This window comes from Bradyrhizobium sp. BRP23 (assembly GCF_020194135.1).
GTDB lineage: Bacteria > Pseudomonadota > Alphaproteobacteria > Rhizobiales > Xanthobacteraceae > Bradyrhizobium > Bradyrhizobium yuanmingense.
In genome coordinates, this window is sequence record NZ_JADYVW010000017.1 from 1 (window position 1) to 56,423 (window position 56,423).

The window sequence follows — 56,423 nt, forward strand, 5'->3', positions numbered from 1 at the left end:
CTGTATACGCGCGGTCGGTGTCCCCGAGGCACCCGTCCAGTGCGGGCCACCATACTGATCCTTATGAAGGAATGCACGCGTCGTCATGAGCCGCCTCGTGATGAAATTCGGCGGCACGTCCGTCGCCAACATCGAACGTATCCGCAACGTCGCACGCCATGTGAAGCGTGAGGTCGATGCCGGCCACGAAGTGGCCGTGGTCGTCTCGGCGATGGCCGGCAAGACCAACGAGTTGGTCGCCTGGTGCACCGAGGCCTCGCCGATGCACGACGCGCGCGAATATGACGCCGTGGTCGCCTCGGGCGAACAGGTGACGTCCGGCCTTCTTGCCATCGTGCTCCAGGGCATGGGCATCCAAGCCCGCTCGTGGCAGGGCTGGCAGATCCCGATCAAGACCAGCGACGCCCATGCCTCGGCCCGGATCGAGGACATCGACGGCAGCGAGATCATCAAGCGCTTCAAGGACCGAAAGGAGGTCGCGGTCATCGCCGGCTTCCAGGGCATCAACCCCGAGACGGGTCGCATCACCACGCTCGGCCGTGGCGGCTCCGACACCTCGGCCGTGGCGATCGCCGCCGCCGTCAAGGCCGACCGCTGCGACATCTACACCGACGTCGACGGCGTCTACACCACCGACCCGCGAATCGTGCCGAAGGCCAAGAGGCTCGACAAGATCGCATTCGAAGACATGCTGGAACTGGCCTCGCAGGGCGCCAAGGTGCTCCAGGTCCGCTCGGTGGAACTCGGCATGGTCCACAACATGCCGATCTTCGTCCGCTCGAGCTTCGATAAGCCCGAGGATATCGACCCGCATGCCAACCAGCCGCCCGGCACGCTGATCTGCAGCGAGGAGGAGATCATGGAAAGCCACGTCGTCACCGGTATCGCCTTCTCCAAGGACGAGGCTCAGATCTCGGTGCGCCAGATCGAGGACAAGCCCGGCGTTGCGGCCTCGATCTTCGGCCCGCTGGCTGATGCCAATATCAACGTCGACATGATCGTGCAGAATGTGTCCGAGGACGGCAAGACCACCGACCTCACCTTCACCGTGCCGGCCGCCGACTTCACCCGCGCCAAGGATACGATTACCGCAGCCAAGGCCAAGATCGGCTATGCGCGGCTCGATACCGCCACCGATGTCGCCAAGATCTCGGTGATCGGCAGCGGCATGCGCAGCCATGCCGGCGTCGCCGCCCAGGCGTTCTCGGCGCTCGCCGGGCGGAACATCAACATTCGGGCCATTACAACCTCCGAGATCAAATTTTCGGTCTTGATCGATACCGCCTATACCGAGCTTGCGGTGCGCACCTTGCATACGCTCTACGGTCTCGATCAGACCTGACGGTCTTTCCGGAAAACCGCTTCGCACTTTTCCGGACAGTGCCAAAAGGCTAATTTTCTCTTAGCGGTCGCAGCAAACGCGAAGGTGTACACACCTTCGCGTTTGGCAGGCGTTTTGCTTGGCAAAACAAGCCTCAATTCGCTATACGGCGGACAGGGTGGGCTGCCGCAGACTGTGTCCCAGTTCAGGCGGCGCTGATTCGGTACGAGCACTCAATCTCCCGTGGATTTGGGCTTGTGCCTGCGCCGGACAAACAATTTGATTGTTTTTCTGGAATTTTGGTCCAGCCGCCGGCCGATATCGCCGGGCCCGGCCGATGGAGGAGATTGACGGTTCATGCGGAGCGCGTCGGGAGGTCCCCGCGTCTTGTTGAGACGGCTCCGCGAGACCATGGCGGAGCAGGTCTCGGCCCAGGAGCGGCTGGACAAGATCGTGGTGCTGATCGCCGCCAACATGGTGGCCGAGGTGTGCTCGGTCTATGTGCTGCGCATCGACAATACGCTCGAGCTCTACGCCACCGAAGGTCTCAACCGCGAGGCGGTGCACCACACCGTGCTCAGCGCCCATGAGGGCCTGGTCGGCCTCGTCGCCAGCGAGGCGACGCCGCTCAATTTGAGCGACGCGCAGAGCCACCCGGCGTTCTCGTTCCGGCCCGAGACCGGCGAAGAAATCTACCATTCCTTCCTCGGCGTGCCGATCCTGCGCGCCGGCAACACGCTCGGCGTGCTGGTGGTGCAGAATCGCGCCAAGCGCAATTATGTCGAGGAGGAGCTCGAGGCGCTCCAGACCACCGCGATGGTGCTGGCCGAGCTGATCGCCTCCGGCGAACTCTCCGCGCTGGCGCAGCCGGGCCAGGAGCCGGCGGCGCGCCATTCGGCGCAGAAAGTCGGTGCCATCCTGTCGGAGGGCATCGCGCTCGGCCATGTCGTGCTGCACGAGCCGCGCGTCGTCATCAAGGACTACATCGCCGAAGACCTGCCGAAGGAGATCAAGCGGCTCGATACTGCGCTCGCCAAGCTGCGTGCCGATCTCGACCGCATGCTGGAGCGCGGCGACGTCGCCGAAGGCGGCGAGCACCGTGAGGTGCTTGAAGCCTATCGCATGTTCGCCAACGACCAGGGCTGGTCGCACAAGCTGCACGAGGCGGTCGCGACCGGCCTCACCGCGGAAGCCGCGGTCGAGCGCGTCCAGTCGGACACCCGCGCGCGCATGCTGCGCTCGACCGACCCCTATTTGCGCGACCGGCTGCACGATCTGGAAGACCTCGGCTACCGCCTGATGCGGCAGCTGGTCGGCCAGGATCATGCGCCCTCGCGCGAGCAGCTGCCCGACAACGCCATCGTCATCGCCCGCGCGATGGGCCCGGCGGCGCTGCTCGACTACGACCGCAAGCGCCTGCGCGGCATCGTGCTGGAGGAAGGCACCGCGAACTCGCACGTCTCGATCGTGGCGCGGGCGCTGGGCATCCCTGCGGTCGGCGAGGTGCCGAACGCGCCTGGAATCGCCGATCCCGGCGACGCCATCATCGTCGACGGCACCTCGGGCTCGATCTATGTGCGCCCGTCGCAGGAGATCGAGGCGGCCTTCGCCGAGCGCGTGCGCTTCCGCGCCCGCCGCCAGGCGCAGTACCTGGCGCTGCGCGACCGGCCCTGCGTCACCAGGGACGGCCAGAAGGTCGAGCTGATGATCAACGCAGGTCTTGCGATCGACCTGCCGCATATCGAGGACACCGGCAGTGCCGGCATCGGCCTGTTCCGCACCGAGCTGCAATTCATGGTCGGTCAGAGCCTGCCGCGCACCAGCGACCAGCTCGCGCTCTATCGCACCGTGCTCGATGCCGCCGGACCTAAGCCCGTCACCTTCCGCACGCTCGATATCGGCGGCGACAAGGCGCTGCCCTATATGGAAGCGGTGATCGAGGAAAACCCCGCGCTCGGCTGGCGCGCGATCCGGCTCGGGCTCGATCGTCCCGGCCTGTTGCGCGGCCAAATCCGCGCGCTGCTGCGCGCCGGCGGCGGCCGCGCGCTGCGCATCATGTTCCCGATGATCTCGGAGGTCGCCGAATTCGACTCGGCCAAGGCGCTGGTCGAGCGCGAGCTCACATACCTCCGCCAGCACGGCCACACGCTGCCTGAACGAATCGACATCGGCACCATGGTCGAGGTGCCCGCCCTGCTCTACCAGCTCGACGAGCTATTGAAGAAGGTCGATTTCATCTCGGTCGGCTCCAACGATCTGTTCCAGTTCCTGTTCGCGGTCGACCGCGGCAACGCCAAGGTCTCCGAGCGCTTCGACACCATGTCGGCGCCGATCATGCGCGCCTTGCGTGACATCGCGCGCAAGGCGCACGCGGCGCAGAAGTCGCTCTCGCTGTGCGGCGAGATGGCCTCCAAGCCGATCGGCGCACTGGCGCTGATTGCGCTGGGCTACCGCTCGCTCTCGCTCTCGGCGACCGCGCTCGGCCCGGTCAAGGCGATGGTGCTCGACCTCGACGCCAAGAAGGCCGAAGCGATGCTGGGCCCTCTGCTGGATGCGCCTGCGGGCAGCGTCTCGATCCGGCAGAAGCTGACGGAATTTGCCGAGGCCGAGGGCCTTGCGTTGTAGCGGGCCTGTCGCCAGCTTCCCGCCGCCCTCGCCTCCTTCCGCACTTTGAGACAGAACCGATGTCGTCACTTCCCGAAGCCAAACTGGACGTCCTGCTCGCGCATCACGCTTCGCTCGAGGCCGAATCGCTCGGACAGCTCGCCTCCGAGCGTTACGTGCAGATCACGCGCGAGCTCGCCGAGCTCACGCCCCTGATCGAGGCGGTGAAGTCCTATCGCGCCGCCGTCAAGGAGCTCGCCGACACCGACGCGTTGATCGCCGATGCCGCCACCGATGCCGAGATGCGCGGCATGGCGGAAGCCGAACGCGACGAGCTCGCGCCGAAAATCGAGGAACTGGTCCAGAAGATCCGCGTCGCGCTCCTGCCCAAGGACGCCATGGACGACCGCAACGTCGTGCTGGAAATCCGCGCCGGCACCGGCGGCGACGAGGCTTCGCTGTTCGCCGGCGACCTGTTCCGGATGTACGAGCGCTTCGCCAGCTTGCAGGGCTGGAAGGTCGAGGTGATCTCCGCCAGTGAAGGCACCGTCGGCGGCTACAAGGAAATCATCGCCGAGATCCAGGGCCGCGGCGCATTCTCCAAGCTGAAATTCGAATCCGGCGTGCACCGCGTGCAGCGCGTGCCCGACACCGAGACGCAGGGGCGCATCCACACCTCCGCCGCGACGGTCGCCGTGCTGCCCGAGGTCGAGGACGTCGACGTGGACATCAAGAACGACGACCTGCGCATCGAAACCATGCGCGCAGGGGGCGCCGGTGGCCAGCACGTCAACAAGACGGAATCGGCGATCCGCATCACCCACATCCCGACCGGCATCGTGGTGATGATGCAGGACAGCCGCTCGCAGCACAAGAATCGCGCCTCCGCCATGAACATCCTGCGCTCGCGCATCTATGACGCCGAGCGGCAACGCGTCGAGGCGGCGCGCTCGGCCGAGCGCAAGGAGAAGGTCGGCTCCGGCGACCGCTCCGAGCGCATCCGCACCTACAATTTTCCGCAAGGACGCGTCACCGATCATCGCATCAACCTCACGCTCTACAAGCTGCCGCAGGTGATCGCGGGTGAAGCGCTCGGCGAACTGATCGACGCACTGACGACGGAGCACCAGGCCGCACAGCTCGCTGCGCAAGGCGCGGCGGCCTGAGGCGTGAGCAACCCCTTCACCGGACAATCCATCGAGAGCGCGCGGCGGGCGCTGGCTGCGCAACTGAGATCGGCACGGCTCGACGAAGCCGAGCTCGACGCGCGCATCCTGATCAGTGCGGCACTCGGCCTCGACCTCACCGGCCTGGTCACGCAGGCGGCCCGTCTCCTGACCGCGGCCGAAGCATCGCGGCTCACGCAACATGCACAGCGCCGCATCGCCGGCGAGCCGGTGTCGCGCATTCTCGGGACGCGCGAATTCTGGGGCTTGCCGTTCCGCCTGTCGGAAGCAACCCTGGTGCCGCGCCCCGATACCGAGACCGTGGTTGAGCTTGCGCTCGAGATTCTCCGCGAGCGGGAGGCATCTCACCCGCCGCGGATCGCCGACATCGGCACCGGCTCGGGCGCGATCCTGCTCGCGCTGTTGCACGAAATCCCCGATGCGTTCGGCGTCGGTACCGATCTCAGCCAGAACGCGCTCATGACCGCCAGGGACAATGCCGCGGCGCTGGGACTCGCCGACCGCGCCGCCTTCGTCGCCTGTTCCTACGCCGCGGCGCTCGGTGGCCCGTTCGACCTCATCGTGTCGAATCCGCCCTATATTCCCTCGGCTGAAATTCCGAAATTGAGCGTCGAGGTGCGCGAGCACGACCCGCATCTGGCGCTCGACGGCGGCAATGATGGATACGACGCCTATCGCGCCCTGATCCCGCAGGCGAGCGAGCGGCTCGCCCCCGGCGGCGCCCTGGTCGTCGAGGCTGGACAGGGCCAGGCCCAAAATATTGAAACCTTGATGAGGGCCGCCGCGTTATCGCTGGACAGGTCACCCAAGGCCGACTTGGCGGGCATTCCGCGGGCCGTTTCGGCCCGAAAAATGCCCCCATAAAAGCCGGATTGGCCTGCAAAAACCACTTGGAATATCCCGTGGGAACGACTACGTTCCGGTCAACACATCGGTGCCGGCCCCGTAGACCTACGGGCGAAAGCCGGGCTCTCGGGCGAGAGCTTTACTGATTGAAGGTTCCAAGCCGCAGGTCCTGTTGAGCGCGATGGCCAGTGGAGCTGCGCTGCTCTCTCCGACCGCAAGTGAACGAAAGCCTGATATTGCGCTTGAACACTTACGCAAGAAAGCTGGGCTTGTTTCGGCAGGCGAAATGAATGGGTTCGCTGGCAATGGATGCTGGCGGGTGGGGAACGCGTCTTGTTGAACGCGACGGTCGACGAACATCGGCAGGGTTGGATCCGCTTTTGCGCGGTGCGCGCAAGACATGTGAGCCACTGTCACCAGGTCACTCCTAGCAATCAGTAATGCGTGCAACCTTTAGGGCTGGAATTAAAGGCAGGACATGAGAAACGGTCAGAACAAGCAGCGGATGCGCAACCGCAACAACAATAACAACAACAACCGGCGCGGCCAGAACCCGATGACCCGGGTCTACGAATCCAACGGACCCGACATCAAGATTCGCGGCACTGCTTCGCACATCGCCGAAAAGTATCTCCAGCTTGCACGTGACGCGCGCTCCTCCGGCGATCCCGTTGCAGCCGAGAACTACTACCAGCACGCCGAGCATTATTTCCGCCTGATCGCGGCGGCTCAGGAGCAGTTCCGTCAGAACCAGCAGCCGCGCGGCGATGAGCCCATCGCCAGCAGCGACGAGGGCGAGGACGACGGTGAGAATTTCTCGGCCTTCGGCCAGGAGCCCGGCTTCGTCCCGCAGCCCCAGCCGCAGCCCTTCATGCGCGACCGCGACGGCCAACGCGATCATCACCAGCGTGATCACCAGCCGCGCGACAACCAGCCGCCCTATCAGCGCGACAATCAGCAGCCGCGCGAGCACCGCGAACGCGATCACCGTCCGCAGCCGCAATATCAGCCGCAACCCGCCAACCAGCCGCAGCCTGTCATCGCCGATGGCGGCGTCGACCGCCTACCCTCCTTCATCACCGGCGCGCAGCCGCAGGTGAACGGCAATCAGGGCGGCTTCGAGGGCGGCGGTGGCGGCGAGCGCTATCCGCGTCGGCGGCGCCGGCCGCATGGCCCGCGCCCGGAGCGTGAAGCCGCTCCGGTTGCTTCCAGCGACGAAGTCGCCCCCGGCGAGTAAGCTCTTCTGACTTTCCGACTCGAATCGTCCCGGCCTCGCCGGGACGATTTGCTTTTGACGCTGTGCGTTGGCCGGACACAGACCCACCTCTCCGGAAGGGAGAGGTGAAGCTAACTGCGCGTCACCGTCGTCGAGGATGGCACCAGCACGGGCTTGGCGAGCGAGGGAATCAGCCGCGCCCGCTCGCGCTTGGCGGGGATCGCGCGGTAGACCTGCTTGGTCGCCTCCACGATGTGGACGCCGGCAAAAGGCAGCGACAGCGCCGCACCGGCACGTTCCCACATCTGGGCCGATTTCAACACCCAGCCGCCGGCATAGGGCGGCATGAACAGCGCCTCGCCCCAAGCGGTCGGCGTGAACCAGGTCTGGCGCAACAGCTCGGTGATCTGCGAGCGCGAATAGGGCCGGCCATGGCCGAACGGCGTGCTGTCGGTGCGGGTCCACACCCCACGCCGGTTCGGGATCACGGCGATGACGCGCCCAGAGGGCGACAGCACGCGCCACACCTCGCGCAGCAATGCGGCCGGATCGTCCGACATCTCCAGCGCGTGCACCAGGAGAATGCGGTCGACCGCGGCGTCGGGAAGCGGCAGCGAGAACTCATCCACCAGCGAGGCCAGCGCGGGCCGTCCCGTCGGCCATTTCAGGACACCCTGCGCCGCCGGCATGAAGGCGAGGCAGCGCTCGGCGTCCTCGCGGAACAACCCCAGATAGGGTGTGGGATAGCCGACGCCGAGCACGCGCTGGCCCTCGGCGCTGGGCCAACGCTCCCTGATGCCGCGATTGATCATTTGCCGCGCCACGATGCCGAGGCGGCGGGAATAGAACTCGCGGAGGTCGACGACGTCGATGGTCATGACCGCAATGTAACATGCGCCAGGGCGCCGCTGCGCGCGGAATATTGCATTGCCTGCGCAACGTTAACGCCATATTTGTCTGGCGGGGCTGAGCGCGATGGAGATGACATGGCCGCCGAAATTCGTACTTTCAACTGTTTAAACGACAATTTCGGTTATCTGATCCACGATTTGGAAACCAAAGCGACGGCCTCGATCGACGCGCCGGAGGCCGGCCCGATCCTCAAGGCCCTGGAGCGCGAGGGCTGGCAGCTCACCGACATCCTGATCACCCATCATCATGGCGATCATGTCGGCGGGGTCGCCGAGCTCAAGCAGAAATACAATTGCCGCGTCGTCGCGCCGCACGACAAGACCACGAAGATCGCCAACGTCGACCAGCGCGTCGCCAATGCCGACGTGGTCAAGATCGGCAATCTGCTGGCGCGTGTCGTGGAGACGCCCGGCCACACGCTCGACCACATCTCCTACGTGTTCGACAATGAGAAGACGGTGTTCGCCGCCGACACGCTGTTCTCGATCGGCTGCGGCCGCGTGTTCGAGGGCACCTATCCGATGATGTGGGATTCGCTGCTGAAGCTGCGCGCCCTGCCCGACGACTTCAAGCTCTATTGCGGCCACGAATACACGGCGTCCAACGTCAAGTTCGCGCTCACCATCGAGCCGGACAACGCGGCGCTGCAGGCGCGCGCCGCGGAGGTGACAAAGCTGCGCGCCGAGAACAAGCCGACCATTCCCTCGCTGCTCGGCGAGGAGAAGCGCGCCAACGTGTTCCTGCGCGCCGATGAGCCGGCGGTCGCGGCCAAGCTGCATATGAAGGGCGCGGATCCCGCTGCGGTGTTCGGCGAGCTGCGCGAGCGCAAGAATAAATCCTGACGCACAAGTCCTGAAGCACACATCCCGACGAGGATCGATGCCGACCGCAGCCGAGATCATCGCACGCCTCGAGCTCCGCCCGCATCCGGAAGGCGGACATTATCGCGAGACGTTTCGCGACCAGAGCACGGACGCCAACGGGCGTTCGCGCTCGACGCTGATCTACTTCCTGCTCGCGCGCGGCGAGCGTTCGCACTGGCATCGCGTCGATGCGGTGGAGACGTGGCACTATTATTCCGGCAGCCCCTTGACGCTGCGCATCGCCCATGACGGCTGCTCGCAGCACGAGGTGCGGCTCGGCGCCGACCTCGGCGGCGGTGAGCGGCCGCAGGCGATCGTGCCTGCGCTGGCCTGGCAGATGGCGGAAACCACCGGCGAGTGGACGCTGGTCGGGTGCACCGTGGCACCCGCGTTCGAGTTCGCGGGCTTCGAGCTCGCGCCGCCCGGCTGGGAGCCGTAGCTCCGCTCCAATCATCGCTTCCGCAGCACCATGTCCTTGGCCGCGATCAGGCCGCCTCCGGCAATGAGGATCGCAGCAAGGGCGATGTTGGCGCTGGCCTTGGCGAAACCGGCAGCGATGAGGAATCCCGTCGAGAGCAATGGCGTCGCGTAGGAGGCGGCGCCGAGCACACGGATGTCGCCGCGCTTCATGCCGATGTCCCAGGCGTAGAACGCGGCACCGACCGGGCCGATGCCGAGTGCGATGACCGAGAGCCATTGCACCGCGGTCTCCGGCCAGACCGTGGTTTCAAGCAGGCCATGCATCAGCGCGGCCAATATTGCCGTGGCAAGACAGAAGCCCGCGACCGCATCGGTCGGCACCGCTTTCAACCGGCGCGACAGCACCGAATAGGTCGCCCAGACGAACGCCGCGATGAAGGCCGCGATGAGACCCGGCACAGCTCCAGGCGCAAAACCGCTGGTGTTGCCGGCGAACAGCAGCACCGTGCCGACGAGGCCGAGCACGGCGCCGATGATGTGGTGCGCCGCCAGCCGCTCGCCCGGCAGGAAGGACGAGAACAGCACGATCAAGAGCGGCCACAGGTAATTCAGAAGGCCGGCTTCGGCCGGCGGGGCGAAGCGCAGCGCGAGGAAATACAGCGCGTGATAGCCAAACAGGCCGCCGACGCCGACGATCCAGACGGCGAGCGGTTGCCGCAAGCTTCTCGCCGCCTCGCTCCGCCCGATCCAGGTGAGCAGGCCGACGACACCGCCGATCGCGAAGGTCATCGCAGCGAGCTGAAACGCCGGGATCTTTCCGGTCGCCACCGTCATCACCGACAGCAGCGACCACATCAGGATCGCGGTCAGACCGATCAGCGTGGCAGTACGGGGAGTCATTGGCCCAATGTTTCCGTCATGGCCGGGCTTGTCCCGGCCATCCACGTTCTTCCGTGGCGACGGCTGTTGTAAGGCCGTGGATGCCCGGGACAAGCCCGGGCATGACGATGTGGACAATATCAGCCTGCGTGATGCGATCGCATCACACCATGTACTGGCCGCCGTTGACCGACAGCGTCGAGCCGGTGATGGCGCCGGCCTCATCCGCGGCGAGGAACACGACGGCCCGCGCGATCTCTTCGGGCTCGCCGAGACGGCCGATCGGAATCAGCGGCAGGATCGCCTTCTCCAGCACGTCCTTCGGCACTGCCTGCACCATCTCGGTATTGATGTAGCCGGGACAGATCGCATTCACGGTGATGCCGCCCTTGGCGTTCTCCAGCGCCAGGGCCTTGGTGAAACCGATCTCGCCGGCTTTCGCTGCGGAGTAGTTGACCTGTCCGAACTGCCCCTTCTGGCCGTTGATCGAGGAAATGTTGATGATGCGACCGAACTTGCGCCCGCGCATGCCTTCGATCACCTGGCGCGACATGTTGAACAGCGAGCCGAGATTGGTGTTGATGACGGCGTTCCACTGCTCAAGCGTCATCTTGTGGAAGGCACCGTCCTTGGTGATGCCGGCATTGTTGACCAGCACGTCGACCGGGCCGACCTCGGCCTCGACCTTCTTCACGCCCTCGGCGCAGGCCTCGAAACTGCTGACGTCCCACTTGTAAACCGCAATGCCGGTCTCGGCCTTGAATTTCTCCGCGGCAGCGTCGTTGCCGGCATAGCTCGCCGCAACCTTGTAGCCGGCGGCCTTCAGCGCCTTGCTGATCGCAGCACCGATGCCCCGCGTACCACCCGTCACCAATGCAACACGTGCCATGTCGTATTCCTTCCCTCTTCCTTGGACGCTTCGGACTTTTCTGACGTGATCGCTTTTTAGCTACGGATTATGCGGTTGGTTTGACGGACATCAAGAACAAAACGCCCGGCATCGAGCCGGGCGTTTTTCTTTAGTCGAGGCTTGTCGGGTTGCGAAGAATATTTGATTTGCAACCGCTGCCTTTTTAGTCGCGTGCAACGCACGCGCTGACGTGTGCGGCGCACCCGTCAGCTGCGCGTAAGATCAGTCGCGCGCCACACACATGGCGATACCCATGCCGCCGCCGATGCACAGCGTGGCCAAGCCCTTCTTCGAATCGCGCTTCTGCATTTCGTGCAGCAGCGTCACCAGCACGCGTGCGCCGGACGCGCCGACCGGATGGCCGATCGCGATCGCACCGCCGTTGACGTTGACCTTGGAGGTATCCCAGCCGAGGTCCTTGTTGACCGCGCAGGCCTGTGCCGCGAAGGCTTCGTTGGCCTCGATCAAATCGAGATCGCCGACGCTCCAGCCGGCCTTCTTCAGCGCGGCGCGCGAGGCCGGGATCGGGCCCGAGCCCATGATCTTCGGATCGACGCCGGCCTGCGCCCAGGACACGATCCGCGCCAGCGGCTTCTTGCCTTCCTTGGCGGCCTGCTTGGCGGTCATCAGCACCACGGCGGCAGCGCCGTCGTTGATGCCCGAGGCCGAGCCCGCGGTCACCGTGCCATCCTTCTCGAAGGCGGGCTTGAGCTTGGCCATCGCGTCGAGCGTGGCGCCATGGCGCGGATATTCGTCGGCGCTGACGACGACGTCGCCCTTGCGGGTCTTGATGGTGACGGGGACGATCTCGTCGTTGAACTTGCCGGCCTTCTGCGCCGCCTCGGCCTTCTGCTGCGAGGCCACGGCGAACTCGTCCTGCTGGGCACGGGTGATCTGCCATTGCCGCGCGACGTTCTCGGCGGTGTTGCCCATGTGGTAGCCGTTGAAGGCATCCCACAGGCCGTCCTTGATCATGGTGTCCACCAGCTCCAGGCCGCCCATCTTCACGCCGCCGCGCAGATGCTGGGCGTGCGGGGCCATGCTCATCGATTCCTGCCCGCCGGCGACCACGATCTCGGAATCGCCGTTGAGCAGCGCCTGGTAGCCGAGCGCAACCGTGCGCAGGCCCGAGCCGCACAGCTGATTGACGCCCCAAGCCGGGCTCTCCACCGGAATGCCGGCGCCGATCGACGCCTGGCGGGCCGGGTTCTGGCCTTGGGCGGCGGTCAGGATCTGACCCATGATCACTTCGGAGACCCGGCCGGGCTCGATGCCGGCGCGCTCCAGCGCGGCCTTGATGGCAACGGCGCCGAGGTCATGGGCGGGAAGGGTCGCGAACGCTCCGTTGAAGCTTCCGACCGGGGTGCGGGCGGCGCTGACGATGACGACATCGTCTGACATGGGCATCTCCTGGGGCTTGAGGTTCTTGTGAAGGGGGCAGGCGGGCTGGAAAGCGATCGCCAGTCTCGTCAGCCATCCTGTTAACGTCGTTGAGGCATGTCAATCGGCCGGGGCCCGAATTCATACCGCAGCGCATTCAAAAATAGCGTTCTTGGCGTTTTCGCAAGCAGGATTTTGCTCTGCAATTAACCGTGCCGCACAAAACGGTAGCGTGAGCCCTTTGAAAATGCTTATTTTGTTGCGTTGCGTACTCTTCCCGCCCTGCGGCATTGCCCGACAGGTTCCCGTTCTCCGCGTTTGCAAGTGAGAGCCCATGGCGAAATCAGACCAACCCACCACAATCAAGAAATACGCGAACCGCCGGCTCTATAACACCGGAACGAGCACCTATGTGACGCTCGAAGACCTCGCCGCGATGGTCAAGGACGGCGAAGACTTCCTGGTCTATGACGCCAAGACCGGCGACGACATCACCCGCTCCGTGCTCGCCCAGATCATCTTCGAGCAGGAGAACAAGGCCGGCCAGAACCTGTTGCCGACCACCTTCCTTCGCCAGCTGATCCGCTTCTATGGCGACAGCATGCAGATGGTGGTGCCGAAATATCTGGAGCAGTCGATCGCAACCCTGACCCAGGAGCAGGAGAAGTTCCGCAAGCAGATCGCCAATACGCTGTCCGGCACTCCTTTTGCTCCGTTGGAAGAGCAAGTCCGCCGCAACATGGAGCTGTTCCAGCAGACCTTCTCGATGTTCAAGCCGTTCGCTGCGCCCCGTCCGGCGGCCAGCCCCGAGCCGGAGCCCGATGCGAATGCCGAGGCGCCGAAGGACAGCAACATCGACGAGCTGCGCCAGCAGATGAAGGAAATGCAGGAGCGCCTCGAGCGGATGTCGAAGAAGGACGAATAGTCTTTCGTTCGCGCCGGCCCCTGTACGCGGGAGGGCGAGCCACGTCTGACCGAAGCAACCATTGGGACCATGTCTACGCCACCAAGGGCGAGGCCGAGGTCAGCTGGTATCAGGATAGCCCCGCGATCTCGCTCGCGATGATTCGCGCAGCCGGCTCCGATCGCGACACGACCATCATCGATGTCGGCGGCGGCGCATCGCGCCTGGTCGATGCGCTGTTGCAGGACGGCTATCGCGACATCGCCGTGCTGGATCTTTCTGCCAATGCGCTCGCGGCGGCGAAGAAGCGCATCGGTCCGGCCGCTTCGACGGTCGACTGGATCGTTGCCGATGCCACGACGTGGCGTCCGACCAGGACCTACGATGTCTGGCACGATCGCGCAGCGTTTCACTTCCTGACTGACCCGCGCGACAGGGTCGCTTACGTGGAGCGCCTGCGGTCGGCGGTCAGACCTGGCGGCCACGTCATCATTGCGACGTTTGCACCCGACGGTCCCGAGAAATGCAGCGGCCTGCCGGTGCAGCGCCATGACAGCGCCAGCCTTGCAGCGGAGCTCGGGCCGGAATTTAAACTGGTCGAGACGCGCAGCGAGACGCACCACACGCCGTGGCATTCGACGCAGGCGTTTCAGTTCAGCCGGTTTCGGCGGCAGAAATAGTTCTCGTCATGGCCGGGCTTGACCCGGCCATCCACGTCTTGACGCGCGACGCGAAGAACGTGGATCCCCGGGGACAAGCCCGGGCATGACGACAGAGACTCCGGATCAAGCCGCCATCTTCACAGCATGCGCAAAGTCCCAGTAGAGCTTGCGCGCCTTGGCGTAGAACGGGCCCGGCTTCAGCTCGCGCTCGTCGATGCGGATCACGGGCGCGACCTTGGCGAAATTGCCGGTCGAAAAGATCTCGTCGGCGGTCAGGAAATCGGCGTAGCGCAGCGTCTTCTCGACCACGGTGACGCCGTCGGCGCGAAGCAGGCTGATGACGCGCTGGCGCGTGATGCCGTTGAGGAAGGTGCCGTTCGGCGCCGGCGTGAACACCACGCCATCCCTGGCCATGAACACGTTGGAATTGCCGAACTCGGCGACGTTGCCGAGCATGTCGAGCATCAGCGCGTTCTGGAAGCCGCGCGACGCAGCTTCGGCGAGTGCGCGCGAATTGTTCGGGTAGAGGCAGGCGGCCTTGGCTTCGACCGGCGCGCATTCGGCCGTCGGCCTACGAAACGGCGACAAGGTGATCGCGTTGCCGACGGGCTTTGGCATCGGCGCTTCGTAGATGCACAGGCACCAATTGGTGGTCTCGGGGTCGAACAGCACGCCGCCGCCGCTTCCGTTCTGCGCCCAGTACATCGGACGGATATAGAGCTCGGCATTTCCGGCAAAGCGCGCGATGCCTTCGTTCGCGAGCGTCAGCCAGGTGTCGGTATCGACCACCGGCTTCAGGCCGAAACTGATCGCGGATTGATTGGCGCGGGCGACGTGACGATCGAGATCCGGTGCGACGCCCTCGAAAGCGCGAGCGCCGTCGAACACGATCGAGCCGAGCCAGGCCGCATGCGTGCGCGGCCCCATGATCGGCACGTTGCCCTCGTGCCATTTGCCCTCGAAGAAGGTCCAGCTCGGCGAGTAGTCGATGGGCTTCTTGATCTCGGCCATGACCGGCCTCCTTTTCGAACGATCCGGCACTATTGTCCCAATTTCTAAACGATTTGCTGCGGGGAAATGGTGAGTTACCCTCTCCCCTTGTGGGAGAGGGTGGCTCGCCGCGTAGCGGCGAGACGGGTGAGGGGTATCCATCCGCGAACTCACCTGCGGAGAAAACCCCTCATCCGGCGCTGCGCGCCACCTTCTCCCACAAGGGGAGAAGGAAGAATCCATGCCGCTGGATCCGCTCGCAAAGCGTTTGTTGACCATGATGGCTGCGGCTGCGCCGCAGGCGCGGAGCCGGCCGAGTGTGGAGGTGCGGCGGCAATCGCTGGCAAAGCTGATGCAGTTCGCCCGGGCCGAGGCGCCGGATGTGACGATATCCGACGGTAAGCTGCCCGGTCCCGGCGGCGAGCTGCCCTATCGCCTCTACACGCCGGCAGGCACTGAAGCGCCCGCACCGGGCTTCGTGTTCTTTCATGGCGGCGGGCTCGTCGCCGGCAGCATTGCGACGCACGAGCGCATCGCGGCCGCGTTGGCGCATGCCACCGGCTGCCGCCTCGTGTCGGTCGACTACCGGCTCGCGCCGGAGCACCGATTCCCCGCTGCGGTCGAAGATGCGATCGCCGCCACCGAATGGGTGGCGCGCGAGGCCGCATCGCTCGGCATCGACGCCAATCGCCTGGTGATCGGCGGCGATTCCGCCGGCGCCACACTCGCAGCCATCGTGTGCCAGGAGGCGGCGCAGACCGCCGGCCTCTCCATCGCCGCGCAGTGCCTGATCTGCCCGGTGCTGGATTTCGAGGAGACCTCGCCTTCGCGCGAGGCCTTTGCCGAGGGCCATCTGATCGATCGCGTCACGATCGAAGCCGATCTTTCCGATTATCTGCCCGATGGCATCGATCCTGCCGATCCCCGCGTCTCTCCGTTGCGCGCGACGCGCCTCACGGGCCTGCCGACCGCGATCATCCACACCGCCGAATACGACCCGATGCGTGACGAGGGCAATGCCTATGCCCGCAAGCTGCTCGCCGCGGGGGTCGCGGTCGAGCATGTCTGCCACGATGGCATGGTTCACAATTTCCACGCCATGGGCGCAATCCTGCCGCAGGCACAGCTCGTGCTGTCGCAAATCGGCGAACAGGTGCGGCGCGCGGTGAAGACCTGACAGCGTCAATCATACGCGCGCGCCGATCACCGCGCGCGCCGCCGCGACATATTCCGGCCAGTGCGCTTCCGCATAATGCTCTGCCTGCCATGCGCAGGTGCTGTCGGGCGCATGCGCCGCCGCAATCGTGCGCGCGAAACGTTCCTCCGCAACCGTCGCCTTGCCGGGCTCGGCTGTGGGTGCAGCAGCCACCGCAGCACCGGGAGTAACGGCAAGCCCCGCCAGACCGGTGAGCAGGATGCGGCGTGACGTGTTCATGGCTGTCTCCTCCATTCTTCGGCCTGCACTGTGGCGGGCGAGTGTGTCAGTGCGATCACGCTAGGGTAACCGCGCACATCCGCGCCGTCCATCGCTTGCGGATAGCGCTTGACCAAGCGAGCGATCACGTTCCATCTAACAACGGTTCCACCTTCAGATCGCCACGCGTCGGATCGTCACGTGCCTTTTCGCAGCCAATCCCGTCGTGCGTTGCGCGCTGCCGCAGCGGGACTCCTGTGTCTGGCGGTCCCCGCCGGCGGCGCCTTCGCTGCCGACGATGAGGAGGAAAAGCCGGCGGTCCCGAACATCTATCTCGATCTCCGCACCATCTATGCGACGATCCCCGCTGGCACGCTCGCGCTCGGCTTCGGCAACACCTCGCTGTCAGCCGCATTCCAAGCCCTGGCGGCGCAACGAGGCACGTCGCTGCCGAATGGACTGCCGGCCGCGAAATCGATTGCGATCGACCTGCCGCTGACCGTCGACGTCAGCGACCGCGTTTCGCTCTACGGCGGCGTATCCGGCACGACGACGGATATCGGCGGCGGCTGGTCGTCCTTCGACATCACGAGCTGGAACATCGGCGTGCAGGCCGATCTCTACCAGCAGAATGGCGGGAAGATCCCGACCATCACGCTGCAATCGACCCTGACGCAGTCGGTGCCCAACGAGCAGGGCATGACGAATTCCTTCAACAACATCGTGGAATTCGACTACGCGGTCGACGAGGACGAGACACGGGGCTGGCTCGCCGGCCTGCAATACACCACCGTCACCATCGCCAGCCCGTTCGCCACGATCCGGCCGAACACGATCCTCTATGCCGGCGGCTACTATCAATGGCCGAGCAACTGGAAGTTCACCGGGCGCCTCGGCATGCAGTCGTTCGGCGGCGCGCTGCTCGCGGGCCGGACGCTCGCGGAATCCTTCACCCAGCCGGTCCTGCGGCTCGACCTCGATCGCATGGACGACAACGACAACCGCCTGTTCGGCATCACCGCGCAGATCGCCTGGATGCCGAAGCCGTCCTATCAGGTCACGTTGCGCACACCGCTCTACGCCGTGCGCAACTAGTCAGGCACCGGCACGTCGAAGGTGTTGAGCGTGACCGAGACCATGCAGTAGACGCCGACGAGATAGGACAGCTCGGCCGCGCCGTGCTCGCCGAATTCCTTCACGGCCGCACGCCAAGTCAGCTCCGGCAGCACGCCGCCGCTGACCAGAGCCGAAGCCATGTCGTAGGCGATGGCTTCCTGCTTGGTGAGGTCCACCGGCCGCTGGCCGGCAACGATGGTCGCGAGCTTCTCGTCGGAGAGGCCACGCTGCTCGGCCGCCAGCACATGAGCGTAGAGCTCGTAACCGGAGCGGAAATGCGAGCCGGTGACGAGGATCGCGACCTCGCGTACGGCCGCGGGCAGCAGCGGGTTCGATGCAATCGCCTTGACTAGCTCCCACACCGGCTTGCCGAAGCGCGGCTCGCGGATCCAGGGATTCCAGGGCCCGAGCAGCGCGCCGTCCTCGCGCATGTTCACGAAGCCCTTGAAGTGGTCCTGCATGCCGGCCCGCATGTCGTCGTAGAGCGGCTTCTGTTCGTCGGTCAGCTCTTTCGGATCGAGAATGGGAAGGCGCACGGTAGGGTCTCCTCGTTGAGAAGACGCAACCGTCACCTGCATGCCTGCGCAAGGCAAGTGAAGTTGCCGTGACGACCGTGCGATTTCGCAAATGCCAGGCAGATCTCGCTATGACGCCGTGGGGTTTTGCAGGCTTTGAGGATTGACCACGTCGTCGACGTCCAGCGCCAGTGGCTCACCTGTGGCGAGGAACGACGACAGCGCCGCCTCGAACGGCGCCGGATCGAGGCCGCGCGCGGCGAGCCAAGCGGGCTCGTAATAGGTCTGCCGGTAGCGCTCGCCGGAATCGCAGATCAGCGTCACCAGCGATCCCGTGACGCTCGCCTGGCGCATCTCCGAGGCGAGCCGGCACAGCGCCAGGAAGTTGGTGCCGGTGGAGCCGCCGACCGCACGGCGCAGCCGTCGCGACAGCACGTTCATCGCCGCGACCGTTGCCGCATCCGGGATCTTCATCATGCGATCGACCACGCCGGGCACGAAGGACGGCTCGCAGCGGGGACGACCGACGCCCTCGATCAGCGACGGGCGGTCGCAAACACGGGAGCGGTCCTGCGTGCGGAAGCAATCGAAGAACGCGGAATGCTCGACATCGGCGACGCACAGCCGGGTCGGATATTGCCGATACCGCAGATAACGTCCGATGGTGGCCGACGTGCCACCGGTGCCGGCGCCCATCACGATCCAGTCCGGAATCGGCCGCGGCTCGCCTCCCAATTGCGTGAAGATCGATTCGGCAATGTTGTTGTTGCCGCGCCAGTCGGTGGCGCGCTCGGCGAAGGTGAACTGGTCTATGTAATGGCCGTTCAGGCGGCCGGCGAGCGCGGCGGCTTCCGCATAGAGCGCGCGGCCGTCGTCGATCAAATGGCAATGGCCGCCATAATGCTCGATCGCGGCGATCTTCTCCGCCGAGGTCGTGCGCGGCATCACGGCGTAGAAGGGCACGCCGATCATCTCTGCGAAATAAGCCTCCGACACCGCGGTCGATCCCGACGAGGCCTCGACCACGGGCGTGCCTTCGCGGATGTGGCCGTTGCAGAGCGCATAGAGGAACAGCGAGCGCGCGAGGCGATGCTTCAGGCTGCCGGTCGGATGCGTGGACTCATCCTTCAGATAGATGTCGATGCCCGATAGCGCCGGCACGATCAGCCGGATCAGATGCGTGTCGGCGGTGCGGCACTGGTCGGCCTCGATCGCGGCCACGGCCTCGTCGACCCAGCCGCGCCGATAGGCCGGCCCGGCCGGATTGTGCTGGCGGAAGGGGAATGTCTGCATCGGGCGAATCTCTCATGATGCGGATAGCGCATCAATAGCTGCGCCTAAAATTCCAGCGGCGCGTTATCGACGACTTCCTTCATCACGAAGAAGGTCCGGGTCTGGCGCACGCCGGGGAGCGCGATCAGCTGCTCGCCGTGGATGCGGTTGAAATCCTCCATGTCGCCGACGCGGATCTTGAGGAAGTAATCGAAATCGCCGGCGACGAGATGGCAGTCGAGCACGAATTTCAGCTTTGCAACGGCCAGCTCGAAGGTGGCAAAGCTTTCCGGCGTCGAGCGGTCGAGCACGACCCCGACCATCACCAGCGTGCCCTTTGCCACCTTCTTCGGCGCGACCATGGCGCGGACAGTGGCGATGAAGCCGTCCTCGAACAGGCGCTGGGTGCGACGATGGCAGGTGGCGGGGCTGATCGCGACCGTTTCGGCCAGCTCGGCGTTGCTGAGCCGACCGTTATTCTGAAGCAATCTCAATATCTTGAGGTCGGTGCGGTCGAGTCGGGCAGCCATGAAAGAAACTTCCGTAAGAAAATGCTGTTCTGGAAGGAATATTAGCTATCGCCCGCAACTTTCGCAAGAAATTGCGCAACATGGCCGCAATATTCGAGAGCACATTTTCCCGACGCGATGCTAGGGAGCCGCCAACACCAACGCCAATCGGGATTGACCCATGAAGCTGGACAAATTTCCGCGCTATCCTTTGACCTTCGGCCCGACGCCCATCGAGAAGCTGGAGCGCTTGTCGAAACATCTCGGCGGCCAAGTCGAGGTCTATGCCAAGCGCGAGGACTGCAATTCCGGCCTCGCCTATGGCGGCAACAAGCTGCGCAAGCTCGAATACATTATCCCCGATGCGATCGCCTCCAATGCCGATACGCTGGTCTCAATCGGCGGCGTGCAATCGAACCACACCCGCATGATCGCGGCGGTCGCGGCCAAGCTCGGCATGAAATGCCGCCTGGTGCAGGAAGCCTGGGTGCCGCACGAGGACGCGGTGTATGACCGCGTCGGCAACATCATGCTCTCGCGCATCATGGGCGCCGACGTGCGCCTGGTCGACGACGGCTTCGATATCGGCATCCGCAAGAGCTGGGAGCAGGCGATCGAGGAAGTGAAGGCGGCGGGCGGCAAGCCTTACGCCATTCCCGCCGGTGCCTCCGTGCATAAGTTCGGCGGCCTCGGCTATGTCGGCTTTGCCGAGGAGGTGCGCAAGCAGGAAGCCGAGCTCGGCTTCAAGTTCGACTACATCGTCGTCTGCACCGTCACCGGCTCCACCCATGCCGGCATGCTGGTCGGGTTTGCGGCGGACGGCCGTGCGCGAAAAGTCATCGGTATTGATGCGTCGTTCACGCCGGCACAGACCAAGGCCCAGGTGCTCGAGATCGCGCAGAACACGGCGAACCTCGTCGAGCTCGGCAAGGACCTCGTCGCTGACGACGTCGTGCTGATCGAGGACTACGCCTATCCCGCCTATGGCGTGCCGTCGGAGGAGACCAAGGAGGCGATCCGCCTAACCGCCCGGCTCGAAGGCATGATCACCGACCCCGTCTACGAGGGCAAGTCGATGCAGGGCCTGATCGATCTCGCCAAGAAGGGCTATTTCGAGAAGGGCGCGAAGATCCTCTACGCCCATCTCGGCGGCGCGCCCGCGCTGAACGGGTACGCGTATGCGTTTAGGAATGGGTGAGTCATAAGGGAGGCGAGACGACTCTCGCCTCTCTTCGTAGCCCGGATGGAGCGAAGCGTAATCCGGGATTCCCACCATACGAAGTGACTGTCCCGGATTGCGCTTCGCTCCATCCGGGCTACAGCAGCTGCGATCGTGGCTACCGCGTCCTGACGATCTGCAGCAGCTCATCGCCGTAGTGCTCGAGCTTCTTGTCGCCGATCCCCGGCACGTTGCGAAGCTCGTCCAGCGTCGTCGGCCAGGCCCGGACGATGCCGTCGATGGTGGCATCGTGCAGCACCACATAGGCCGGCACGCCGCGTTCGCGCGCGATTTCTGACCGCCAGGCGCGCAGCCGCGCGCGCAATTCGGGATCGACGTCGCCTCGCGGCGCGCTCGCCGCGGGCGCGAGGTCACCGCGGCGTGACGTGGCCCGGCTGGCGCGAACCCGCGTGCCGGGCGCCCCCTCGCGCAGCCAGACCTCGGTCTCGCCGCGCAGCACGCCGCGCGAAGACTCCGTCAGCTTGAGCGCGCCGTAGGCTTCGCTGTCGCTGCGCAAATGGCCCATCGCCACCACTTGCCGCAGCACCGTGCGCCACTGCTTCTCGTTGAGCTCGCGGCCAATGCCGAACACCGACAGCTTGTCGTGACCGAACTGTGTGACCTTCTCGGTCAGGCGTCCGACCAGCACGTCGATCAAATGCATGGCGCCGAAACGCTGCCCGGTGCGATAGACGCAGGACAGCAGCTTCTGCGCCAGCACCTTGCCGTCGCGCATCTTCGGCGGCGTCAGGCAATTGTCGCAATTGCCGCAGCTCTCGCCCATCACGATCTCGCCGAAATAGGCGAGCAGGCGCCGGCGCCGGCAATGCGGCGTCTCGGCGAGGCCGACCAGCGCATCGAGCTTGCCGATCGAGACCCGCTTGAAATCCTCCGATCCGGCCGATTCGTCGATCATGCGGCGCTGCTGCACGATGTCGGAGAGGCCGTAGGTCATCCACGCCGCCGACGGCTTGCCGTCACGGCCGGCGCGTCCGGTCTCCTGGTAATAGGCCTCGATGCTCTTGGGCAGGTCGAGATGGGCGACGAAGCGCACGTCGGGCTTGTCGATGCCCATGCCGAAGGCGATGGTCGCGACGATAACGATGCCGTCCTCGTTGAGGAAGCGATCCTGGTTGCGCGAGCGCACCGCCCCGTCGAGCCCGGCGTGGTAGGGCAGCGCCGCAATGCCGGCCTCGGCAAGCGCGGCGGCGACCTCCTCGACGCGGTTGCGCGAGAGGCAATAGACCACGCCGGCATCGCCCATGTGGCGCTCGCGGATGAATTCTTTCAGCTGCGACACCGCATTGCGCTTTTCGACGATCTCATAGCGGATGTTGGGCCGGTCGAAGCTGGAGACGAACTGCGGCGCGCCCGTCAGCTGCAGCCGCTCGACGATCTCCTTGCGCGTCAGCTCGTCGGCGGTCGCGGTCAGCGCGATGCGCGGCACGTCGGGAAAGCGCTCGGCGATGACGGAAAGGCCGACATATTCGGGCCGGAAATCGTGGCCCCATTGCGAGACGCAATGCGCCTCGTCGATCGCGAACAGCGCCACTTTCGCCTGCGCCAGCAGCGACAGGCAGCGCGGCGTGACCAGCCGTTCCGGCGCGACATAGAGCAGGTCGAGATCGCCGGCGAGCAGGCGGCGTTCGATGTCGGACGCCTCCTGCGGCGTCAGCGACGAGTTCAGCGCGGCGGCATTGACACCGGCCTCGATCAGGCCGGCGACCTGGTCGCGCATCAAGGCGATCAACGGCGAGACCACGATGCCGCAGCCTTCGCGCAGCAAGGACGGAAGCTGATAGCACAGCGACTTGCCACCGCCGGTCGGCATCAAGACCAGGCAATTGCCGCCGTCCGTGACGTGGCGGACGATCTCGCCCTGGGCGCCGCGAAAGCCCGGCAGGCCGAACACCGAATGCAGCACCGACAGCGCGTCGCGGCCGTTGGCCGGCGCAGGCAGTGGGGCGTTGGAGGGAGCGGACATGGGCGGAGCAGATCAGGCCGTGGGATTCGTCACAAGGCCAGTCGCATGCTGGTGTGGCTGTGGCAAGACTGTTTGGAGGCGAGGCACGACTCTTCCCTCTCCCCTTGTGGGAGAGGGTGCCTCGCGAAGCGAGGTGGGTGAGGGGTTCTATCCGCGAACGCAGATATGAGCTTGTGGAGACATACTCCTCATCCGGCGCTTCGCGCCACCTTTCTCCCACAAGGGGAGAAGGGAAGAAGAGGCTACGCCCCGATCCGTCGCAGCGCTTCTGCGACCGTCACGATCGGCATGTTGCGCTTGGCGGCGGCTTCAAGCGCATGACGCATCAGATGCGGCGTGCAGCCATAGGGGCTCGGCCTGTCGCTGACGTCGTGGCCGTAGAAGATCAGCCAGCCGCCGCTCGCGACCGCCTCGTCGAAATAGCGATCGACGCCCGCCTCGTCGATCTCGCAATCGACCAAGGGGGAGGCGCGCAGGAATTGGAGGTCGATGACGCCGCTGTTGACGCCGGGAAGAATGCCGCGCGCGGAACGGAAGGCCTTTGTCAGCTGCGGCTTGCGCCACACCGAGGCGATGCCATAGGGATAGGCGAAATTCTCCAGCGTGATCGAGCCATCGATGCCGCGGAGATGGCTGCGGTTCCGGTCGATCTCGCGCGCCATGGCGGCTTCGTCGAGCGTCGCCGAGCTCTGATGCGAGAAGGTGTGGCAGGCGATCTCGTGCCCGGCGCGGTGAAGCCGGACGATCGCATCATCCGAGAGGCCGTGCCAATGCTCCGACGGCCGACCGATCAGGCTGCCGGCGAGGTAATAGGTGCCGCGGCCGCCATGCCGCTCCAGTAGCTCGGCGCCCTCGCCCGCGGCGCTATCGGGGGCATCGTCGAACGTGAAGCTCACCATCGCCGCATGCGCGGCCAGCCGGTGCGGCGCGGCGCGGAAATGCCGGGCCAACCGATTGCTCACGCGTCCCTGGAGTGCCGACCACACGACTGCGTTTCCTGTGATGCCTTCTTGCTCTACTGAAACATTCGTGCGCAGGTCGAGGCAAGCCTAACGCCCGGGTAATCCTAACGCCGAACCAAGAGCGCTTCGGCTAGCGCACCGACATTGACGCGTCGGCGTCCGCGCCGAGATAACGCAACCAATTGCGGAAGAGCACCGCCGCCGCGTCGCCAGCGCCGATATCGGCGCGCAGGTTCAGCGCGGGCAGCTCGTTGCTGAGCGCCGGATGGCGCTGGTGCGCCGCCTTCTTCTCGAACCGAGCCAGCTTCTCTTCAGTCGCTGCGTCAAAATAACTCACCGGCAGGCGCGGATAGGTCTCCCGCTCCCGCGCGAGATAGCGGCCGATGTCACGCAGATATTCGCGCTGCAGCGACAGCGCGTCATATTCGGGGTGACCCTGGAAGAACACGAAGCGGCTGGCATATTGGCGAACGAAGACGTCGACGCCAGCCTCCTGTGAGCGTGTCAGCACCTGATAACCGGCGTGCACGAGGTCGCTCTCGGCGATCTCGTTCAGACGTGAATGCGAGACCTTGAGCGGTGCGGGCGCAGAGCGGGTCAGCAAATCGTCCGTCACGACGCCGCAATCGAAAATGCCGTGACATTTGGCCGGCAGCCGCCGCCGTTCAATATTGTCGAGATGCAGCACCGCGGCATGCGCGGCAAGGCACGACCAGATCGTCGAACGCGTGTTGGCCTTGGCCCAGTCGATCAGGTTGGTGAGGTCGCGCCAGTACGGCTCCCCGTCGAGCTCGGGCGCGATCGGCTCTGCGCCCGTCACGATCAGCCCATCGAACTTGCCGCGCTCGAGATCGGAAAGGTTGGAATACTCGCTCTCGACATGCCATTTCGCTTCCGGCGACCGCTTCACGCTGGGAAGCGAGAAGCAGTGGAAGCGGATACGGCGCGAGCCCGCCGCGGCCTGAAGCAGCTTCATGAACTGCCGCTCGGTCGCCTTCAACGCGGCATCCGGCATGTTGTTGACGAGGCCGATGGTGAGCTCGGCGCCAGCATCGCGCGCGAGATCGTGCGCGGCCGGCACCAGCGTCGGGCCCGCGATGACCTGATCCTTGTCGATCAAGATCGTCATGGCCGGCGCCGCCTACTCCGCGGCCTCGCGGCGCGCCGACGGGCAGGCATTTTCCAGCGCCTGGTCGATGTCCTCGATGATATCAGAGACATGCTCGATGCCGACCGACAGACGGATCGTCTCTGGCAGCACGCCGGCGGCGCGCTGCTGCTCCGCCGACATCTGGCGATGGGTGGTCGATGCCGGATGGCAGGCGAGCGACTTGGCATCGCCGATATTGACGAGCCGCGTGATCAGCTTCAGCGCATCGTAAAACGTCTTGCCGGCCTCCATGCCGCCCTTGATGCCGAAGGTGAACAGCGAGGAGGCGTTGCCGTTCAGGTACTTCTGCACCAGGGGATAATAGGGGCTGTCCGGGAAGCCGGTGTAATTGACCCAGGCCACGCGCGGATCGCCGCGCAGGAATTCGGCGACCTTGCGGGCGTTCTCGACATGGCGCTCCATGCGCAGCGCCACGGTCTCGATGCCCTGAAGCAGCAGGAAGGCGTTGAACGGCGACAACACCGAGCCCATGGTGCGCTGATAGACGCTGCGCGCGCGCTCGATATAGGCGGTCTTGCCGAAGCGCTCGGCATAGACCAGGCCGTGATAGGAGGCGTCGGGCTTGTTGTAGGCCGGGAAGCGATCGGCGTACTCGGCCCAGGGAAAGTTTCCGGAATCGACGATGGCGCCGCCGAGCGTGGTGCCGTGACCGCCCAAGAACTTGGTCAGCGAATGCACCGCGATATCGGCCCCATAGTCGAACGGCTTGAAGAGGATCGGGGTGGCGACGGTGTTGTCGACGATCAGCGGCACGCCATGCGCATGGGCGATCTTCGCCAGCGCCTCGATGTCGCAGACATTGCCGGCGGGATTGCCGATGGTCTCGGCGAACACCGCACGGGTGTTCTCGTCGATCAGCTTCTCGACCGCCTCGGGCTTGTCGCTCTCGGCGAAACGGCCGGTAATGCCTTGGCGCGGCAGGATGTGGGAGAGCAGCGTATGCGTGGTGCCGTAGAGTTGCGGCACGGAGACGATGTTGCCGCCGTGATCGGCGACGTTGACGAAGGCGAAATGCAGCGCTGCCTGCCCGGTCGCGACCGCGAGCGCGCCGACGCCGCCTTCGAGCTGGGCGATGCGTTTCTCCAGCACTGCGCTGGTCGGATTGGCGATGCGGCTGTAACGAAAGCCTTCGGTCTCCAGATTGAACAGGGCGGCGCCATGATCGGCGCTGTCGAAGGCGTAGGCCGCGGTCTGGTAGATCGGCACGGCCACTGCGTGCGTGGTGGCTTCAGGCTCGTAGCCGGCGTGAATAGCGATCGTCTCGTTGCGCATCGTGCCACCTCCGCGTGGAGCGGGCCGCACTTATTGGCCTAGAATGAGGCATGTGCGTTGTCCGCCGCTCCTCTGTTAGAGGCGGGTGGTAAAGCGGACAATAATTCGCTTAGAGATCGAGGAAGTAACCCTAATGCTTGCTCGCGGATTGGCTGAAATCCGGGTTAAGGCGGATTAACGAACGCGCTCTCGCCGTGGCGCTCCTACTCCCCTTGTGGGAGAAGGTGGCGCGAAGCGCCGGATGTGGGGTGTCTATCCACACGCGAACTCGTGGAGGGATACCCCTCACCCGTCTCGCCGCTCTGCGGCGAGCCACCCTCTCCCACAAGGGGAGAGGGTGAAATTACCCGCCGCTACGCCATTCTTTCCCACAGCCGGTGCGCGAGCACGCCGACGCGTTTCTCGATGGCGGCTGCGGCATCGAGGGCGAGATCCTCGCGATAGCGGCCGGCAATCAATTGCACGCCGATCGGCTTGCCGTCATGCAGCGCCACCGGCACCACCGCGCCGGGCAGGCCCAGCACGTTGATGGCGGAGATGAAGCGGATCTCGCCCCAGAAGATCTCGCGCACGCGCTCGGAGCTGATGGTGTCCTCGCGCGGGCCCGGCGTCGGCTTCACCGTGGTCGGCGCCAGCACCACCGGATACTCCTCGAAGAACAATTGCCAGGCGCGGATGTGGCCGTTGCGCGCGGCGGTCGCCTGCATCCAGCCCTTGAGATCGAGCACGTTGGCCTTGGCCTTCATGCCGCCCCAGGACTTGTGAAAATCCTCGGATGTGACCTTCAGCATGGCGGCCTCCTGCATCATCACGGTCTCGTTGGTGATGATGTCGCACCAGGTCTGCCAGACCCCGTTGATGTCGGGCACCTCGACCTCGCTGACGCGATAGCCGGACCGCTCGAGATGATCGGCAGCCTGGCGCAGCGCCGCGGCGACAGAGGGATCGACGTCCATGTCCTCGGGGATCTTCGCCAGTGCAACCTTGATCGGCCGCTTCGGCCGCTCGCCGACCAGCGGCGCGGGCACCCACCAGGGATCGCGCGGATCGCGCTGGCTCATCACCTCCAAAGCCAGGCGCACGTCGGCGACATGGCGCGCGAGCGGCCCCTGCGCCGACATCAGATGCGCCAGCATCGGCCGCTCCGACGTTGCGCTTCCGTTGAAGGCGGGGATGCGGCCCTGCGTCGGCTTGATGGTGGCAACGCCGTTGCAATGCGCCGGCCAGCGCAGCGAGCCGCCGATGTCGTTGCCGTGGGCGATGGTGCCGATGCCCGCAGCAACCGCCGAGCCTGCGCCCCCGGAGGAGCCGCCGCAGGTGATGTCGGGATCCCAGGGGTTGAGCGTCAGCCCATGCAGGGGATTGTCGGTGAAGCCGCGAAAGGAGAATTCGGGCGTGTTGGTGAGACCGATGACGATCGCGCCTGATCTCTTCAGGTTGCGCACCACGGGCGCATCCGATGGTGCAATGAGGTCCTTGTTGGCGGGCACGCCGTTGAAATTCGGCCGGCCCTCGTAGTCGACATTTTCCTTGATCGTAATCGGCACACCGTGCAGGAGACCGAGCTCGCCGCCTTTGGCGCGCTGCTTGTCGGCCGCCTGCGCCGCTTTGAGTGCTTCCTCCGAGAGATCGACGACGACCGCATTCAGCTTCGGATTGACGGTGCGCATTCGTTCGAGATGCGCTTCCACCGCCTCGACCGCGGAGATGGCGCCGGAGCGGATCGCAGCCGCGGTCTCGACCGCCGACCATTGCCAGGCCGGCCCGTTCGGGCGCCGCGGCTTCGCCGATTTGCCGGCAGCGGCCTTTCCGGCCGGCTTGGCCACGGCGCTCTTGCGGCCGGAGCCCTTCTTCAAAGCCTTCGCCGTCTTCTTCAACACACTTTTCTTCTTGGTCGCCGTCTTCTTCGCCACGCCGCATCTCCTAAAATTGCGCGGCGGAGGTTAGGGACGACGCGCGACCCTGTACAGGTGCGATTCTGCATGGCGCATTGTCGCGACGCTCTGTCGCAATCGCAGCCTTCCATGAGCAAGCTCCTACACCAACGGTGGATTGAGCCGCGCAAAGCCCTCCTGGACGCGATAGGGATAGTACGGATAAGGCGGCATCACCCCGCTGACCTCATCGAGCCGCTTGATCTGGTCCGCGCTCAGCGACCAGCCGACGGCACCGAGATTGTCGCGCAGCTGCGCTTCGTCGCGCGCCCCGATGATCACGGAAGAGACCGTGGGACGCGACAGCAGCCAGGCAATCGCGACCTGCGGCACGGTCCGAGCGGCCTCCACAGCAATCGCATCGAGCACGTCAACGACGGCGTAGAGGCGCGCATCGTCCACGGGCGGACCGAACTGTGCGGTGGCATGCAGACGGCTTCCTTGCGGCAGCGGCTGGCCGCGCCGGATCTTTCCGGTGAGCCTGCCCCAGCCCAGCGGGCTCCAGACCAGAGCGCCGACGCCCTGATCGCGCGCGAGCGGCATCAGCTCCCATTCATAGTCGCGCCCGAGCAGCGAGTAATAGACCTGGTGCGCGACATAGCGCGGCCAGCCATGCCGGTCCGCGATCGCGAGCGACTTCATCAGCTGCCAGCCGGCGAAATTCGAGACGCCGACATAGCGCAGCTTACCGGCGCGCACGAGCATATCGAGCGTGGACAGCACCTCCTCGATCGGCGTGAACACGTCGAAGGCGTGGAGCTGAAGCAGATCGATATGGTCAGTGCCGAGCCGTCGCAGCGCCGCATCGACCGAGGCAAGCAGCCGCTGCCGCGACGAGCCGGCATCGAGCGGACCGTCGCCCATCGGCAGGCTTATCTTGGTCGAGATCAGCACCTTGTCGCGGCGCCCCTTGATCGCGGCACCGAGGATCTCCTCGGAGGCGCCGTTCGAATAGACATCGGCGCTGTCGAACAGATTGACGCCGGCATCGAGACAGATATCGACGAGCCTGCGGGCTTCATCAGTGCCGCTGCGGCCCCAGGCGGAGAACAGCGGACCTTGTCCGCCGAACGTGCCGGTGCCGAAGCTGAGGACGGGGACTCTGAGCCCGGAAGCGCCGAGATTGCGGTATTCCATAATCGTTCTCCTATTCCGCCGGGCACGCCGCGACGGTGGCCGGCGCGCGATCGAGCCGGAGACTCCACAGCGCCAGAACGAGGCCAATGACGGTGATGCCGGCCGCGACCAGCGGCAGCGCCGAAAGGCCGAGCCCGCGGGCGATGGTGACGCCGCCTACCCAGGCGCCGAGCGCGTTGCCGAGATTGAACGCGGCGATGTTGAGGCTGGAGGCGAGCGTCCGGCCGCTGGGACCTGCGGCTTCCAGCACGCGAAGCTGAAGCGGCGCGACGGTCGCGAAGGCGGCGGTGCCGAGTAGCAGGATCAGCGCGACGGACAGGATCTTGATCGACAGCACGGCCGCCAGGCCGAGCAGCACGATCGCAAGCGCGGCAAGCGTGCCGGTCAGGGCCCGTGCGAGGCCGCGGTCCGCAAGCTTGCCGCCGGCGATATTGCCGATCCCAAGGCCGACGCCGAACACCAGCAGGATCGGCGAGACGGCAGCCTCCGAAAAGCCGGTGAAGCGCGTCAGGATCGGCTGGATATAGGTGAAGACGACGAACAGGCCGGCGAAGCCGAACACGGTCATGGCAAGTCCGAGCAGCACCTGCGGACGGCCGAGCACGGCCACTTCCTCGGCAAGCGAGATCGGCTTGTCGCCATCGCCGACACGGCCGGGGACGAGCGCGGCGACGACCGCAAACGCGATCACGCCGATGACAGTCACCGCCCAGAACGCCGCGCGCCAGCCGAGCATCAGGCCGAGCCAGGCACCGAAGGGCACGCCGAGGAGCGTCGCGACCGTCAGGCCGATGAACATGGTGGCGATCGCAGACGCACGCTTGTCCTCGGCGACGAGGCTGGTGGCCACCACCGAGCCGACGCCGAAGAACGTGCCGTGGGCGAGGGAGGTCAGCACCCGCGCGGCCATCAGCAATTCGTAGGTGGGCGCGAGCGCGCAGGCCGCATTGCCGAGCGTGAAGATCGCCATCAACGCCAGCAGCACGGTTTTCCGCGGCAGCCGCCGCGTCGCCAGCGTCAGCACCGGCGCGCCGACGAACACGCCGAGCGCATAGCCTGATATCAGCAGGCCCGCGACCGGGACCGAGACGTGCATGTCGGCGGCGACCTGCAGCAGCAGGCCCATGATGATGAATTCGGTGGTGCCGATGCCGAAGGCACCGGCGGTGAGCGCGAGGACGGCAGGAGGCATGCGTTGCTCCAAGGGATGAGGCGAGCCACGCAGATAGCGGCGCTGCCGCCAAACCATTAGAATGTCCGCAATCCAATCATTTGTGACGTGAATTCAACATGGCCCGTTTCGACACCAACCGCTCCGCCGAGATGGAGGTCTTCGTCCGCGTCGTGGACCTCGGCGGCTTCACCCAGGCCGCGCGAAAGCTGCGCCTGACGCCATCGGGCGTCAGCAAGCTGATCTCGCGTCTGGAGGCGCGCCTCGGCGCGCGGCTCGTCAACCGCACCACGCGCAAGCTGACGCTGACGGCGGAAGGCCAGGCCTTCTACGAGCGATCGTTGCGCATCCTCGCCGAGATGGAGGAGGCCGAGCGCGAGGCGGCCTCGGGCGCGGCGCCGCGCGGCCGCCTCACGGTCAACTGCAACATCCCCTTCGGCATGCTGCATGTGATGCCTTTGATCCCGCGGTTTCTGGCGCAGCATCCCGACGTCACGCTCGATCTCGTGCTGACCGATACGGTGATCGACCTGATGCAGGAGCGCGCGGACGTCGCCATCCGCGTCGGTCCGCTGCGCGCCTCGCGGCTGGTCGCGCGAAAGCTCGGCACCAGCCGCATGGTCGTGGTCGGCGCGCCGGATTATCTCGCCCGTTGCGGCATGCCGAAGATTCCGGCCGATCTCGCCGACCACCGCGGCATCGGCTGGACCTTTCCACGCAGCATCCGCGGCTGGCCGTTCAGGCGTGGCGACCACGCCGAGGAGGCCCTGCCCCCGCCGGTCGCGCGCGCCAGCGACGGCGAAGCCGCCCGCCGCCTCTGCCTCGGCAGTGTCGGTCTCGCGCGCCTCGCGCTCTTCCACATCGGCCCCGACATCGAATCCGGCCGCCTCGTCCCGGTGCTGCAAGGCTACAATCCCGGCGACCGCGAAGACATCCACGCCGTCTATGTCGGCCACACCGCCCCACTCCCGGCACGCGTGCGCGCGTTCATCGATTTCCTCGCCGAGCACGTGCGGGTGAGCGACCCCGCGTTGAAGCGGACCGGGGATGGGAAGTGGAAGCTGGTGGGGTGAAGCGGCGGCGAGCGCAGGAGAAGCTTGCCCCCCGGCAGGCTTGCCGAGTCCACCTTCGCCCTGCGGGCTTCGGCGCGCCAGCCTTGCGCAAACGTCGTTTGCGAAGGCTGGCGAGGAGAGTGTCAGTCCAGGGATGCCGGGCGAGCCAACGCCGGCGAAATAAATTGCTTCTGCATTGCGGCCGCGCTTCCTAGGGTCGGCCTGTGCTTGGCCAATTCCAGCGTCCTCACGAGCACGGTCAAGTGTGCGATTCCGAAAAAGAGGCGACCACGATCATGAGCAATGCCATCACTGCCACCGGAGAGAAGCCGCTGACTCCAGCCATGCTGCGCGAATTGTCGGTGCGGTCCGATTGGCAGGGTCTGATCCGCGCGGCCAGCCACTACGGCGTGATCGTCGTTGTCGGCGCGCTGATCTGGCTGGTCTCATCGCAATACGGAATCGTCTGGGCGTTGCCGCTGGTGGTCGTCCAAGGCTACTTTGTCGCATTCCTGTTCATGGTGGTCCACGAGACCGCCCACAAGACGGCATTTCGCAGCCGGGCGCTTAATCTCGTCTTCGGTCATCTCTCCTCGTTCGCGGTCGGCTTGCCTTACGAATATTACTGTTTATTCCACTGGGATCATCATCGGTATACGCAGGATCCAAAGAGGGATCCGGAACTGCTGTCGGTTCCGATCCCGACCTCGGACGCGCAATTGGTGATCGTCTACAGCGGCTTGCGGCAGGTTGCCTTCCGGGTGGGGCTGATGCTTCGCCATGCGTTGACCGGCAACGCCACGTCACCCTGGATTCCCGAAGGCAAACGCCACATCGTCGTGACAGAGGCGCGTCTCCATCTGGCAGGCTACGTCGCGCTGTTGCTGGCATCGATCGCGTTGCACACCTTGATCCTGTTGTGGGTCTGGGTCGTCCCCGTGATCGTCGGTCAATTGTTTCTGCGTCCGTATCTGCTTGCCGAACACACCGGCTGCGATCGCACGCGCAGCGCCTTCCAGAACACCCGCACCACCTATACCGCCAGGTTCGTGCGCTGGTTCGCATGGAACATGCCCTATCATGTCGAACACCATGCCTATCCTTCGATTCCTTTCCATGCGCTGCCGAAACTGAACCGGATCGTCGCCGATCGGATCGTCTATCGGGGCCCGGGCTACATCGCAGTGACGCGGCAGACGTGGGCCTGGTTTCGCCGCGCACGCAACGGTACCGAAATCCCGATCGGTTCTGATTGAATTCGGCGTCGGGCTTGGCGAAAGCCAGCAGAGCGCCGCTGCCGCAGGCCATGCTGCGCCCAAGGTGTGAGCAGCTTGATGAATTTATTGCCCCGATCACGGTCGGAAGCTGTTTTGCTTGCGCAAAAAGTGGACAGCAGGGCCTTGTCGATTAATTGCTTCATGATCTTCGATCTTCAGACGATCCTGTCGTCAAGGTCGATCACCTCCGATCGCCGGCATCACAGGGGTTTGGCATGCGATCAACAACTGCTCTTCGCTTCGCCGTGTTCGTGCTATCTGCGTCCTTCCTGTTTGCGCCGTCCGAGCGCGCGACGGCCGAGGAATTGCTGAAGGCGCGGCTCGCCCAGAATCTTGGGCCGATCTCGGGACTGGCGATCGTTGCCAATGCGAAGGGCCTTTTCGCCAAGCACGGGCTCGACATCTCGGTCTCCAACTTCACCAGCGGGAAGCAGTGCCTCGATACGGTGCTTGGGGGAGGGGCGGATTTCGCGACAACAGCCGAGGCGCCGGTCACGGCGGCCGCGATGGCGCAACAGCCCATCGCCTTCGTGGCGGGGATGGAATATTCGGATCTCAAGACCATGACCGCAGCTTCTGCCGGAATCAAGACGAAGGCCGATCTGCGTGGAAAGCGAATCGCCTTCACGGCCGGAACCGGCAGCGAGGTCTACACCTCGGTTCTGTTGAAAGCGGCGGGCCTGACGTCGAAGGACGTGACGCTCGTCAACCTGCGACCGCAGGAGATGCTCCCTGCGATGGCGGCCGGCAGCATCGACGCATTCGACACCTGGGAGCCACACGTCGCGAATGCGAAGAAGGCTCTCGGCGAAGGCGCGATCCCGCTTGATACCAAAGGTCTCTACTCGGAGACCTTCAATATCGTCGTGACGCAGTCTTACCTCGCCGCCAACCCGGCGATCGTCAGCAAGTTCCTGGCGTCCCTCATCGAAGCCGAGGGCTGGCTCAAGGCGAATTCGGGTGAAGCAATCGACGTCATCGCAGCGGCGACTGGGATGAAACGCGATGAATTGGCGTCGATCTGGACGGACTACGTCTACCATGTGCGCCTCGACGACAGGATTCTCACGACTCTGAAAACCCATGCCGCCTGGCGGCTCGAGACCGGCAATCATCCCCCTGGAGCGAGCATGCCCGATTTCACGAAAGTCCTGGTGACGGCGCCGCTGAAGGCGCTCGATTCAGCTCGCGTCACGCTGGGGGCACGCCCGTGAGCGTCGGCAGACGCAGCAGCGCGACCGAACGGCTGAGCGTACTGGTCGCCGTCCTCTCCGTGCCCGCCTTCACAGGCATGTGGGAACTGGTTGCGCGCTCCGGCATCGTGAACACCGTGCTGTTTCCGCCGCCATCGACCGTCGCCGTTGCCGTTCTCGAATGGATTCGCAGCGGACAATTCTTCGCCGACCTGATGGCGAGCCTCGCGCGCGTGGCCGCGGGATTTGCCATCGGGGCCGCGGGCGGAATCGTGCTCGGCATCCTGACCGGCCGATTTCGACTGGTGTCCAGCCTGCTTTCGCCCTTGTTTCACATCCTTCGTCCAATTCCTCCCATCGCCTTCGTGCCGATCGTCATCCTTTGGTTTGGCCTCTCGGAAACAGGCAAGCTTTTCCTGGTCGTTTGGGGCGTGTTCTTCACGGTATGGCTCGCGACCCACATCGGGGTGCAGAAAGTCGACCACGGACTTATCCGAGCCGCCCAGATGCTCGGCACGCCGCAATCGCAGATGCTGTGGGAGATCGTCCTTCTTGGCGCGCTGCCCTATATCACGGTCGGTCTTCGAACCGCGGTGAGCATCTCCTTCTACACGCTGGTCGCCGCCGAGTTGGCGGGAGCGTTCGCCGGTATCGTTTATCGTATCGAAATTGCGCAACAGAACATGCAAACGGGTCAGGTCATGGGCGGGCTGGCGGCTCTCGGACTGCTTTCCTTCGTCGCCGACCGTTCCTTCGCGATTCTTGCCGAACGTGCCGTGTGGTGGCGATGACCCCTAGACTGCTTCGTCCAGACCAGCCGCTCAGGCTCGTGGATACGTACCCGCCGTCCGCCGCGGCGCGTCAGGCGATCATCCGGGTCGAGGATTTGAGCATCGTCTTCGATGCGCCGAGCGGGCAGGTCATCGCGGTCGACCGCGTATCCCTGGCAGTAGCCCAGGGAGAATTCGTCTCGATCGTCGGTCCATCCGGCTGCGGCAAGTCCACGCTGCTGAATGCAATGGCCGGCCTCGAGCGGCCGTTCGGAGGCCAGGTGCTCATGGCCGGCGAAGCAATGCGCAAGCCACGACCCGAGATCGGAATGGTCTTCCAGCAGCCACATCTGTTTCCGTGGAAATCGGTGCGCAGGAATATCGCGCACGGGCCCCGCGCTCTCGGCAAGCCGAAAGCGGAGGCGCTGCGGATTGCCGACGGCCTCATCGAGATGATCGGCCTGACCAGATTTGCGTCGGCATATCCGCACACGCTATCCGGGGGCATGCAGCAGCGGGTTGCGATTGCCCGTGCCCTCGCCAATCAGCCGAGTGTCCTTTTGATGGACGAGCCGTTCGGAGCGCTGGATGCGCAGACCCGGGCGGTCATGCAGGACAATCTGCTCGAACTCCGCGAGCGGATCAACGCAACAATCGTCTTCGTCACACACGACATCGATGAAGCGATCCTTCTCTCTGACCGTGTGCTGATCATGAGCGCCGGACCTGGCCGCATCCTCAGGGATCTTCAGGTGAGCCTGCCGCGGCCGCGCTCCAGCGCCATTGTCGCGGAGGCCGCCTATCTCGCCCTCAAGCGGGATTGCCTTGACCTGATCCGCTCGGAAGGCCGCAGGGCCTTCGAGCAGATGGAAATCAAGACGTAGGCGCCTGACGATATGTTCTGGCATGGCTCTTGAATAGCTTTCCCCTGCGGCGGCAGGGGAGCGAGCAGATGTCAGCGGCAAGTCTCAGGAATGCGACCGGCATCATGCTGGCGGGATCGGATGCTCTGGTCGGGTCCCTGCCGAGCTTGTTGGATCCGTTGTGTGAGGCTGACCGGCGCCGTGTCCTCGCCATCGGACGCGAGGAGGTTCTGCAGGCAGGCAAGCATGTCTGGCGTCAGGGCGATCTGCAGAACGGCATATATCTGATCGAAGAGGGGCGTATTCGCAGCTACTACGCGGCGCCTTCCGGACGCGAGGTGACGCTGGCCTACTGGTTTGCCGGCAACTTCGTCGGCGGCCCCGATCTGTTCGGTGCTGGTGCCCACGTATGGTCTTCGGTTGCAGTGGAACGAAGCCGAGTGACGTTCTTGCCCGGCCCAGCCCTGCGTGCGCTGGCGCTTCAATCGGCAAGTATCGCAGTCGCGCTGCTGGATGCGCTCGCCTTCAAGGCACGGTGCTACTCGGCCATGGCGCAAATGCTGGGGACCCGCTCGGTGACCGAGCGGCTGCATCGTCTGTTGGTCTTCCTCTCGAAGATCTACGGTTCGCAGCAGGGCCGCGAGATCGTGATCGGGATCCCGTTCACGCATGGTGATCTCGCCAATCTGATCGGCTCAACCCGCCAATGGGTGACGGTGCAGCTTTCCCGCATGCAGGCAAGAGGCGTCATCCGTTATCACCGGGGCCTGATTGTGATCCTCAATCTGCGCGCCCTCGATCTCGAAGTGGTCTAGGAGGCGGCCTTCGGATATTCCTTTAGATCGAACAGTCTGGCCTTCGCATCGGGCAGCCATCGTTCGGCAAGGTCGAGAACAACATGGTCGCGCCACGCAGGTGCCAGCAAAGTGATACCCATCGGCATGCCGTTGCCGAGCGTTGCATTGGGAACCGACACCGCGCACAAGTCCACGAGATTGGCAAAATAGGAGTAGTAACCGAGGCGGTTGTTGAGCGTGATGGGATCTTCCATCATCTCCGCAATCGTGAAGGGGCGTGGCGCGGTCGGTACCACCAGAACATCGATCTCCTCGAAAAGCGTTTGGATCTGGCGTCGCAGCTTCCAAAGTCGATGTTGCGCGGCGAATGCATCTGTTGCGGAAAACCGGGCAGCTCCGCTCAGCACGTTGCGGATGACGTCAAGCAGGTCTCCATGATCGATGTTCATGAGCTTGCTGATCGCCGCATGACGTTCGGCAATCCAAGGCCCTGAAAAGAGCATTTCACCGGCTTCGGCGAAAGGCGCGAAGTCAATGTTCCTGGCTTGACCTCCCAATCCCGAAAGCCTCGTGCAGGCCTGCCTGTAGAGGTCATCGCATTCCGGCATGCCGAATGAATTGAGATGACCGACAGGGACCTGGCCGAACCGGAATTTGCGAGGAGGTGGGAAGGACGAGGCAATCCGTTGGCGGCTAAAGGGATCACTGTCGTCGAATCCTTCGATCAACCCGAGCAGAATTCGACCTTCGGCAATGGAATTGCAGAAGATCGAGGGACAATCGAGCGTCGGACAGTTCGGCACAAGTCCCCGGGACGAGACGAGGCCGACGGTTGGCTTGATCCCGATGATTCCGTTGAAACCTGCGGGAATCCGGCCTGAGCCGCCGGTATCTGTGCCGAGAGCGAAGGCAACATGGCCGGATGCTACGGCAGCAGCCGAGCCGGAGCTCGAACCGCCGGAGACATACAGATCGTCCGCCGCACTGGAACAGGCGCCGTAGGGGGAGCGGGCGCCAGACAGTCCGGTTGCGAACTGATCCAGGTTGGTTTTGCCAAGACAGATCGCACCCGCGGCCGCCAATTTCTCGACGCATCTAGCCGATTGCGCAGCCCTATATTCGAATGACGGGCAGGCTGCTGTCGTTGGCATGGCCTCAACGTCAATATTGTCCTTGACGCCGAATGGCACGCCAAGGAGCGGCAGGACTTCACCCTCTTCCGCTCGTTGCACAAGGGCATCAACCTCAGCCAGCGCTTCTTCCATGGGCCGCACATAGATCCAGCAATTGCGGTGCCGGTCCCGCTCGATGCGCTCATAGGCGCTTATGATGATGGAGGCTAACTCGGCACGGGAACGGAGGGGTCGGCTCTGCGCGGATAGGATCGCTTGCGGCACGGAATAAGCTCCTGAGGGCATGACCCCACGAATATGAAGCCGCTGCCCAGCAATGAAAGCAACTAAGCGCCTCAACCGCACCGGCGGGACTCGAGCCTGCAACCAAACCGTTATGAGCGGCAGCAAATGGCGGAGAGAGTGTCAGTCAATCCTGATTGACGTATAAGCTGTTTTCATTCCGAAGGGCGGCAATCAACGGTCCTGGCTACTGGGCGCTTAGACACGCCTCGTAACATGACGAGGTAATGAAGATGGCGACGAAACGGCTCTTTGACGACTTTGACTTCGAAGGCTTCTGGAATGACTGTCCGTATTCCCTGGAGAACTATGTCGAGCCTCCGCCGACCGACGAGCTGATCGCCTCCATTGAGCATGAAATCGGAGGGTATCGGCTGCCGGCGGCCTATGTCGACCTCGCACGGCGCCACAATGGCGGAATGGTCAAGCGCAACTGCCATCCAATGAAGGAGCGTACAGGCTGGGCGGAGGACCACGTGGCTATCGAGGGGCTCTTCGCTCTTGGCCGTACGTCCACCTATTCACTCGCCGGGAAGTTTGGCGCCAAGTTCATGATCGAGGAATGGGGCTACCCGCCGATTGGCGTCGGAATCGCCGACACGCCGGCCGGCGGCCACGAACTGATCATGCTGGACTACCGGAGCTGCGGAAAGCGGGGCGAGCCGCAGGTCGTGTACGTCGACCAGGAGGATGACTGCCGTATCGTCGTCGTCGCGCCGGACTTCGAGACCTTCATTCGCGGCTTGGTCGAGGAGTCCGAGTACGACACTGCTGAGGAGGATCGGGCCGCTGCGATCGCGACCGTCGAGCGGGGAACGTTATCGCCAATCGTGGTGCGAGCCTTGGCCGCCGTCGGCGACCGTCTGCCGCACGGCGAGCGAATGTTGCGCACCTTGGCCCGGCAGATCGTGGACGAGAAAGGCTTCTTTGCCCTGCACGACGACGAGCGCTCACATCTGATGTATGGACTGATGTTCTGGCTTTATTCGAGCCTTCGTACGGCCAGATCCTTCGAAGCTTTCTTGGGCCGGTCCGAGACCGGCACCTCCTACGACTCGCCTTGTTACGAGCTGATGATCGCTTTCGACCTTGTCACCGAACCTTACGGCTTCAACACGCGCGGGTACGCCGAGGGCTTTGTGAGGGACTGGTGGGACGCGTGCGTCGCCCGCGGGCGACATGGCCGAGATGGCGGAAGGCTACCGTCTGACTTCCAGGGCCGAGGCGGCCCTGCTCGGGCGCTTGGCGACAATTGCTGGCCCCGAAGGCAAATAAGCCGGCGCGATTGATTTGAGCGGGTGGCGGAGAGAGTGGGATTCGAACCCACGGTACGGTTTCCCGCACACACGCTTTCCAAGCGTGCGCCTTAAGCCACTCGGCCATCTCTCCGGAGCGCCCTCTCTTGAAGGGGCGCCGACGATTTTGCAAGGGATCGCGGAGATATCGGGCGATTTTTCCGCAACTTACTGTATTTGCAGCACAATATTCGGCTCCGCGGGCACCCGAAGCGGCCGCGGGGCTGAACCGCGGGCGGCCCTGGCGCGACGATTCACGGCAAGCCGCCACACACGACCGGGGACGCCATGACCATCCGCAAGACCATCGCCGCCCTGAGCCTGATTTCGACCCTCGGCTCCGCCCTTGCCGCGCCGGCCCTGGCCCAGGTCTGCACCCGGCAGGGGGTCGACGTCAGCTGCGACGACGGCCGGCGCGGGGTGCTTTCGGGCGATGCCATCCTCTGGCCGGACGGCACGCGCTCCAGCTCGGCGCCGCATCAGAGCGTGATCATCGGCAACAAGAGCTCGGTGCATGTCGGGCCCGGCGTGTTCGTCGGCCAGGGCAAGGGCGTGGTGCCGCTGGATAATCCGAACGCGCCGAACAAGCGGCAATGCGCGATCCTGGACGGCGTGTCGTATTGCTATTGAGGGGCGCTCTTGCCTTCTCCCCTTGCGGGAGAAGGTGGCGCGAAGCGCCGGATGAGGGGTTGCATCCACGAATCTTGCTGCGAGACGTTCACGCGTGGAGAGACACCCCTCACCCGTCTCGCCGCTGTCGCCATAGCCGATGCAAAGCATCGGCGTTGTTAAGAACGGCGGCCAGAGGCCCCTATGCCACCCTCTCTCCCACAACAAGGGGAGAGGGTGAGATCGAGCCAAGCTGAGATTAGATCAACCGCACGCCTGAGATCGCCGACTTCAACCAGCGCAGCGCCTGCGGCGGCTGGGCCGCGAGCGGCGCCACGGCGGCCTTCTCGGTGCGGCACTTCTCGAGCTCGGCGACGAAATCGGCGGACCATTGCTGGATGGTGTGGCCGCGCAGCTTCTTCATCATCGCATCCCAGCGCATCTTGCGCTCGGTGAGCGGCATGGATGCCGCGACCGCGACCGCGCGGGCCATGCCGTCGATATCGTGCGGATTGACCAGCAGCGCAGCGTCGAGCTCGTTGGCGGCGCCGGCGAACTTCGACAGCACCAGCACGCCGGGATCGGCGGGATTTTGCGCGGCGACGTATTCCTTGGCGACGAGGTTCATGCCGTCGTGCAGGGGCGTCACCACGCCGACCTGCGCGGTGCGGTAGAGACCGGCGAGCACGGCCTGGCTGAAGCCTTTGTTCAAATAGCGGATCGGCGTCCAGTCGACCTCGCCGTGGCGGCCGTTGACGTCGGTGACGAGGCGCGCGACCTCGTTCTGGAGATTGCCATAGGCCTCGATGCCGCCGCGCGAGGGATTGGCGATCTGGAGCAGCGAGATGCTGCGCGCAAACTGCGGCTGCTCGGTCCAGAGCCGGTCGAATGCGCTGATTCGGTTGACGAGACCCTTGGAATAGTCGAGCCGGTCGACGCCGATCGCGAGGCGCTCGCCGTTGAGGCTGCGGCGCAGGCGCGACACATCCGGATGCGCGGCCGACTTCGCGGCATAGGCGGCGAACTTCTCCGCATCGATGCCGATCGGGAAAACTTCACAGCGCGTGCGCCCATGCTGCGAGACCACGACCCCGTCCTCGATGGTGAGGCCGAGCTCGGCGCCGACATAGCCGAGGAAGTTCTGCCGATCTTCCTCGGTCTGGAAGCCGAGCAGATCATAGGCCAGCATCGCGGTGATCAGCTCGCGATGGTTGGGTACGCCCTGCATCACAGCAGTGACGGGCCACGGCGTATGCAGGAAGAAGCCGATGGGATCATCGACGCCGAGCTCGCGCAGCTCGGCACCAAGCGCGAGGAAATGATAGTCCTGAACCCAGAACGCAGTCCGGGCTTTGCGGAAACGCATCAAGGCGCGCGCCATGAAGGCGTTGACCTCGCGATAGCTGACATAGTCCTCGCGCGAGACGCGGATCAGGTCGCTGCGCGAATGCAGCGCCGGCCACAGCGCCGAATTGGCAAAGCCTTCGTAGTATCCGCCGTAATGGGCCGCCGGCAGATCCAACGTCGCAATCGCGCCTGTCCCGAGCGCCTCGATCTCGGCGAACGGCTCCTTCTGGTGGCCATCACGCACCCGGCCGGAGGAACCGACCCAGATCGCACCAGAATGTTCCACAACGGGAAGCAATGCCGCCGCAAGGCCGCCCGTCATGGGCTCGTTGGGTTTGCCGCGGGCGACGCGATTTGAAACGACGATCAAGTTCACAGGTCGTCCCCTCCTGTTCATTCCGCCCCATTTAACTGCCGTTCATCAATATGGTTCCTGATCATCGTTTCAACCAATTGAAACCAAAATCGGGCGTGCGCGTTGGAACTGGTTTCGCTCGTGGAACCCAGTCATTTCGCTGCAAAGACAGCGTTTCCGGTCCTGTTGCGCAGCATGCATTGCAGCGCGCAATGGCGCTGCGATGGAAGCCTTTGTGTCTGCGAGATGACGCTGCCTTGGTTTCACCTGGGATCGAGCAGATGTGCAAGGAACGCACGCACATCCGCCGGCGCATCGAAGTGGCCATTCACGCCCATGGCGCGGCGGCCGACCGAGAACGCCAGCCCGTCCATGTCGGGCATGATCGCGAACACGGTCTCATCGGTGACGTCGTCACCGATGAACAGCGGACGACGTCCTTTGAACGGCGCGCGCTTCATCAACTCGCGCACGCCGCTCGCCTTGGTGAATCCGGAATGCTTGATCTCGCAGACGAACTTGCCCGGCAGCACCTCGATCGGCGCATTGGGCAGATCGGCGCGGATCAGTGAGACGGATTCGTAGATCGCCTTCTCCGCATGCGGCGCCAGGCGGTAATGCAGCGCGAGCGAATAGCCCTTGTCCTCGAGCAGGATTCCAGGGCTGAGCTTGGCGATGGCGGCGAGGCGCCGCTTCAGCTCCTTGTCGAGCGGCGGCGCGTGCAGGGCATCCGCTTCACTGTCCACGGCCAGCCGCATCTCCGCGCCATGACCGGCGACGGCGCGGAACACGTCGGGCGCGAAGATCAGGTCGATGTCGTTGAGCGAGCGGCCGCTGACCAGCGCCAGCGCCCCCGAGGTGCGCTCGGTCAAAGCTTTCAGCGTTTCCGACAGGCCCGGCGGCACCCACACCTCGCGCGGCGTCGGCATCAGCTCAAGCAGCGTGCCATCGATGTCGAGCAGAATGGCGATTTCATCGAGATGCGGCACCAACGCATGCGGCACCGGCACCGTTTCCGGCGTCTCGTCGTCATCAGGTATGGTGAGCTTCTGGTCCAACGCCATTTCCGCAAGTTCCGATTTCATCAGTCTACTCCATAAAGGCGAGCGGCCGCGCGATGTGTTCGAGCGATTTGCGCTCGGCGGCGACGGCATAGCGCCACGCCACGATCGCAGCCGCGATCATCAGGACGGCCCCCAACAGATAGCCGGCGAATACGCTGGTGCGCGATCCCGTGTCGATCAGCGCGCCGAACAACGCCGGCCCGATCACGCCGCCGATGCCGGTGCCGACCGCATAGAACACCGCGATCGCCAGCGCGCGAACCTCGAGGGGAAAGGTCTCGCTGACGGTGAGATAGGCCGCGCTCGCGGCGGGCGAGGCGAAGAAGAAGATCACCATCCAGGCGATGGTCTGCCCCTGCGCGCTCAGGACACCGATCGAGAACAGATAGCCTGATAGCGCCAGCAACAGGCCCGATGCGCCATAGGTGAACGTGATCATGGTGCGGCGTCCCAGCGTATCGAACAGGCGGCCGAGCAGCAGCGGCCCGAGGAAATTGCCGGCCGCGAACGGCAGCAAGTACCAGCCGACGTGGTCGGCCTTGATGCCGTAGAAATCAGTCAGCACCAGCGCGAAGGTGAAGAAGATGGCGTTGTAGAAGAATGCCTGCGCGCTCATCAGCACGAGGCCGACCAATGCGCGCCGGCGATAGACCGAAAACAAGGTGTGGACCACCTCGGGGATCGGCGTGTGATCGCGCATCTTCAGGCGGATCTTGGTGAAGCGTCCGTCGCTCGTATCCTGGTCGTGCCCGATCACCGACCGCTCGATCCCGTCGACGATGGCATGGGCCTCGTCGGGACGACCATGAATCATCAGCCAGCGCGGACTTTCCGGGATCCACATCCGCATCAAGAGCACGACGAGGCCGAGGGCGGCGCCGATCAGATAGGCCAGGCGCCAGCCGAGATCGGGAGCGAATACCGCGGGATCGAGCAGCACGATGGCCGCCACTGCGCCCATCGCAGCCCCGATCCAGAAGCTGCCGTTGATCACAAGATCGGTCCAGCCGCGGTAGCGTGCGGGCACCAACTCCTGGATCGTCGAGTTGATCGCTGTGTACTCGCCGCCGATGCCGGCGCCGGTGAGAAAGCGGAACAGCGCGTAGCTCGCGACATCCCATGACAGCGCGGTTGCGGCCGTTGCCGAGAGGTAGAGCGCCAGCGTGATGAAGAACAGCTTCTTGCGGCCGATACGGTCGGTCAGCCAGCCGAAGCCGAGCGCACCGAGCACGGCGCCCGCGAGGTAGGCGGAGTTGGCGATGCCGAGATCGAGATTGGAGAACTGCATCGATGGGCTTTGCTTCAGCGCACCGGAGAGCGCACCCGCAAGCGTCACCTCGAGGCCGTCGAGAATCCAGGTGATGCCCAGCGCGAGCACGACGCGGGTGTGAAAACCGCTCCACGGCAGCGCATCGAGCCGCGAGGGAATGCTGGTCTCGACGATGCGGTCGGTCACGGCCGCCGCCGGGACTACGGGTGCATAGTTCAGCGCTGGGCTCTGCTGCAATTCCATCGGGCTGTTGCGTCTGATCAATGGAAGCGGCCCCGGTTCACATGACGTGGACGGGGTCGATCCGATCATCGGGGTGCGGCATTCTGCCTGCCACCTTGCGACAACGTTTGCGAGGGGGCCGGGTTCCCGCGGGAACGCCAGCGAGCACCGCTCGTTTCCGCTGGACCCGCAAGGAGTTGGCGCATGGCTCAGGTCAGAAAGACGACACATTCTCGAAACAGCAGCCCGCGCAAGACGGCACGCAAGGCAAACACCCGGCGGAGCGGGACCGCGCACAAGAGCACCAAACGCGCCACAAGGCGCTGGTCGCAGCGCGTGACGGAGGAGAGCGATGCGCTCGACCTCAGGCAAGGGGTGTTCAAGCTGACCAGCGCGAAGAGGATTGCGGCCTCGCTGAAGCGCTCGGCCGAGCACAGCTCGCGACGCAAGACTGGCGCCTATCGCTCGGCGCTGTCGATGCTGACCTTCTACATCAACCGCGCCGGCAAGACGCTGCCCAAGACGCAGCGCACGCGACTGGAGCGCGCGAAGGTCGAGCTGAAGCGAGCGTTCGGAAGGGAATGAACTCACTCCGCTGTCGTTCCGGACAGCGGAGTGTAAGGCGATAGCGCGGCCCTTCGGGACCGCGAGCTACAGGAGCAGCGAACCTACGCCGCCCTGATGTTCGCCATGAAGCGGTCGAGCTCGGCGCGAAGACGGGTGCTTTCGCTCGATAGCGTCTTGGCCGAGTTCAGCACCTCTTCCGAGGCCGAGCCGGTCTCGGCGGCGCCGCGGTTGACCTCGCCGATATCGGTGGCCGCGGTCTGGGTGCCCTGCGCCACGGTCTGGACGCTGCGGGCGATCTCCTGGGTGGCGGCGCCCTGCTGCTCCACCGCGCTCGCGATCGAGGTCGAGATCGACGAGATCTGGCCGATCGTCGCGCCGATCTCCTTGATCGCGGCAACCGATTCGGCGGTGGCGCCCTGCATGCCCGTGATGTGCGAGGAGATCTCGTCGGTCGCCTTCGCGGTCTGGCTCGCCAGCGATTTCACCTCGCTCGCAACCACCGCGAAGCCGCGGCCGGCTTCACCGGCGCGGGCGGCCTCGATGGTGGCGTTCAGCGCCAGTAGATTGGTCTGCTCGGCGATCGCGGTGATCAGCTTGACCACCTCGCCGATCTGCTGGGCGGCATGCGAGAGCTTGCCGATGCGGCCGTCGGTCTCCTTGGCCTGCATGACGGCAGCCTCTGCGATGCGGCTGGAATCGCGCACCTGGCGGCCGATCTCCTCGACCGAAGCCGAGAGCTCTTCGGTCGCGGTCGCGACCGACTGCATGTTGGAGGAGGCCTGCTCGGAGACGCCGGCGACCTGGCTCGACAGGCTCTGCGTGGTCTCGGCGGTGCGGGTCAGCGTCGAGGCGGCCGATTCCAGCTGCACGGCGGAGGCCGAGACGTTGGAGACGATGGCGCCGACCGCGCTCTCGAAATCGTCGGCAAAGCGGATCAGTTCGGCGCGGCGGCTTGCGGCCTGCTCGCGGTTCTGCACTTCGCTGGCGGCGGCGTCGCGCTCGGCCTTTGCAACGGCCTGGATCTTGAACTCCTCGACCGCGCTGGCCATCTCGCCGATCTCGTCCTTGCGGCCAAGACCCGGCAGCACGACGTCGAAATTGCCCGAGGCGAGCTCGCGCATCGCCTTGCACATCGCGATCATCGGCCGCGAGATGCCGTTGCCGAGCCACAAGGCCAGCACGATGCCGATGGCCAGCCCGCCGAACGCCATCATCAGCATCAGCTGCTGGGTCTCTACGATCGTCGCATTGGCGCTCGCCTCGATGCGTTGCTGGTCCGCGGTGAGATCCGAACGCAGCTCGGCCGAGAGCTTGAGGATGGTCGCCGCTGTCTTGGTCATCTCGCCGTTCAGCTTGACGATGACCTTCACGTTCTCGGTCAGCTTTGCGAACGAGGTGCGGTACTGCTTCAAGAGATCGCCGATCTCCTTGACGCGATCGGTGATCTTCTGGTCGTTCGCGTAGACAGAGACCAGCAGCGTCTCGAGGAACTTGATGCGGGCGATCACGCCGTCGGCGGTCTTCGGCTCCGGCTTGGCGACGAAAGCGCTGACCGAGGTCGAGACCGCCAGATATTGCGAGGTGATGTCCTTGGCCGTGGTCTGCACCGAGGAGAGACCCGCCAGCGCCGCGGTGTCGGCGAGATCGTCGAATTTGAAGCGGATCTTGTTGCCGACACTGTTGAGCTCGTCGGCCGCGATCTTGTTGTTCTCGCGCGTCAGCGTGATGATCTCGCTGAAGACTTTCGTAAAGCTCTGGAACTCGGCCTCGAGCTTGCCGACCTGCTCGCGGCGAGCCGCGCCCGTGGTGGCGGCCATCGATTTGGCGATCGCGCTCTTCAGATTTCCTTCAGCGGCCTTGGCCGCGGTCTCGTCATCAGCCGCGCCGGTCAGGGTATAGGCCCGTGCCAGCCCCTGATAGGCGATCAGCTCGCGATCGACCGTCCGCGCCAGATCGGCTTCCGCTACGCTGGTGCGGTAGGAGGCCACAGCGCCTGCGATCCGCTCGAAGCCGAAATAGGCGAACGCCATGCTGACGGCGAGGATGGCGAGCACCGCCACGAAGCCGAGGATGATTTTTGCGCGAAAACGCAGCGTTGGCAGCTTCGATTGGCGCGACTTCGATTGGCTCGATTTGGACGTGACCGACATTCCCCCACCCCATTCCATTCGCGGAAAACCAGGCGCAGCCGGGAAGCAGCCCGCTTCCGACTCGTGTGCACGGTAACCGGCAAAGGATAAGCTGCGGTAAACTTGTGGCGCCGCAACTGGCGGTTAGGTGACGTAGGGATTTGTTAAGGTGCGCTTTACTACGCCGCCCTGATGTTCGCCATGAAGCGGTCGAGCTCGGCGCGAAGACGGGTGCTTTCGCTCGATAGCGTCTTGGCCGAGTTCAGCACCTCTTCCGAGGCCGAGCCGGTCTCGGCGGCGCCGCGGTTGACCTCGCCGATATCGATGGCCGCGGTCTGGGTGCCCTGCGCGACGGTCTGGACGCTGCGGGCGATCTCCTGGGTGGCGGCGCCCTGCTGCTCCACCGCGCTCGCGATCGAGGTCGAGATCGACGAGATCTGGCCGATCGTCGCGCCGATCTCCTTGATCGCGGCAACCGATTCGGCGGTGGCGCCCTGCATGCCCGTGATGTGCGAGGAGATCTCGTCGGTCGCCTTCGCGGTCTGGCTCGCCAGCGATTTCACCTCGCTCGCAACCACCGCGAAGCCGCGGCCGGCTTCACCGGCGCGGGCGGCCTCGATGGTGGCGTTCAGCGCCAGTAGATTGGTCTGCTCGGCGATCGCGGTGATCAGCTTGACCACCTCGCCGATCTGCTGGGCGGCATGCGAGAGCTTGCCGATGCGGCCGTCGGTCTCCTTGGCCTGCATCACGGCAGCCTCTGCGATGCGGCTGGAATCGCGCACCTGGCGGCCGATCTCCTCGACCGAAGCCGAGAGCTCTTCGGTCGCGGTCGCGACCGACTGCATGTTGGAGGAGGCCTGCTCGGAGACGCCGGCGACCTGGCTCGACAGGCTCTGCGTGGTCTCGGCGGTGCGGGTCAGCGTCGAGGCGGCCGATTCCAGCTGCACGGCCGAGGCCGAGACGTTGGAGACGATGGCACCCACCGCGCTCTCGAAATCGTCGGCAAAGCGGATCAGTTCGGCGCGGCGGCTTGCGGCCTGCTCGCGGTTCTGCACTTCGCTGGCGGCGGCATCGCGCTCGGCCTTTGCAACGGCCTGGATCTTGAACTCCTCGACCGCGCCGGCCATCTCGCCGATCTCGTCTTTGCGCCCCAGGCCCGGCAACACGACATCGAAATTGCCCGAGGCAAGCTCGCGCATCGCCTTGCACATCGCAATCATCGGCCGCGAGATGCCGGTGCCGAGCAGGAAGGCGAGGACCGCGCCTAACAGCGTGCCGCCGACGGCCAGCATCAGCACCAGCTGCTCGGTCTGCCCGATGGTCGCCGCCGACTCCGAATCCAGCCGCTGCTGCTCGGCGACGAGGTCCGCCTTCATGGCGGTGGCGCCTTGCTGGATCGCGCCGGCCGAGCCGCTCATCTCCGTGACGAGGCCATCGACCAGCTTGGCGTTGGCGATCAACTTCTCCAGCGCCTCGCGATAGGCGCCGAGGATGGACTTGGCCTCCTTCAGGCCAGCGACAATCTTGTCGTCCATGGAATAGACCGCGCCCAGCGAGTTCTCGACGAATTTCAGCCGCGCCAGGGCGCTGTTCGCGATCGCCTGATCGGACGTCAGCACGAACTGGGTGGCTGCAGCGCTTGCGGTCTGGAATTGGGCGTTGACCTGCTTGGTGCCGAACTCGATCGCCTGCGCTTCGGCGTCGGAGGCGTTGTTGCCGATGTCGTCGAGCTTGTACTTCAGGAGATTGGCTTGGCGCTGGAGCTGGTTCTGCACCAGCAGCGCGCTGTCGCGCTTGGCCTGGAGCACCTTGGCGAAGGTGGCGGAGAAGTTGGAGAACTCCTTGGCGAGCTTGCCGAGGCTTTCCTGCCGCGGCGGCTTGGTGGCGGCCTTGACGGCCTGGTCGATGGCATTCTTCAGGCTGGCCTCGGCATCGAGCGCCGCCTTGGCGTCGTCTTCCTTGCCGGTGACGACGAAATATTTGACGGCCGAACGATAGGCGAGCAGCTCGCGATCGATGTTACGCGCGAGATCGGCCTCCGACACGCTGCTGCGGTACGATCCGACCCCGTCGGCGACCCGCTCGAAGCCGAAATAGGAAAACGCCATGCTGCCGGCGGAGATCACCAGGACGGCGGCGAAGCCGAGTATGATCTTTGCGCGGAACTTGAGGGTCGGAAATAGTGCACGCTTCAACGGCGACGCGGTACGCCCGGACATTCCCAACCCCCAGCTCATGTGATTCTGCGGCCCGGAAGCAGCCCTTTCCGAACGTTGCGGAAAATTAGGGCAGAATCCTCAAGGGGTGGTAAATCCGTCCGGGCTTGCGGGGAGCGGCTGCCGTGTTGCGGCTCACCGGAAAACGCCCTACTCTCGATAATTATCAGGCACTTGGCATCAGACCGAGCCTTAAGGGAGAAACGGAGTGGGGCAAACCGATTTTCGGTTTGGCGGTGCGTCTGGCGTTGCCGTGGCCAAGTCGAAGGCCGCGAGCGTCGATGACGCCGTGGCCGAGCTGGCGGCCCAGCTCCCGTCCGACGGGCTGGCGCTGATCCTGGTGTTCCTCTCCCCCAGCTACGACCCCCATCGCTTCATCGCGGAGATCAGCCGCCAATTCGACGACACAGAGGTCTGCGGTTGTACCACCGCGGGCGAGCTTGCCCCCGATGGCTGGGACGAGAACAGCGTCGTGGCGCTGGCGTTCAGCCGCGCCGACTTTTCCGCGGTGGTGCGGCCCATCTTCAACCTCGACAGCTTCCGCGTCGAGGACGGCCGCAGGATCGGCGGCGAGCTCCGGCACGAGCTGTTGCGGGCCACGCCGCAGGTCGAGCGCGGCAGTCCCTTCGGCCTGGTCCTGATCGATGGCCTGTGCCGCCGCGAAGAAGCGGTGATGTCCGCGATCTATGCATCGCTGGACGACATTCCGGTCGTCGGCGGGTCGGCAGGCGACGGGCTGCGCTTCGAGAAGACGTTCGTGTTTTTCGACGGCAAGGCACACAGCAATGCCGCGCTGTTGATCCTGCTGAACACCTCATTGCCGTTCCGCGTCTTCAAGTGCGACAATTTCGAGCCGCAGGCGCAGAAGATGGTGGTGACCGAGGCCGACATCGAAAACCGCATGGTCCGGGAGTTGAACGCAGAGCCTGCCGCGCAAGAATATTCGCGCGTGGTCGGCATCATGGATGCCAAGCTCGATCCGTTCTCCTTCGCCTCGCATCCGGTCCTCGTGCGCGTCGGCGGCGCCTATTACGCACGCTCGATCCAGCGGGTCGAGCCGGACGGCTCCTTGCATTTCTTCTGCGCCATCGACGAGGGCATGGTGCTGACCGCCGCGACCTCGCGAAGCCTGGTCGGCGCGGCCCGCGAGACGTTCGCCGACATCCGCGACCAGATCGGAGACGTCTCGCTCTATATCGGCTTCGAATGCCTGCTCCGCCGGCTCGATGCCGAGCAGCATCAGCTCGCCCGCGACATGTCAGAACTGTACCGGCAGAACCGTGTGATCGGCTTTCACACTTACGGCGAGCAGTTCGGCTCCATGCATGTGAACCAGACCTTCACGGGAGTTGCGATCGGAAGGCGCCCGTCGTGACGGACATGTGGCAGGGCCCCGATGCGGTCGACCAGCTCAGGCGCGAGGCCGCCAAGCTGAGGAAGATCAATGCCGCGCTGATGTCGCGCGTCGAGCGCTCGATGGATCAGCAGCTCAACGCCTTTTCATTGTTCGAAACCGCCATCGCGCTCGACCACAAGGTTCGCGACCGGACGCACCAATTGCGCGAGGCGCTGCATTCGGTCGAGCGTGCCAATGAGGGACTCTACCGCGCCAAGCAGCAGGCAGAGGCGGCAAGCTCGCTGAAATCCTCCGTGCTGATCTCGGTCACCCACGATCTGTTGCAGCCGCTCAACGCGGCGCGCCTGACCCTGTCCGCACTGACGGAGATGATGGAGTCGCAGGAAGCGGGCGTGCTGATCGACCAGGCGAGCCGCTCGCTGGTGATGCTGGAGGACCTGCTGCGCTCGCTGCTGGAGATCGCCAAGCTCGATTCCGGCGCGCTCAAGCCCGACGTGCGCGCGATCGCGCTGGCCCCCCTGTTCGAGCAGCTCCGCAACGAGTTCGAGCCGATCGCCGCGCGGCAAGGCCTGTCCTTGCGCATCCGCCCCTCTCAGCTCGCGGTGATGTCGGATGCGATGATGCTGCGGCGGATCCTGCAGAACCTGCTCGCCAATGCCATTCGCTATACCCGCAGCGGCGGCGTCGTGATCGGATGCCGGCCGCGCAGCGGGCAGATCTGCGTCCAGGTCTCCGACACCGGACCCGGGATCGCGCAGGCGCAGCAGGAGGCGATCTTCCGCGAATTCCAGCGCGGCGATGCCAATACGGCCGACCAGGCCGGCTTCGGACTCGGCCTCTCCATCGTCCGCCGCTTCGCCAGCGAGCTCGGGCACGAGGTGCGGCTGTCGTCACAGCTCGGCAAGGGATCGACCTTCACCCTGGAGCTGGAGCCGGCCGACCTCGCTGAAGTCGCCGACGAGGCGCAGGAGGTCGCGCCCGCCGCGCGGCACTACGATTACAGCGGGCTCGAAGGCGCCAAGATCCTGCTGATCGAGAACGATCCGAACGGCTCGGAGGCGATGGCCGCGCTGCTGGAGGGATGGGGCTGCGACGTCGCGACCACGCGATCGGGTGCGGACGCGCTCGTGCGCCTCAGCGAGCTCGGTGGCGCGCCCGATGTCGTGATCGCCGACCTCCATCTCGACCACGGCGAAAGCGGCCTGTCGGCCATCACCGACGTGCGGGAGCATTTGAAGCTCGACACGCCCGCCATGATCATCACCGCCGACTATTCCGAACAGGCGGCGAAGCAGGCGAGCCTGCAGGGCCTCGAAGTGCTGAAGAAGCCGATCAAGCCGGCCGAGATGCGGGCGCTGCTGTCGTTCCTGCTGAGCTGAAGCGCGGATGATCTTCGCCTCGTCTTCCTTGCGGCGGGGCTATCGGACGTAGCCAAGACAAAAATGTCGAAAACAACCCCATGCAAAGTAGACAGGGGCCTGTCACTCCTCCTCCATCGCCTTGATTAGATTGTCGCGGAGCTTGACGACGCTTTTCTGCAGCCGCGCGAACTCATCGGGCTGTAGTCCGCTCGACTTCACGAGATTCATGTGCATGCCTTTCTCGCGGAGGCGTCGGCCGGCGTCGGTGAGACTGACGCGCACCTGCCGCTCGTCGGCGGGATCGCGCTGGCGGCGCAAATAGCCCGCCGCCTCGAGCTTTTTGAGGATCGGCGTCAGGGTGTTGGATTCCAGGAACATCTTGTCGCCGAGTTCGCTGACGGTTTGGTCGTCCTGCTCCCACAGCGCCACGATCGCGATCCACTGGGGGTAGGTTAGGCCGAGCTCATCGAGGCCCGGCTTGTAGGCTCGTCCGTAGGCGAGGTTGGCCGAATAGATCGCGAAGCACAGGAAATGGTCGAGGCGCCGGTCGCCCTCGGCCGGTTTCGGCTGATTGGTCGTTGAATCATCTCTGGAATCGTCTCTGAATTCGGCTCTGGGACCGTTCTGCAGGCTCATGGGGGTGCCCTTTCCAACACGGACATGTGAAACTCCGCGTGCATATATATCGTGTCCGATTAAATCGGAAGGTTGACATTGAGGCTCCAAAGTACTTTATATCGCGCACACGATTATATCGTAAACGCTATAATTCAGGAGAGAAGCAATGCTTGCCCCCGATGCAAATGAAACCACCCAAGCGCCAACGATCGACATGAAGCTCGAAGTCGTCGTCATCCCTGTTTCGGACGTCGATCGCGCCAAGAAGTTCTATGCGAACCTCGGATGGCGGCTCGATGCCGATTTCGCCGGGCCTGACGACTACCGCGTCATCCAGTTCACACCTCCCGGCTCCCCCTCCTCGGTCATTTTCGGCAAGAACGTGACCGCGGCGGCGCCCGGCTCCGCCCAGGGTCTGTACCTGATCGTCTCCGACATTGAAGCCGCGCGAGACGATCTGCGCGGTCGCGGCGTCGAGGTCAGCGAAGTCTTCCACGCTGAAGGCGACGACCACACCGGACCCGACGAGCCTTATCTGTTCGGGCGCCGTCGGATTGCTGGTCTGGATCCCGCACGCGCCAGCTATCGCTCGTACGTCTCGTTCAACGATCCCGATGGCAACGGCTGGCTGTTCCAGGAGATCACCACGCGATTGCCGGGACGCGTAGAGGCAGCAGGAACAACATTCACCTCCTCGTCCGAGCTCGCGAGCGCGCTCCGACGTGCGGCTAAGGCACACGGTGAGCACGAGAAGCGGAACGGCGGTCAGTACGATGCGAACTGGCCGGACTGGTACGCCGACTACATCGCTCGCGAGCAAGCCGGCCAGCCGCTACCGGCTTGAACCGCGGCTCGCCTCGTTCCGACGAATGACACCGGATTATCCTGAGGGCGGATCGGCCTGCGAACGCTCCCCCTTCAGGCCGGCGCCTTCGCCGGCCAGGGTCGCGAAATCGATCCGGGACATTTCGACGATGGCCTTGGTGCGGCTGAGCACGTTGAGCTTGCGCAGGATGTCGGAGACGTGGACCTTCACCGTGGTCTCGGAGATGTTCAGCTCGAAGGCGATCTGCTTGTTCTGCAGGCCGCGCTTGAGCATTTCGAGCACGCGCAATTGCTGCGGCGTCAGCTCGTGCAGGCGTTTCAGCAGATCCTGCGCCGGGCCGGCGGCGCGTTGCGGGCGGACGAGCCCGCGATAGGCGGCTGGGACACAGACCGCACCGCGCAGCACCTCGCCGATCGACTGCGCCAGCTCCTGCTTGGAGGACGATTTGAGGATGTAGCCGGAGACGCCGAGCGACAAGGCGCCGGCTATGATCTGCGGATCCTGATGCCCTGATACGATGACGACGGGAATCCTGGGAAAGGCCTTGCGGATGCGGATGATGCCGGAAAGGCCCGTGGTGCCCGGCATCGACAGATCGAGCAGGATGAGGTCGAGCTCGGCAGCCGCCGCGGCCTGCTCGAGCGCACCGTCGATCGACGTCGCCTGAAGGATCTCGGCCGCCGGCGCCGCCATTTGGAGCGCGCCCTCCAAGGCTTCTCGAAACAACGGATGGTCTTCGACGATCAGAAATCGCATCACGCGTGAGCCATTCCCGGTTGATTGGCCAGATGATCGACGGGTTCGACGCCGAAACGAGAATGTCGCAGCCGGACCAGACCGGCTTGATCCAGGTCAAGCGGGACATCGCGCGTCATTGCGGCCGCCCGCGGTCGGCCCGCGCATAAGGCCGGGCCTTGGGATCCGGCAGGTCCACCTTGCCGATCTCGATGATCGCCTTGTTGCGGCTGAACAGGCCGAGTTTGCGCAGAATTTCGGTAATATGCGCCTTCACCGTGGATTCGGCGAGCTGAAGCTCCTGGCCGATCTGCCGGTTCGGATAGCCGCGCCGCAGCAGATCGAGCACGCGAAGCTGCTGCGGCGTGAGCTCGCGCAGCTTGACCTCGAGCGCCTTGCTGGCCTCGGCCCGGCGCCGCTGCGACGTTGCCACGAAATCCTTCGGCACCGACACCGATCCGTTCAGCACGCCCTCGATCGACTGCGCCAGCTCGCGCTTCGACAGCGACTTCGGCAGAAAACCCGCGGCCCCGAGCTCCAGCGCCTCGCGAACGACGCGCTGGTCCTCCTCGCTCGACACGATGGCGACGGGCAGGCGCGGATGGGCCTCGCGCAAGCGCAGAAAGCCGGAGAAGCCGGTCGCATCGGGCAGCAGGAGGTCGAGCAGCGCGAGGTCGATGCCCTCGCCCTGCTCGGCCGTCAGGATGTGAAGGGCGTCCTCGATCGACATCGCTTCGACAATCCGCGCCTCCGGCAAGGCCAGCCGCACCGCATTACCGAGGGCCTCGCGAAACAGCGGATGATCGTCGATGATCAGGAAGCTGGTCATGGCGCCTTCACAGGACTGCACCGCCGAATGCTGCACCGTACGGGCATCCGCCGCCGCAGCGGAAGAGGCGGAACTATCCGGCATCAATCCGGCACCGGGATGGCGCCGGATGAACGCTACCACATCCTCCCGATCGGGTTCGGTCAAGACCGTTCAATCGTTCGATTCGACCTGGACCGTCAGCAGGAAGGAATAGATGCTGTTGACCTGGTCCTCGGTATAGACCTCCTTCCAGGCCGGCATGCCCTTGTTCGGCCGTCCCTCCTGCACGGTGGTCAAATATTTCTCGCGCATCTCGTCGCCGTAGCGGTGACGCAGCAGCCGCAGATCGATCTTGCGCTCGCTCTGGATCGCATCGGGACCGTGGCAGTGGGCGCAGGTTCCGTTGAAGATCTCCTTGCCCGCGCCGACGGCCTCAAGGCCCGGCGCGACCGCATCGCCCTTGGTCTCGGTCGCCACGACATTGGCGACCTGGGCGACGCCGGCTCCACTTCCCGTACCCGTCGTCACCGGCGCTGGCGTCGGCGCTGCGCCGAAGCGAACCGGCGCGCCGCCCGGCAAACCGTATTTCACGGCGAGCTCGCCGATCTTGCCCTGAAGCTGCGGCAACACGGCATTGACGCGGTCGCGCAACTCGGTCGAGGCCTTGGCAAAGCCGATGGCGGCGTCCCATGACAGGCCCTCGCCCTCGGTGAGCTCGATCTGGTAGCGGCCGCCGTAGCTGGTCTTGTTCAGCCAGCCGGCGACCGGGCCCCAGATGAAGGCGACGTCGGCCCGGCCCTGGTCGAGCGCCTGCATGCCCTCCTCAGGCGACAGCACCGTCACTTTCTGGATGTCGTCGCGGCTCGCGAGCAGGTTTTGCGGCGTGCTGGCGAACTGCACGGCGACGCGCTTGCCCTTGAGGCCCTCGATGCCGCCGATCGCCGCGCCCTTCGCAGATTCCTTGGTGGCGACGAGGGCATAGCCCTCTTTGGCGATGGCGTCGGAGAAGATCACGGCCGGGCCCATGAAATCTGCGGACCTGGGCAGCCCGATCATGGCGTCGCATTGCTTGCCGAGCAGCGTGACCCGCACGGTGCGCTTGCCGAAATAGGATTTGTACCAGTCATAGGCGATCGGCCGGCCGAGCGCCTGCGCCAGGGCCTGCCCGATCTCGACATAGAGGCCCGGCTTCGACGAACTGTCGCTGGAGAATGGAAGGTTGGTCGGATCGGCGCAGAGACGGAACGGTTGCGCCTCGTCGGCCTGCAGCGGCGAGGCCGGAACGATCAGCGCCGCGGCGGCACATGCGAGCAGGCCTGCGATGGCGCGATGTCGGCTCGCACCGGTGGCGGAATGATTCGGACGCATCCTCGTCTCCCTTGGCGTTTCGCTTGACGTTTCTCTTGGCGTTGCCGTTGTTGCGCCGGAGCTTGTTGAGCCAGGCGCGGCGGCACCAGGCACCGCCCGATGCCGCAGCTAAAGTCCGGAGAAAGCGCGCGCGTAT

General features: G+C 64.8%; 50 protein-coding genes and 1 tRNA gene. 24 read left to right on the top strand and 27 right to left on the bottom strand.

Annotated elements, in window-relative coordinates:
• Window positions 1-85 precede the first annotated feature (85 nt).
• The 5 genes from I6F24_RS31840 (at window position 86) to I6F24_RS31860 (ending at window position 7,195) form a co-directional block, all read left to right on the top strand.
• Window positions 86-1,342, top strand: coding sequence for an aspartate kinase (locus I6F24_RS31840; protein ID WP_036014718.1), 1,257 nt, complete (start codon window positions 86-88; stop codon window positions 1,340-1,342).
• Window positions 1,343-1,678: 336 nt separating this feature from the next.
• Complete coding sequence (gene ptsP / locus I6F24_RS31845) at window positions 1,679-3,946, top strand: phosphoenolpyruvate--protein phosphotransferase (protein ID WP_036014720.1); 2,268 nt, start codon at window positions 1,679-1,681, stop codon at window positions 3,944-3,946.
• Window positions 3,947-4,005: 59 nt separating this feature from the next.
• Window positions 4,006-5,091: a peptide chain release factor 1 gene (gene prfA / locus I6F24_RS31850; protein ID WP_036026209.1), complete on the top strand. Its 1,086-nt coding sequence runs from the start codon at window positions 4,006-4,008 to the stop codon at window positions 5,089-5,091.
• A 3-nt stretch (window positions 5,092-5,094) separates the two neighbouring features.
• Window positions 5,095-5,976, top strand: coding sequence for a peptide chain release factor N(5)-glutamine methyltransferase (gene prmC, locus I6F24_RS31855; protein WP_036026207.1), 882 nt, complete (start codon window positions 5,095-5,097; stop codon window positions 5,974-5,976).
• Between the two features lie 460 nt (window positions 5,977-6,436).
• Entirely contained in the window at window positions 6,437-7,195 is a 759-nt protein-coding gene (locus tag I6F24_RS31860; RefSeq protein WP_036042629.1) for a DUF4167 domain-containing protein, read from the top strand.
• Window positions 7,196-7,305: 110 nt separating this feature from the next.
• On the opposite strand, the gene I6F24_RS31865 is transcribed toward I6F24_RS31860, so the two are convergent.
• Window positions 7,306-8,052, bottom strand: coding sequence for a methyltransferase domain-containing protein (locus I6F24_RS31865; protein ID WP_036014737.1), 747 nt, complete (start codon window positions 8,050-8,052; stop codon window positions 7,306-7,308).
• 108 nt (window positions 8,053-8,160) lie between these two features.
• On the opposite strand from I6F24_RS31865, the gene gloB reads away from it, so the two are divergent.
• Window positions 8,161-8,928, top strand: coding sequence for a hydroxyacylglutathione hydrolase (gloB, locus tag I6F24_RS31870; protein ID WP_036026196.1), 768 nt, complete (start codon window positions 8,161-8,163; stop codon window positions 8,926-8,928).
• Window positions 8,929-8,965: 37 nt separating this feature from the next.
• Window positions 8,966-9,388 carry a cupin domain-containing protein gene (locus I6F24_RS31875; RefSeq protein WP_036014741.1) on the top strand — a complete coding sequence of 141 codons (423 nt, stop codon included), beginning with the start codon at window positions 8,966-8,968 and terminating at the stop codon, window positions 9,386-9,388.
• Window positions 9,389-9,399: 11 nt separating this feature from the next.
• Here the strand turns inward: I6F24_RS31875 and I6F24_RS31880 are convergent, their stop codons facing one another.
• The 3 genes from I6F24_RS31880 to I6F24_RS31890 form a co-directional block, all read right to left on the bottom strand.
• Window positions 9,400-10,269: an EamA family transporter gene (locus I6F24_RS31880; RefSeq protein WP_036014743.1), complete on the bottom strand. Its 870-nt coding sequence runs from the start codon at window positions 10,267-10,269 to the stop codon at window positions 9,400-9,402.
• 142 nt (window positions 10,270-10,411) lie between these two features.
• Window positions 10,412-11,137, bottom strand: a complete 726-nt coding sequence (gene phbB, locus I6F24_RS31885; RefSeq protein WP_036014745.1) for an acetoacetyl-CoA reductase — start codon at window positions 11,135-11,137, stop codon at window positions 10,412-10,414.
• 243 nt (window positions 11,138-11,380) lie between these two features.
• Window positions 11,381-12,559 carry an acetyl-CoA C-acetyltransferase gene (locus I6F24_RS31890; RefSeq protein ID WP_036026194.1) on the bottom strand — a complete coding sequence of 393 codons (1,179 nt, stop codon included), beginning with the start codon at window positions 12,557-12,559 and terminating at the stop codon, window positions 11,381-11,383.
• Between the two features lie 313 nt (window positions 12,560-12,872).
• Here I6F24_RS31890 and phaR point away from each other — a divergent pair, with 313 nt between their 5' ends.
• Window positions 12,873-13,463 (top strand): polyhydroxyalkanoate synthesis repressor PhaR, encoded by a 591-nt coding sequence (gene phaR / locus I6F24_RS31895; protein WP_036014750.1) that lies wholly within the window; start codon window positions 12,873-12,875, stop codon window positions 13,461-13,463.
• 137 nt (window positions 13,464-13,600) lie between these two features.
• The gene (locus tag I6F24_RS31900) at window positions 13,601-14,122 is read left to right on the top strand and encodes a class I SAM-dependent methyltransferase (RefSeq protein ID WP_225137168.1); all 522 of its coding nucleotides are present in this window, start codon (window positions 13,601-13,603) and stop codon (window positions 14,120-14,122) included.
• Between the two features lie 105 nt (window positions 14,123-14,227).
• Here I6F24_RS31900 and I6F24_RS31905 read toward each other — a convergent pair whose 3' ends face one another.
• Window positions 14,228-15,115, bottom strand: a complete 888-nt coding sequence (locus I6F24_RS31905; RefSeq protein WP_225152606.1) for a branched-chain amino acid aminotransferase — start codon at window positions 15,113-15,115, stop codon at window positions 14,228-14,230.
• A 220-nt stretch (window positions 15,116-15,335) separates the two neighbouring features.
• On the opposite strand from I6F24_RS31905, the gene I6F24_RS31910 reads away from it, so the two are divergent.
• On the top strand, window positions 15,336-16,271 hold the full coding sequence (locus I6F24_RS31910) for an alpha/beta hydrolase (protein WP_036026187.1): 936 nt from the start codon (window positions 15,336-15,338) through the stop codon (window positions 16,269-16,271).
• Window positions 16,272-16,280: 9 nt separating this feature from the next.
• Here the strand turns inward: I6F24_RS31910 and I6F24_RS31915 are convergent, their stop codons facing one another.
• The gene (locus tag I6F24_RS31915; RefSeq protein WP_036026186.1) at window positions 16,281-16,529 is read right to left on the bottom strand and encodes a hypothetical protein; all 249 of its coding nucleotides are present in this window, start codon (window positions 16,527-16,529) and stop codon (window positions 16,281-16,283) included.
• Window positions 16,530-16,739: 210 nt separating this feature from the next.
• Here I6F24_RS31915 and I6F24_RS31920 point away from each other — a divergent pair, with 210 nt between their 5' ends.
• Window positions 16,740-17,603 (top strand): hypothetical protein, encoded by an 864-nt coding sequence (locus I6F24_RS31920; protein WP_036026185.1) that lies wholly within the window; start codon window positions 16,740-16,742, stop codon window positions 17,601-17,603.
• Here I6F24_RS31920 and I6F24_RS31925 read toward each other — a convergent pair.
• The 3 genes from I6F24_RS31925 to I6F24_RS31935 form a co-directional block, all read right to left on the bottom strand.
• Complete coding sequence (locus I6F24_RS31925; protein WP_036026183.1) at window positions 17,600-18,160, bottom strand: carboxymuconolactone decarboxylase family protein; 561 nt, start codon at window positions 18,158-18,160, stop codon at window positions 17,600-17,602. The genes I6F24_RS31920 and I6F24_RS31925 overlap by 4 nt on opposite strands.
• 108 nt (window positions 18,161-18,268) lie before the next feature.
• Window positions 18,269-19,432 carry a PLP-dependent cysteine synthase family protein gene (locus I6F24_RS31930; protein WP_036026182.1) on the bottom strand — a complete coding sequence of 388 codons (1,164 nt, stop codon included), beginning with the start codon at window positions 19,430-19,432 and terminating at the stop codon, window positions 18,269-18,271.
• A 44-nt stretch (window positions 19,433-19,476) separates the two neighbouring features.
• The gene (locus I6F24_RS31935) at window positions 19,477-19,941 is read right to left on the bottom strand and encodes an Lrp/AsnC family transcriptional regulator (RefSeq protein ID WP_225152604.1); all 465 of its coding nucleotides are present in this window, start codon (window positions 19,939-19,941) and stop codon (window positions 19,477-19,479) included.
• Window positions 19,942-20,101: 160 nt separating this feature from the next.
• Here I6F24_RS31935 and I6F24_RS31940 point away from each other — a divergent pair, with 160 nt between their 5' ends.
• Window positions 20,102-21,118 (top strand): 1-aminocyclopropane-1-carboxylate deaminase, encoded by a 1,017-nt coding sequence (locus tag I6F24_RS31940; RefSeq protein ID WP_036026180.1) that lies wholly within the window; start codon window positions 20,102-20,104, stop codon window positions 21,116-21,118.
• 139 nt (window positions 21,119-21,257) lie between these two features.
• Here the strand turns inward: I6F24_RS31940 and recQ are convergent, their stop codons facing one another.
• The 7 genes from recQ to I6F24_RS31975 form a co-directional block, all read right to left on the bottom strand.
• The gene (gene recQ / locus I6F24_RS31945) at window positions 21,258-23,123 is read right to left on the bottom strand and encodes a DNA helicase RecQ (protein ID WP_225152602.1); all 1,866 of its coding nucleotides are present in this window, start codon (window positions 23,121-23,123) and stop codon (window positions 21,258-21,260) included.
• 242 nt (window positions 23,124-23,365) lie between these two features.
• Window positions 23,366-24,109 carry a polysaccharide deacetylase family protein gene (locus I6F24_RS31950; protein WP_036026177.1) on the bottom strand — a complete coding sequence of 248 codons (744 nt, stop codon included), beginning with the start codon at window positions 24,107-24,109 and terminating at the stop codon, window positions 23,366-23,368.
• A gap of 106 nt (window positions 24,110-24,215) precedes the next feature.
• Window positions 24,216-25,214, bottom strand: a complete 999-nt coding sequence (locus I6F24_RS31955) for a homoserine O-succinyltransferase (RefSeq protein ID WP_036026175.1) — start codon at window positions 25,212-25,214, stop codon at window positions 24,216-24,218.
• Window positions 25,215-25,226: 12 nt separating this feature from the next.
• Window positions 25,227-26,528, bottom strand: a complete 1,302-nt coding sequence (locus tag I6F24_RS31960; RefSeq protein WP_036026174.1) for an O-acetylhomoserine aminocarboxypropyltransferase/cysteine synthase family protein — start codon at window positions 26,526-26,528, stop codon at window positions 25,227-25,229.
• A gap of 353 nt (window positions 26,529-26,881) precedes the next feature.
• Entirely contained in the window at window positions 26,882-28,441 is a 1,560-nt protein-coding gene (locus tag I6F24_RS31965) for an amidase family protein (RefSeq protein WP_036026171.1), read from the bottom strand.
• A 123-nt stretch (window positions 28,442-28,564) separates the two neighbouring features.
• A complete protein-coding gene (locus tag I6F24_RS31970; protein WP_036026169.1) occupies window positions 28,565-29,599 on the bottom strand; it encodes an aldo/keto reductase in 1,035 nt (344 codons plus the stop codon).
• A 10-nt stretch (window positions 29,600-29,609) separates the two neighbouring features.
• Window positions 29,610-30,791 carry an MFS transporter gene (locus tag I6F24_RS31975; RefSeq protein WP_036026203.1) on the bottom strand — a complete coding sequence of 394 codons (1,182 nt, stop codon included), beginning with the start codon at window positions 30,789-30,791 and terminating at the stop codon, window positions 29,610-29,612.
• Window positions 30,792-30,889: 98 nt separating this feature from the next.
• Here I6F24_RS31975 and I6F24_RS31980 point away from each other — a divergent pair, with 98 nt between their 5' ends.
• The 6 genes from I6F24_RS31980 (at window position 30,890) to I6F24_RS32005 (ending at window position 36,740) form a co-directional block, all read left to right on the top strand.
• Window positions 30,890-31,843, top strand: a complete 954-nt coding sequence (locus tag I6F24_RS31980) for a LysR family transcriptional regulator (protein WP_109141763.1) — start codon at window positions 30,890-30,892, stop codon at window positions 31,841-31,843.
• A gap of 275 nt (window positions 31,844-32,118) precedes the next feature.
• Window positions 32,119-33,078 (top strand): fatty acid desaturase, encoded by a 960-nt coding sequence (locus tag I6F24_RS31985; RefSeq protein ID WP_225148648.1) that lies wholly within the window; start codon window positions 32,119-32,121, stop codon window positions 33,076-33,078.
• A 236-nt stretch (window positions 33,079-33,314) separates the two neighbouring features.
• Complete coding sequence (locus tag I6F24_RS31990) at window positions 33,315-34,313, top strand: NrtA/SsuA/CpmA family ABC transporter substrate-binding protein (protein WP_225152598.1); 999 nt, start codon at window positions 33,315-33,317, stop codon at window positions 34,311-34,313.
• A 107-nt stretch (window positions 34,314-34,420) separates the two neighbouring features.
• Window positions 34,421-35,083, top strand: coding sequence for an ABC transporter permease (locus tag I6F24_RS31995; protein WP_225152596.1), 663 nt, complete (start codon window positions 34,421-34,423; stop codon window positions 35,081-35,083).
• Complete coding sequence (locus tag I6F24_RS32000) at window positions 35,071-35,946, top strand: ABC transporter ATP-binding protein (RefSeq protein ID WP_081492950.1); 876 nt, start codon at window positions 35,071-35,073, stop codon at window positions 35,944-35,946. Before I6F24_RS31995 ends, I6F24_RS32000 begins: the two co-directional genes overlap by 13 nt.
• Window positions 35,947-36,014: 68 nt before the next feature.
• Window positions 36,015-36,740: a Crp/Fnr family transcriptional regulator gene (locus tag I6F24_RS32005; protein ID WP_036026163.1), complete on the top strand. Its 726-nt coding sequence runs from the start codon at window positions 36,015-36,017 to the stop codon at window positions 36,738-36,740.
• Here I6F24_RS32005 and atzF read toward each other — a convergent pair.
• Complete coding sequence (gene atzF, locus I6F24_RS32010) at window positions 36,737-38,119, bottom strand: allophanate hydrolase (protein ID WP_225152594.1); 1,383 nt, start codon at window positions 38,117-38,119, stop codon at window positions 36,737-36,739. The two genes, I6F24_RS32005 and atzF, sit on opposite strands and share 4 nt — an antisense overlap.
• A 245-nt stretch (window positions 38,120-38,364) precedes the next feature.
• Here atzF and I6F24_RS32015 point away from each other — a divergent pair, with 245 nt between their 5' ends.
• Complete coding sequence (locus I6F24_RS32015; protein ID WP_225152592.1) at window positions 38,365-39,426, top strand: SMI1/KNR4 family protein; 1,062 nt, start codon at window positions 38,365-38,367, stop codon at window positions 39,424-39,426.
• 10 nt (window positions 39,427-39,436) lie between these two features.
• Here I6F24_RS32015 and I6F24_RS32020 read toward each other — a convergent pair.
• Window positions 39,437-39,526, bottom strand: a tRNA-Ser gene (locus I6F24_RS32020).
• Window positions 39,527-39,720: 194 nt separating this feature from the next.
• On the opposite strand from I6F24_RS32020, the gene I6F24_RS32025 reads away from it, so the two are divergent.
• Window positions 39,721-40,062, top strand: a complete 342-nt coding sequence (locus I6F24_RS32025) for a hypothetical protein (protein ID WP_036016053.1) — start codon at window positions 39,721-39,723, stop codon at window positions 40,060-40,062.
• Between the two features lie 238 nt (window positions 40,063-40,300).
• Here the strand turns inward: I6F24_RS32025 and I6F24_RS32030 are convergent, their stop codons facing one another.
• The 3 genes from I6F24_RS32030 to I6F24_RS32040 all read right to left on the bottom strand — a co-directional run bounded on the left by I6F24_RS32030 (window position 40,301) and on the right by I6F24_RS32040 (window position 44,320).
• On the bottom strand, window positions 40,301-41,764 hold the full coding sequence (locus I6F24_RS32030) for a trehalose-6-phosphate synthase (protein WP_036016051.1): 1,464 nt from the start codon (window positions 41,762-41,764) through the stop codon (window positions 40,301-40,303).
• Between the two features lie 242 nt (window positions 41,765-42,006).
• A complete protein-coding gene (otsB, locus tag I6F24_RS32035; RefSeq protein WP_036016048.1) occupies window positions 42,007-42,828 on the bottom strand; it encodes a trehalose-phosphatase in 822 nt (273 codons plus the stop codon).
• Window positions 42,829-42,832: 4 nt separating this feature from the next.
• Window positions 42,833-44,320 carry an MFS transporter gene (locus tag I6F24_RS32040; RefSeq protein ID WP_193760629.1) on the bottom strand — a complete coding sequence of 496 codons (1,488 nt, stop codon included), beginning with the start codon at window positions 44,318-44,320 and terminating at the stop codon, window positions 42,833-42,835.
• 183 nt (window positions 44,321-44,503) lie between these two features.
• On the opposite strand from I6F24_RS32040, the gene I6F24_RS32045 reads away from it, so the two are divergent.
• Window positions 44,504-44,884, top strand: coding sequence for a DUF3175 domain-containing protein (locus tag I6F24_RS32045; protein ID WP_225152590.1), 381 nt, complete (start codon window positions 44,504-44,506; stop codon window positions 44,882-44,884).
• An 83-nt stretch (window positions 44,885-44,967) separates the two neighbouring features.
• Here the strand turns inward: I6F24_RS32045 and I6F24_RS32050 are convergent, their stop codons facing one another.
• Together I6F24_RS32050 and I6F24_RS32055 are read right to left on the bottom strand one after the other, a co-directional pair.
• Window positions 44,968-47,016, bottom strand: a complete 2,049-nt coding sequence (locus I6F24_RS32050; protein ID WP_225129928.1) for a HAMP domain-containing methyl-accepting chemotaxis protein — start codon at window positions 47,014-47,016, stop codon at window positions 44,968-44,970.
• A gap of 158 nt (window positions 47,017-47,174) precedes the next feature.
• Entirely contained in the window at window positions 47,175-49,214 is a 2,040-nt protein-coding gene (locus tag I6F24_RS32055; RefSeq protein ID WP_225152588.1) for a HAMP domain-containing methyl-accepting chemotaxis protein, read from the bottom strand.
• Window positions 49,215-49,419: 205 nt separating this feature from the next.
• Between I6F24_RS32055 and I6F24_RS32060 the strand changes: the two genes are divergently transcribed.
• Both I6F24_RS32060 and I6F24_RS32065 read left to right on the top strand, forming a co-directional pair.
• Window positions 49,420-50,586, top strand: coding sequence for an FIST N-terminal domain-containing protein (locus I6F24_RS32060; RefSeq protein WP_036031395.1), 1,167 nt, complete (start codon window positions 49,420-49,422; stop codon window positions 50,584-50,586).
• Between the two features lie 5 nt (window positions 50,587-50,591).
• Window positions 50,592-51,947 carry a hybrid sensor histidine kinase/response regulator gene (locus tag I6F24_RS32065; RefSeq protein ID WP_036031393.1) on the top strand — a complete coding sequence of 452 codons (1,356 nt, stop codon included), beginning with the start codon at window positions 50,592-50,594 and terminating at the stop codon, window positions 51,945-51,947.
• 102 nt (window positions 51,948-52,049) lie between these two features.
• Here I6F24_RS32065 and I6F24_RS32070 read toward each other — a convergent pair whose 3' ends face one another.
• Window positions 52,050-52,565: a MarR family transcriptional regulator gene (locus I6F24_RS32070; protein ID WP_225152586.1), complete on the bottom strand. Its 516-nt coding sequence runs from the start codon at window positions 52,563-52,565 to the stop codon at window positions 52,050-52,052.
• 148 nt (window positions 52,566-52,713) lie between these two features.
• Here I6F24_RS32070 and I6F24_RS32075 point away from each other — a divergent pair, with 148 nt between their 5' ends.
• Window positions 52,714-53,391, top strand: a complete 678-nt coding sequence (locus I6F24_RS32075) for a VOC family protein (protein WP_225129929.1) — start codon at window positions 52,714-52,716, stop codon at window positions 53,389-53,391.
• Window positions 53,392-53,427: 36 nt separating this feature from the next.
• Here I6F24_RS32075 and I6F24_RS32080 read toward each other — a convergent pair whose 3' ends face one another.
• The 3 genes from I6F24_RS32080 to I6F24_RS32090 all read right to left on the bottom strand — a co-directional run bounded on the left by I6F24_RS32080 (window position 53,428) and on the right by I6F24_RS32090 (window position 56,287).
• Entirely contained in the window at window positions 53,428-54,129 is a 702-nt protein-coding gene (locus I6F24_RS32080; RefSeq protein ID WP_050996263.1) for a response regulator transcription factor, read from the bottom strand.
• A gap of 115 nt (window positions 54,130-54,244) precedes the next feature.
• On the bottom strand, window positions 54,245-54,937 hold the full coding sequence (locus tag I6F24_RS32085; protein ID WP_036016149.1) for a response regulator transcription factor: 693 nt from the start codon (window positions 54,935-54,937) through the stop codon (window positions 54,245-54,247).
• A 153-nt stretch (window positions 54,938-55,090) separates the two neighbouring features.
• On the bottom strand, window positions 55,091-56,287 hold the full coding sequence (locus tag I6F24_RS32090; RefSeq protein WP_225129930.1) for a transporter substrate-binding domain-containing protein: 1,197 nt from the start codon (window positions 56,285-56,287) through the stop codon (window positions 55,091-55,093).
• Between the last annotated feature and the right edge of the window lie 136 nt (window positions 56,288-56,423).

What these genes read in the sequence shown, in the direction of transcription:
- I6F24_RS31940 (WP_036026180.1), top strand. Translation starts at nt 20,102, where the DNA reads ATGAAGCTGGACAAATTTCCGCGCTATCCTTTGACCTTCGGCCCGACG.
- I6F24_RS31935 (WP_225152604.1), bottom strand. Translation starts at nt 19,941, where the DNA reads ATGGCTGCCCGACTCGACCGCACCGACCTCAAGATATTGAGATTGCTT.
- I6F24_RS31860 (WP_036042629.1), top strand. Translation starts at nt 6,437, where the DNA reads ATGAGAAACGGTCAGAACAAGCAGCGGATGCGCAACCGCAACAACAAT.
- I6F24_RS32005 (WP_036026163.1), top strand. Translation starts at nt 36,015, where the DNA reads ATGTCAGCGGCAAGTCTCAGGAATGCGACCGGCATCATGCTGGCGGGA.
- I6F24_RS32050 (WP_225129928.1), bottom strand. Translation starts at nt 47,016, where the DNA reads ATGTCGGTCACGTCCAAATCGAGCCAATCGAAGTCGCGCCAATCGAAG.
- I6F24_RS32040 (WP_193760629.1), bottom strand. Translation starts at nt 44,320, where the DNA reads ATGGAATTGCAGCAGAGCCCAGCGCTGAACTATGCACCCGTAGTCCCG.
- I6F24_RS32075 (WP_225129929.1), top strand. Translation starts at nt 52,714, where the DNA reads ATGCTTGCCCCCGATGCAAATGAAACCACCCAAGCGCCAACGATCGAC.
- I6F24_RS32015 (WP_225152592.1), top strand. Translation starts at nt 38,365, where the DNA reads ATGAAGATGGCGACGAAACGGCTCTTTGACGACTTTGACTTCGAAGGC.
- I6F24_RS31865 (WP_036014737.1), bottom strand. Translation starts at nt 8,052, where the DNA reads ATGACCATCGACGTCGTCGACCTCCGCGAGTTCTATTCCCGCCGCCTC.
- I6F24_RS31960 (WP_036026174.1), bottom strand. Translation starts at nt 26,528, where the DNA reads ATGCGCAACGAGACGATCGCTATTCACGCCGGCTACGAGCCTGAAGCC.
- I6F24_RS31910 (WP_036026187.1), top strand. Translation starts at nt 15,336, where the DNA reads ATGCCGCTGGATCCGCTCGCAAAGCGTTTGTTGACCATGATGGCTGCG.
- phaR (WP_036014750.1), top strand. Translation starts at nt 12,873, where the DNA reads ATGGCGAAATCAGACCAACCCACCACAATCAAGAAATACGCGAACCGC.
- I6F24_RS32090 (WP_225129930.1), bottom strand. Translation starts at nt 56,287, where the DNA reads ATGCGTCCGAATCATTCCGCCACCGGTGCGAGCCGACATCGCGCCATC.
- I6F24_RS32025 (WP_036016053.1), top strand. Translation starts at nt 39,721, where the DNA reads ATGACCATCCGCAAGACCATCGCCGCCCTGAGCCTGATTTCGACCCTC.
- I6F24_RS31905 (WP_225152606.1), bottom strand. Translation starts at nt 15,115, where the DNA reads ATGGCCGAGATCAAGAAGCCCATCGACTACTCGCCGAGCTGGACCTTC.
- I6F24_RS32080 (WP_050996263.1), bottom strand. Translation starts at nt 54,129, where the DNA reads ATGCGATTTCTGATCGTCGAAGACCATCCGTTGTTTCGAGAAGCCTTG.
- I6F24_RS31890 (WP_036026194.1), bottom strand. Translation starts at nt 12,559, where the DNA reads ATGTCAGACGATGTCGTCATCGTCAGCGCCGCCCGCACCCCGGTCGGA.
- phbB (WP_036014745.1), bottom strand. Translation starts at nt 11,137, where the DNA reads ATGGCACGTGTTGCATTGGTGACGGGTGGTACGCGGGGCATCGGTGCT.
- I6F24_RS32045 (WP_225152590.1), top strand. Translation starts at nt 44,504, where the DNA reads ATGGCTCAGGTCAGAAAGACGACACATTCTCGAAACAGCAGCCCGCGC.
- I6F24_RS32065 (WP_036031393.1), top strand. Translation starts at nt 50,592, where the DNA reads ATGTGGCAGGGCCCCGATGCGGTCGACCAGCTCAGGCGCGAGGCCGCC.
- I6F24_RS31900 (WP_225137168.1), top strand. Translation starts at nt 13,601, where the DNA reads ATGATTCGCGCAGCCGGCTCCGATCGCGACACGACCATCATCGATGTC.
- I6F24_RS31880 (WP_036014743.1), bottom strand. Translation starts at nt 10,269, where the DNA reads ATGACTCCCCGTACTGCCACGCTGATCGGTCTGACCGCGATCCTGATG.
- I6F24_RS32085 (WP_036016149.1), bottom strand. Translation starts at nt 54,937, where the DNA reads ATGACCAGCTTCCTGATCATCGACGATCATCCGCTGTTTCGCGAGGCC.
- ptsP (WP_036014720.1), top strand. Translation starts at nt 1,679, where the DNA reads ATGCGGAGCGCGTCGGGAGGTCCCCGCGTCTTGTTGAGACGGCTCCGC.
- I6F24_RS31980 (WP_109141763.1), top strand. Translation starts at nt 30,890, where the DNA reads ATGGCCCGTTTCGACACCAACCGCTCCGCCGAGATGGAGGTCTTCGTC.
- I6F24_RS31875 (WP_036014741.1), top strand. Translation starts at nt 8,966, where the DNA reads ATGCCGACCGCAGCCGAGATCATCGCACGCCTCGAGCTCCGCCCGCAT.
- I6F24_RS31955 (WP_036026175.1), bottom strand. Translation starts at nt 25,214, where the DNA reads ATGACGATCTTGATCGACAAGGATCAGGTCATCGCGGGCCCGACGCTG.
- I6F24_RS31970 (WP_036026169.1), bottom strand. Translation starts at nt 29,599, where the DNA reads ATGGAATACCGCAATCTCGGCGCTTCCGGGCTCAGAGTCCCCGTCCTC.
- I6F24_RS31985 (WP_225148648.1), top strand. Translation starts at nt 32,119, where the DNA reads ATGAGCAATGCCATCACTGCCACCGGAGAGAAGCCGCTGACTCCAGCC.
- I6F24_RS32055 (WP_225152588.1), bottom strand. Translation starts at nt 49,214, where the DNA reads ATGTCCGGGCGTACCGCGTCGCCGTTGAAGCGTGCACTATTTCCGACC.
- I6F24_RS31990 (WP_225152598.1), top strand. Translation starts at nt 33,315, where the DNA reads ATGCGATCAACAACTGCTCTTCGCTTCGCCGTGTTCGTGCTATCTGCG.
- I6F24_RS31930 (WP_036026182.1), bottom strand. Translation starts at nt 19,432, where the DNA reads ATGCAGACATTCCCCTTCCGCCAGCACAATCCGGCCGGGCCGGCCTAT.
- I6F24_RS31840 (WP_036014718.1), top strand. Translation starts at nt 86, where the DNA reads ATGAGCCGCCTCGTGATGAAATTCGGCGGCACGTCCGTCGCCAACATC.
- otsB (WP_036016048.1), bottom strand. Translation starts at nt 42,828, where the DNA reads ATGAAATCGGAACTTGCGGAAATGGCGTTGGACCAGAAGCTCACCATA.
- I6F24_RS31975 (WP_036026203.1), bottom strand. Translation starts at nt 30,791, where the DNA reads ATGCCTCCTGCCGTCCTCGCGCTCACCGCCGGTGCCTTCGGCATCGGC.
- prfA (WP_036026209.1), top strand. Translation starts at nt 4,006, where the DNA reads ATGTCGTCACTTCCCGAAGCCAAACTGGACGTCCTGCTCGCGCATCAC.
- I6F24_RS32070 (WP_225152586.1), bottom strand. Translation starts at nt 52,565, where the DNA reads ATGAGCCTGCAGAACGGTCCCAGAGCCGAATTCAGAGACGATTCCAGA.
- I6F24_RS31915 (WP_036026186.1), bottom strand. Translation starts at nt 16,529, where the DNA reads ATGAACACGTCACGCCGCATCCTGCTCACCGGTCTGGCGGGGCTTGCC.
- recQ (WP_225152602.1), bottom strand. Translation starts at nt 23,123, where the DNA reads ATGTCCGCTCCCTCCAACGCCCCACTGCCTGCGCCGGCCAACGGCCGC.
- gloB (WP_036026196.1), top strand. Translation starts at nt 8,161, where the DNA reads ATGGCCGCCGAAATTCGTACTTTCAACTGTTTAAACGACAATTTCGGT.